49 protein-coding genes and 1 pseudogene (1 of these 50 only partly in view) are annotated in these 56,858 nt (G+C 73.2%); 29 read left to right on the forward strand and 21 right to left on the reverse strand.

Translation table 11 applies throughout. The annotated features are described in order from the left end of the window. The 5 genes in view from ACYVLT_RS16540 to ACYVLT_RS16560 are tightly spaced (each overlapping or abutting the next) and all read left to right on the forward strand, a layout consistent with a single transcriptional unit that may run on beyond the window. Positions 1-814, forward strand: the 3' portion of a protein-coding gene (locus ACYVLT_RS16540) for a YveK family protein (protein ID WP_461121069.1). Its footprint begins 212 nt before the window's first position; the window shows 814 of its 1,026 coding nt (coding positions 213-1,026); its start codon lies off the left edge, out of view; it ends in the stop codon at positions 812-814. Next, a complete protein-coding gene (locus ACYVLT_RS16545; RefSeq protein ID WP_461121070.1) occupies positions 808-2,073 on the forward strand; it encodes a glycosyltransferase 87 family protein in 1,266 nt (421 codons plus the stop codon). Before ACYVLT_RS16540 ends, ACYVLT_RS16545 begins: the two co-directional genes overlap by 7 nt. Continuing rightward, a complete protein-coding gene (locus ACYVLT_RS16550; RefSeq protein WP_461121071.1) occupies positions 2,070-3,476 on the forward strand; it encodes an oligosaccharide flippase family protein in 1,407 nt (468 codons plus the stop codon). The genes ACYVLT_RS16545 and ACYVLT_RS16550 overlap by 4 nt, the downstream gene beginning before the upstream one ends. Beyond that, positions 3,473-4,561, forward strand: a complete 1,089-nt coding sequence (locus ACYVLT_RS16555) for a glycosyltransferase (protein ID WP_461121072.1) — start codon at positions 3,473-3,475, stop codon at positions 4,559-4,561. Before ACYVLT_RS16550 ends, ACYVLT_RS16555 begins: the two co-directional genes overlap by 4 nt. Beyond that, positions 4,558-5,676, forward strand: coding sequence for a glycosyltransferase family 4 protein (locus ACYVLT_RS16560; protein WP_461121073.1), 1,119 nt, complete (start codon positions 4,558-4,560; stop codon positions 5,674-5,676). Before ACYVLT_RS16555 ends, ACYVLT_RS16560 begins: the two co-directional genes overlap by 4 nt. Here ACYVLT_RS16560 and ACYVLT_RS16565 read toward each other — a convergent pair. Together ACYVLT_RS16565 and ACYVLT_RS16570 are read right to left on the reverse strand one after the other, a co-directional pair. Next, the gene (locus ACYVLT_RS16565) at positions 5,648-7,102 is read right to left on the reverse strand and encodes a putative glycoside hydrolase family 15 protein (RefSeq protein WP_461121074.1); all 1,455 of its coding nucleotides are present in this window, start codon (positions 7,100-7,102) and stop codon (positions 5,648-5,650) included. The two genes, ACYVLT_RS16560 and ACYVLT_RS16565, sit on opposite strands and share 29 nt — an antisense overlap. Further along, positions 7,084-8,490, reverse strand: a complete 1,407-nt coding sequence (locus ACYVLT_RS16570) for a sugar transferase (protein WP_461121075.1) — start codon at positions 8,488-8,490, stop codon at positions 7,084-7,086. The genes ACYVLT_RS16565 and ACYVLT_RS16570 overlap by 19 nt, the downstream gene beginning before the upstream one ends. A gap of 342 nt (positions 8,491-8,832) precedes the next feature. On the opposite strand from ACYVLT_RS16570, the gene ACYVLT_RS16575 reads away from it, so the two are divergent. Both ACYVLT_RS16575 and ACYVLT_RS16580 read left to right on the forward strand, forming a co-directional pair. Further along, complete coding sequence (locus tag ACYVLT_RS16575; protein WP_461121076.1) at positions 8,833-9,660, forward strand: glycosyltransferase; 828 nt, start codon at positions 8,833-8,835, stop codon at positions 9,658-9,660. Then, complete coding sequence (locus tag ACYVLT_RS16580; protein ID WP_461121077.1) at positions 9,660-10,976, forward strand: FAD-dependent oxidoreductase; 1,317 nt, start codon at positions 9,660-9,662, stop codon at positions 10,974-10,976. Before ACYVLT_RS16575 ends, ACYVLT_RS16580 begins: the two co-directional genes overlap by 1 nt. On the opposite strand, the gene wecB is transcribed toward ACYVLT_RS16580, so the two are convergent. Beyond that, entirely contained in the window at positions 10,894-12,072 is a 1,179-nt protein-coding gene (wecB, locus tag ACYVLT_RS16585) for a non-hydrolyzing UDP-N-acetylglucosamine 2-epimerase (protein WP_461121140.1), read from the reverse strand. The two genes, ACYVLT_RS16580 and wecB, sit on opposite strands and share 83 nt — an antisense overlap. Before the next feature lie 222 nt (positions 12,073-12,294). On the opposite strand from wecB, the gene ACYVLT_RS16590 reads away from it, so the two are divergent. Beyond that, positions 12,295-13,242, forward strand: coding sequence for a lysyl oxidase family protein (locus ACYVLT_RS16590; RefSeq protein WP_461121078.1), 948 nt, complete (start codon positions 12,295-12,297; stop codon positions 13,240-13,242). Between the two features lie 321 nt (positions 13,243-13,563). After that, entirely contained in the window at positions 13,564-14,421 is an 858-nt protein-coding gene (locus ACYVLT_RS16595; RefSeq protein WP_461121079.1) for a serine/threonine-protein kinase, read from the forward strand. Here ACYVLT_RS16595 and ACYVLT_RS16600 read toward each other — a convergent pair. Then, positions 14,418-15,200: an alpha/beta fold hydrolase gene (locus ACYVLT_RS16600; RefSeq protein ID WP_461121080.1), complete on the reverse strand. Its 783-nt coding sequence runs from the start codon at positions 15,198-15,200 to the stop codon at positions 14,418-14,420. The genes ACYVLT_RS16595 and ACYVLT_RS16600 overlap by 4 nt on opposite strands. Before the next feature lie 98 nt (positions 15,201-15,298). Between ACYVLT_RS16600 and ACYVLT_RS16605 the strand changes: the two genes are divergently transcribed. The 7 genes from ACYVLT_RS16605 to ACYVLT_RS16635 all read left to right on the forward strand — a co-directional run bounded on the left by ACYVLT_RS16605 (position 15,299) and on the right by ACYVLT_RS16635 (position 21,941). After that, the gene (locus ACYVLT_RS16605; protein WP_461121081.1) at positions 15,299-16,609 is read left to right on the forward strand and encodes an aminotransferase-like domain-containing protein; all 1,311 of its coding nucleotides are present in this window, start codon (positions 15,299-15,301) and stop codon (positions 16,607-16,609) included. Between the two features lie 77 nt (positions 16,610-16,686). Then, a complete protein-coding gene (locus tag ACYVLT_RS16610; protein WP_461121082.1) occupies positions 16,687-17,790 on the forward strand; it encodes an ABC transporter ATP-binding protein in 1,104 nt (367 codons plus the stop codon). Then, the gene (locus tag ACYVLT_RS16615; RefSeq protein WP_461121083.1) at positions 17,787-18,431 is read left to right on the forward strand and encodes an ABC transporter permease; all 645 of its coding nucleotides are present in this window, start codon (positions 17,787-17,789) and stop codon (positions 18,429-18,431) included. The genes ACYVLT_RS16610 and ACYVLT_RS16615 overlap by 4 nt, the downstream gene beginning before the upstream one ends. Further along, positions 18,424-19,110 (forward strand): ABC transporter permease, encoded by a 687-nt coding sequence (locus tag ACYVLT_RS16620; RefSeq protein WP_461121084.1) that lies wholly within the window; start codon positions 18,424-18,426, stop codon positions 19,108-19,110. Before ACYVLT_RS16615 ends, ACYVLT_RS16620 begins: the two co-directional genes overlap by 8 nt. Then, positions 19,107-20,030 carry an ABC transporter substrate-binding protein gene (locus ACYVLT_RS16625; protein WP_461121085.1) on the forward strand — a complete coding sequence of 308 codons (924 nt, stop codon included), beginning with the start codon at positions 19,107-19,109 and terminating at the stop codon, positions 20,028-20,030. Before ACYVLT_RS16620 ends, ACYVLT_RS16625 begins: the two co-directional genes overlap by 4 nt. A gap of 19 nt (positions 20,031-20,049) precedes the next feature. Beyond that, complete coding sequence (locus ACYVLT_RS16630) at positions 20,050-20,889, forward strand: MurR/RpiR family transcriptional regulator (RefSeq protein WP_461121086.1); 840 nt, start codon at positions 20,050-20,052, stop codon at positions 20,887-20,889. Positions 20,890-20,963: 74 nt separating this feature from the next. Next, positions 20,964-21,941: a prenyltransferase/squalene oxidase repeat-containing protein gene (locus ACYVLT_RS16635; protein WP_461121087.1), complete on the forward strand. Its 978-nt coding sequence runs from the start codon at positions 20,964-20,966 to the stop codon at positions 21,939-21,941. On the opposite strand, the gene ACYVLT_RS16640 is transcribed toward ACYVLT_RS16635, so the two are convergent. Then, a complete protein-coding gene (locus tag ACYVLT_RS16640) occupies positions 21,938-24,469 on the reverse strand; it encodes an ABC transporter substrate-binding protein (protein ID WP_461121088.1) in 2,532 nt (843 codons plus the stop codon). The genes ACYVLT_RS16635 and ACYVLT_RS16640 overlap by 4 nt on opposite strands. 137 nt (positions 24,470-24,606) lie before the next feature. Continuing rightward, the gene (locus ACYVLT_RS16645; RefSeq protein ID WP_461121089.1) at positions 24,607-24,837 is read right to left on the reverse strand and encodes a hypothetical protein; all 231 of its coding nucleotides are present in this window, start codon (positions 24,835-24,837) and stop codon (positions 24,607-24,609) included. 152 nt (positions 24,838-24,989) lie between these two features. Between ACYVLT_RS16645 and ACYVLT_RS16650 the strand changes: the two genes are divergently transcribed. Beyond that, entirely contained in the window at positions 24,990-25,637 is a 648-nt protein-coding gene (locus ACYVLT_RS16650) for a dienelactone hydrolase family protein (protein ID WP_461121090.1), read from the forward strand. Positions 25,638-25,662: 25 nt separating this feature from the next. On the opposite strand, the gene ACYVLT_RS16655 is transcribed toward ACYVLT_RS16650, so the two are convergent. Both ACYVLT_RS16655 and ACYVLT_RS16660 read right to left on the reverse strand, forming a co-directional pair. Then, a complete protein-coding gene (locus ACYVLT_RS16655) occupies positions 25,663-28,086 on the reverse strand; it encodes a S9 family peptidase (RefSeq protein ID WP_461121091.1) in 2,424 nt (807 codons plus the stop codon). Positions 28,087-28,113: 27 nt separating this feature from the next. Further along, entirely contained in the window at positions 28,114-29,706 is a 1,593-nt protein-coding gene (locus tag ACYVLT_RS16660) for a beta-1,3-glucanase family protein (protein WP_461121092.1), read from the reverse strand. 202 nt (positions 29,707-29,908) lie between these two features. Here ACYVLT_RS16660 and ACYVLT_RS16665 point away from each other — a divergent pair, with 202 nt between their 5' ends. Then, positions 29,909-31,108 (forward strand): cysteine desulfurase-like protein, encoded by a 1,200-nt coding sequence (locus tag ACYVLT_RS16665; RefSeq protein ID WP_461121093.1) that lies wholly within the window; start codon positions 29,909-29,911, stop codon positions 31,106-31,108. A gap of 135 nt (positions 31,109-31,243) precedes the next feature. Next, entirely contained in the window at positions 31,244-32,002 is a 759-nt protein-coding gene (locus ACYVLT_RS16670) for a hypothetical protein (RefSeq protein WP_461121094.1), read from the forward strand. 60 nt (positions 32,003-32,062) lie between these two features. Here the strand turns inward: ACYVLT_RS16670 and ACYVLT_RS16675 are convergent, their stop codons facing one another. Beyond that, positions 32,063-32,665, reverse strand: coding sequence for an acetoacetate decarboxylase family protein (locus ACYVLT_RS16675; RefSeq protein ID WP_461121095.1), 603 nt, complete (start codon positions 32,663-32,665; stop codon positions 32,063-32,065). A 172-nt stretch (positions 32,666-32,837) separates the two neighbouring features. Between ACYVLT_RS16675 and ACYVLT_RS16680 the strand changes: the two genes are divergently transcribed. Next, a complete protein-coding gene (locus ACYVLT_RS16680) occupies positions 32,838-34,904 on the forward strand; it encodes an acyltransferase family protein (RefSeq protein ID WP_461121096.1) in 2,067 nt (688 codons plus the stop codon). 16 nt (positions 34,905-34,920) lie between these two features. Here ACYVLT_RS16680 and ACYVLT_RS16685 read toward each other — a convergent pair whose 3' ends face one another. Both ACYVLT_RS16685 and ACYVLT_RS16690 read right to left on the reverse strand, forming a co-directional pair. Then, positions 34,921-38,535, reverse strand: a complete 3,615-nt coding sequence (locus tag ACYVLT_RS16685) for a DEAD/DEAH box helicase (protein ID WP_461121097.1) — start codon at positions 38,533-38,535, stop codon at positions 34,921-34,923. 67 nt (positions 38,536-38,602) lie between these two features. Next, entirely contained in the window at positions 38,603-39,739 is a 1,137-nt protein-coding gene (locus ACYVLT_RS16690; protein WP_461121098.1) for an alkaline phosphatase family protein, read from the reverse strand. A gap of 37 nt (positions 39,740-39,776) precedes the next feature. On the opposite strand from ACYVLT_RS16690, the gene ACYVLT_RS16695 reads away from it, so the two are divergent. Continuing rightward, positions 39,777-40,283: a DinB family protein gene (locus tag ACYVLT_RS16695; protein WP_461121099.1), complete on the forward strand. Its 507-nt coding sequence runs from the start codon at positions 39,777-39,779 to the stop codon at positions 40,281-40,283. Between the two features lie 25 nt (positions 40,284-40,308). On the opposite strand, the gene ACYVLT_RS16700 is transcribed toward ACYVLT_RS16695, so the two are convergent. Then, positions 40,309-42,675 (reverse strand): HAD-IC family P-type ATPase, encoded by a 2,367-nt coding sequence (locus tag ACYVLT_RS16700; RefSeq protein ID WP_461121100.1) that lies wholly within the window; start codon positions 42,673-42,675, stop codon positions 40,309-40,311. A 159-nt stretch (positions 42,676-42,834) separates the two neighbouring features. Here ACYVLT_RS16700 and ACYVLT_RS16705 point away from each other — a divergent pair. Together ACYVLT_RS16705 and ACYVLT_RS16710 are read left to right on the forward strand one after the other, a co-directional pair. After that, a pseudogene (locus ACYVLT_RS16705) lies at positions 42,835-44,221 on the forward strand (phosphoketolase family protein); the annotation flags it as partial. A 1-nt stretch (position 44,222) separates the two neighbouring features. After that, on the forward strand, positions 44,223-45,293 hold the full coding sequence (locus ACYVLT_RS16710; RefSeq protein WP_461121101.1) for an acetate/propionate family kinase: 1,071 nt from the start codon (positions 44,223-44,225) through the stop codon (positions 45,291-45,293). A 32-nt stretch (positions 45,294-45,325) separates the two neighbouring features. On the opposite strand, the gene ACYVLT_RS16715 is transcribed toward ACYVLT_RS16710, so the two are convergent. The 4 genes from ACYVLT_RS16715 to ACYVLT_RS16730 all read right to left on the reverse strand — a co-directional run bounded on the left by ACYVLT_RS16715 (position 45,326) and on the right by ACYVLT_RS16730 (position 50,251). Then, on the reverse strand, positions 45,326-47,608 hold the full coding sequence (locus tag ACYVLT_RS16715; RefSeq protein ID WP_461121102.1) for an ATP-binding protein: 2,283 nt from the start codon (positions 47,606-47,608) through the stop codon (positions 45,326-45,328). Between the two features lie 286 nt (positions 47,609-47,894). Further along, the gene (locus ACYVLT_RS16720) at positions 47,895-48,515 is read right to left on the reverse strand and encodes a TetR/AcrR family transcriptional regulator (protein WP_461121103.1); all 621 of its coding nucleotides are present in this window, start codon (positions 48,513-48,515) and stop codon (positions 47,895-47,897) included. Further along, on the reverse strand, positions 48,484-49,440 hold the full coding sequence (locus tag ACYVLT_RS16725; protein ID WP_461121104.1) for a saccharopine dehydrogenase family protein: 957 nt from the start codon (positions 49,438-49,440) through the stop codon (positions 48,484-48,486). Before ACYVLT_RS16725 ends, ACYVLT_RS16720 begins: the two co-directional genes overlap by 32 nt. Before the next feature lies 1 nt (position 49,441). Next, positions 49,442-50,251: a class I SAM-dependent methyltransferase gene (locus ACYVLT_RS16730; RefSeq protein ID WP_461121105.1), complete on the reverse strand. Its 810-nt coding sequence runs from the start codon at positions 50,249-50,251 to the stop codon at positions 49,442-49,444. A 95-nt stretch (positions 50,252-50,346) separates the two neighbouring features. Between ACYVLT_RS16730 and ACYVLT_RS16735 the strand changes: the two genes are divergently transcribed. Together ACYVLT_RS16735 and ACYVLT_RS16740 are read left to right on the forward strand one after the other, a co-directional pair. Further along, positions 50,347-50,679 (forward strand): YnfA family protein, encoded by a 333-nt coding sequence (locus tag ACYVLT_RS16735; protein WP_461121106.1) that lies wholly within the window; start codon positions 50,347-50,349, stop codon positions 50,677-50,679. Further along, positions 50,676-51,581: an aminoglycoside phosphotransferase family protein gene (locus ACYVLT_RS16740; protein ID WP_461121107.1), complete on the forward strand. Its 906-nt coding sequence runs from the start codon at positions 50,676-50,678 to the stop codon at positions 51,579-51,581. The genes ACYVLT_RS16735 and ACYVLT_RS16740 overlap by 4 nt, the downstream gene beginning before the upstream one ends. Here the strand turns inward: ACYVLT_RS16740 and ACYVLT_RS16745 are convergent. The 3 genes from ACYVLT_RS16745 to ACYVLT_RS16755 form a co-directional block, all read right to left on the reverse strand. Next, entirely contained in the window at positions 51,572-51,910 is a 339-nt protein-coding gene (locus ACYVLT_RS16745) for a hypothetical protein (RefSeq protein ID WP_461121108.1), read from the reverse strand. The two genes, ACYVLT_RS16740 and ACYVLT_RS16745, sit on opposite strands and share 10 nt — an antisense overlap. Before the next feature lie 68 nt (positions 51,911-51,978). Continuing rightward, positions 51,979-52,950 (reverse strand): pirin family protein, encoded by a 972-nt coding sequence (locus ACYVLT_RS16750; protein ID WP_461121109.1) that lies wholly within the window; start codon positions 52,948-52,950, stop codon positions 51,979-51,981. Between the two features lie 34 nt (positions 52,951-52,984). Beyond that, entirely contained in the window at positions 52,985-53,818 is an 834-nt protein-coding gene (locus tag ACYVLT_RS16755; RefSeq protein WP_461121110.1) for a peptidoglycan-binding domain-containing protein, read from the reverse strand. Between the two features lie 371 nt (positions 53,819-54,189). On the opposite strand from ACYVLT_RS16755, the gene ACYVLT_RS16760 reads away from it, so the two are divergent. After that, on the forward strand, positions 54,190-54,387 hold the full coding sequence (locus ACYVLT_RS16760; RefSeq protein WP_461121111.1) for a hypothetical protein: 198 nt from the start codon (positions 54,190-54,192) through the stop codon (positions 54,385-54,387). Positions 54,388-54,487: 100 nt separating this feature from the next. Next, a complete protein-coding gene (locus ACYVLT_RS16765; RefSeq protein WP_360450385.1) occupies positions 54,488-54,688 on the forward strand; it encodes an antitoxin in 201 nt (66 codons plus the stop codon). Positions 54,689-54,742: 54 nt separating this feature from the next. On the opposite strand, the gene ACYVLT_RS16770 is transcribed toward ACYVLT_RS16765, so the two are convergent. Together ACYVLT_RS16770 and ACYVLT_RS16775 are read right to left on the reverse strand one after the other, a co-directional pair. Continuing rightward, positions 54,743-54,976: a hypothetical protein gene (locus ACYVLT_RS16770; RefSeq protein ID WP_461121112.1), complete on the reverse strand. Its 234-nt coding sequence runs from the start codon at positions 54,974-54,976 to the stop codon at positions 54,743-54,745. 85 nt (positions 54,977-55,061) lie between these two features. Continuing rightward, positions 55,062-55,448, reverse strand: coding sequence for an ATP-binding protein (locus ACYVLT_RS16775; RefSeq protein ID WP_461121113.1), 387 nt, complete (start codon positions 55,446-55,448; stop codon positions 55,062-55,064). A 178-nt stretch (positions 55,449-55,626) separates the two neighbouring features. Here ACYVLT_RS16775 and ACYVLT_RS16780 point away from each other — a divergent pair, with 178 nt between their 5' ends. Together ACYVLT_RS16780 and ACYVLT_RS16785 are read left to right on the forward strand one after the other, a co-directional pair. Continuing rightward, complete coding sequence (locus tag ACYVLT_RS16780; protein WP_461121114.1) at positions 55,627-55,956, forward strand: STAS domain-containing protein; 330 nt, start codon at positions 55,627-55,629, stop codon at positions 55,954-55,956. Beyond that, positions 55,953-56,813, forward strand: a complete 861-nt coding sequence (locus ACYVLT_RS16785) for an aminoglycoside phosphotransferase family protein (RefSeq protein WP_461121115.1) — start codon at positions 55,953-55,955, stop codon at positions 56,811-56,813. Before ACYVLT_RS16780 ends, ACYVLT_RS16785 begins: the two co-directional genes overlap by 4 nt. The last annotated feature ends 45 nt before the right edge of the window (positions 56,814-56,858 follow it).

The following is a 56,858-nucleotide window of genomic DNA, read 5'->3' on the forward strand; positions in this document are numbered from 1 at the left end:
GACCGCGGTGCTCGCCGTCGAGCTGGGCGGCGCGGAGTACGAGAGCCGCGTGGGCCTGCTCGCGGTGGCGACCGAGCCCGGCGAGTCCGCCCAGGCCGGTTTCGGCGAGGTCGTCGCCCTGTCGCTGCCCGCGCTGGTCGAGGTGGCGCGCACGCCGACGGTGCTGCGCGCGACGGCCGACGAGCTGGGCACCACGACCGACGACCTGGCCCGCCGCGTGTCCGTGGAGCTGGTGCCCGCCTCCGGCCTGGCCCGCCTGTCGGTGCGCGCCCCGACCGCCGACCAGGCCGCGCAGGCCGCGACGCGGATCGCGCAGACCGTGGTGGACGCCGACCTGCTCTCGCCCGTCGCCCGGCTCCGCCTGCTCGACCGGCCCGAGACCACCCGGGTCGCGCCCGACAGGCCGCTCGGGTTCGGCCTGGCCCTGGTGGCCGGGATCGTGGCGGGTCTGGCCGCGTTCGCCGTCGGCCACCTGCGGCGGACCCGGTCCCGCGACGACGTGCGCGCCGCGCTCACCGTCGGCGGCGTGCGGCGCCCGGTGGCCGTGCTGCCGGACGACGACCCCGACCTGGCGCGGCGGTTGGCGGTGCTGTGCGAGGCCTCGGCACGACCCGCGCGCGTGGTGGCGGTGGTCCCGGAGCTGACCGACCGCGCCGAGGAGCTGGCCGCCGAGCTGCCGGACAAGACCGGGGAGCCGGCCGACGGCGACGCGGTGATCGTCCTCGCCCCGGCCGCCGGGCGGCACGACGAGCTGGCGACGGTGGTCGGCGCGCTGCCGACCACGGCGACCGTGGTGGCGGTGGTGACGTGCTGAAGACCGTTGCGCTGAAGGACAAGACCCGCCTCCTCACCGCCCTGGTGGCGGTGGTGGGCGCCGTGGCGGCGTGGCGCGCGCTGCGGCCGTCGTGGGAGGTGCCGCTCCCGACGGCGGCAACCCTGTCCGAGGAACGGTTGCAGGACTTCCGGGACGCGCTGTACTTCCCGATCCGGGAGTTCCTGGCCGGGGGCAACCCCTACCTGCCGGCCACCATGTTCGACCACTGGCCGGTGCGGCAGGGCTTCAACCTCTACCAGCCCTACCACCTGCTGCTGCACGCGCCGTTCGCGCTGCCGGGCTATCGGGTGGGCGCGGTGGCGTTCACGGTGGCCTCGTTGCTGCTGCTGGTCGCGCTGGCGCTGCTGGCGGCGGGCCGGCTGCGCCCGCACGTGCCGCTCGTCCTGGGCACGGCGGTGATCGCGACGCTGCTCGTGCTCAGCCAGGTGGGCAAGGCCCAGCTGTACGTCGGCCAGGTGAACCCGCTGATCGCGGTCGGCGCGGCGGGCGCGTTGCTGGCCCGGCACGACGCGCCGAGGTGGGCGTCGGCCGCCTTGGCGCTGGCCTGGCTCAAGCCGCAGTTCGGCCTGCCGCTGGCGGTGCTGCTGTTCGTGCGGGGGTCGCGACGGGTGGCGTTGACCGGGACGGCGGTCGCGGCGGCGGCCAGCCTGGTCGTCGTGGTGCCGCTGGTCGTGCGCGACGGCGGGGTGGGGCCGTTCCTGGACGTGATCGCCGCGAACCTGGCCCACGCCGGCCAGACCGCCTACGGCGCGGTGGACTCCCTGACCGCGCAGCGGATCGACCTCGCCGCCGTCTGCTACCGCGTCGTGGGATGGCTGCCGCTCGGCGCGGAAGCGTTGGCGCTGGTCGGTGTGCTCGCGGCGAGCGCGGTGCTGGCGCGGCGGCTGGACCGGATGGGCGAGCCGGCCGCGGCGGACCTGCTGACGTGCCTGGCGGTGGTGGTCGCGGTGGTGCACCAGCCCGGTGACGTGCTGATCGCCGTGCCGTCGGTGGTGGCGGTCGGTGTCGTGTGGTGGCGTCGTCGGCGGGACCGGGGCTGGTGGCGCGTCGGGCTGGCGGTGCTGCTGCTCCTGGTGCCGTTCGCGCACCTGCACTTCGTCAGCCAGGCCATCCGGGCGGTGTCGGGCGCACGGGTCGACGTGACGGTTGACGGCGTGGCCGTCGTGGCGGCGTGGCTGGTGGTGGTGGGGTTCGCGGCCACCCGTCGATGCGCGAACGTCGGCACGGTCCGGGCGTGACACCCGTCGGTCAGCGGGCCGTGCGGGGCTCGCTGTGGCTGTTCGCGGTCAACCTGGTCAGCAAGGGCAGCCAGATGGCCGTCACGCTGGTGCTGGCCGCCTTCCTCACCGAGGAGGGCCTCGGCCTGGTGGCGCTGGCCGTGGCGCTGGTGAACATCGGCCAGGTCGTCCAGTCGATGGGTGTGTACGACGTGGTCAGCCGCACCGACCGCGACCCCCGTCGCGTCGCGGGCACGCTCCTGGTGCTCAGCGTGGGCGCGGGCTTGGCGCTGGCCGTGGCGCTGGTCCTCGCCGCGGACGGGATCGCCCGCGCGTTGGACGCGCCACCGGTCGCGCCGTTGGTGCGGCTCGCGGCCGTGAGCCTGCCGTTCTCGGCCGCGGCCGGCGTGCAGATGGGGCTGCTGCACCGCGACCTGGACTTCCGCCGCCGACTGCTGCCCGACGCGGGTGGCGCGGTGCTCGGCGCGGCCGTGACGATCGCGCTCGCGGTGGCGGGCGCCGGACCGTACTCGCTGGTCATCGGCCTGCTGTGCACGGCGGTGGCGCAACCCGCGCTCGCCGTGGTGGTCGGGGTGCGGGTGCGGCCGGTGTGGGACGCGGACGCGGCGGCCGAGGCGGGGCGGTGGATCGCGGTGGTCGGGCCCGGCGCGCTGGTGGCCGTGCTGCTGATCAACGTGGACTACCTGGCGATCGCCCGGGTGCACGGGCCGGAGGTCGTCGGCGTGTACTCGTTGGCCTACCGGATCGCCTGGGTGCCGTACATCCTGGTCGCGGTGGTGCTCGGCGGCGTGGTGCTCCCGTTGTGCGCCAAGCTGGTCCGCGACGGGCAGGGACTGTCCGAAGTGGTCGGGCGGTTCACCTCGGCCGTGCTGGTGGTGACCGGCGGCCTGTACGCGGTGACGGCGGCGTTGGCCGACCGGGTCGTGGTGTTCGGCGCGCGGTGGGCGGAGGCGGCGACGCCGCTGGCCCTGCTGTGCCTCTACGGCCTGGGCATCAGCCTGCTGCACCTGTGGTACCAGGTGCTCAAGGCCGCCGGGCACGCGCGCCGCTACCTGGCGCTGGAGGCGACGCACCTGGTGCTGCTGGTCGGCGGGCTGCTGCTGTTCACCCGGCACGGCGTGGTGGCGGTCGCGCTCGTCCAGGTCACCGCGGCGTGGCTGGTGGTGCCGTGCACGTGGTGGGCGTTGGCGCGGCGGGGTGTCGGGCCGCCGCTGCGGGCGCTGGCCCGCGGCGTGGCCGGCGTGGTCGCGGCGGCGGGGTGCTGCGCCGCGGTGGCGTTCCTGATCGGTGACGTGTTCGGGCCACCCGGATCCGTGGTGGCCGCGCTCGGTGAAGGGGGCGTGTTGGCGGTGTTGTGCGGCGTGGTCGTGCTGGCGGCGAACCGGGAGGTGGTGCGCCGGTGAGGGTCGTGCACGTGAGCCAGCCCGTCACGGCGGGCGTGGCGGCGGTGGTGCTGGAACTGGCCCGTGCGCAACGGGAACTCGGCTGGACGGTGGCCGTCGTGTGCCCGCCGGGTCCGCTGGCCGAACGGGCGCGTGACGTCGGCGTCGAGGTGCGTGCCTGGCCCGCACGTCGGCAACCCGGCATCGGGACGGCGGCGGAGGTGGTCCGGCTCCGGCGCGCGCTGCGCGATCTCGCGCCGGACGTCGTGCACCTGCACAGCTCCAAGGCGGGGCTCGCCGGGCGGCTGGTCGTGCGCGGGCGGCGGCCGACGCTGTTCCAGCCGCACATGTGGTCGTTCCAGTCCGCCGCGGGGCCGGTGGGGCGCGCGGCCCGCGCGTGGGAACGGTTGGGCGCGCGGTGGACGCACCAGCTCGTGTGCGTGAGCGACGACGAACTGGCCGCCGGGCGTGCCGTCGGGGTGGCGGGGCCCGCGGAGGTGGTGTGCAACGGCGTGGACGTCGACCGGTTCCGGCCCGCCGACCGGGTCGCGGCACGGTGGCGGCTGGGACTGCCGGACGTGCCCACGGCGGTGTGCGTCGGCCGGCTCGCGCCGCTCAAGGGCCAGGACCAGCTGCTCGCGGCGTGGCCGGAGGTGCGGGCGAAGGTGCCGGACGCGCGGCTGGTGCTGGTCGGCGACGGCCCGATGGCGCAGCGGTGGCGGGAGGTCTGCGACGACGAGTCCGTGCGCTGGTGGGGTCACGACGACGCGGTCGCCGACTTCTACGCCGCCGCGGACGTGGTCGTGCTGCCGTCGCGGGCCGAGGGGATGGCGCTGGTGCCGTTGGAGGCGATGGCCTGCGGGCGGTCGGTGGTCGCGTTCGACGTCAGCGGCGTGCGGCAGAGCGTCGGCGAGGCAGGGGCCGTGCTGCCCGCCGGTGACGTCGCGGCGCTGGCCGACGCGGTCGCCGTGCGGCTCGCCGACCCCTCGGCGGCGGACCTGGAGGGCGCGCACGGCAGGCGGCGGGCGGAGTTGCTGTTCGACCGGCGCCAGGTGGCCGACCAGATCGCGACCCTGGTCGACAAGCTGCTGGTGGGTGCGCGGTGAGCCGGGTGCTGCGGGTGGCGTACCTGCTGACCCAGGACAGCGGTGGACCGGTGGACGTCACGGTGCGCCTGGCGCGGGCCCTGATCGCCTCCGGTGAGGCGGACGTGCGGTTGTTCGGCCCGGTGCCACGTCGGGGCGCGGAGGGGTTGAGCGGCCACCACGAGCACGTGGAGGTCGGCGACAAGGCCGACGTGCTGGCCGGGCGCCGGGCGCGGGCGGTGGTGCGGGCGTGGCGGCCGGACGTGGTGCACGCGCAGGACCGGCGGGCCGGGCTGGTCGGTGCCGGGCTGCGGTGGCGGCACCAGGTGGTCCAGACCTACCACGGGGTGCCGGACGACGTGGGGGAGGAGTGGTTCCGGGGCGTGCCGCGGGCGGTGGGGCCGTCGGCCTACACGCGGACCGTGCTGGCGGCCGACGCGCTGGTGGCGCGGGCCGTGCACCGCACGGTGGTGCCCGCACCGGCCATGGGCCGGTTCCTGTCGACCAGGTTGAGGGTGCCCGGGGACCGGGTGGCGCACATCGACAACTGCGTGGCGGCGGCGCACGTGCAGCCGCCGGTCGGGCCGGTGCGGCGGCTGGTGTTCGTCGGCCTGCTGGTGGAGCGCAAGGGGTTGGCGACGCTGCTGGCGGCGTTGGCGTTGCCGGGGGTGATGCCCGCGGACGCCACGTTGACCGTGGTGGGCGACGGACCGGAACGGGAGAGGGCCGAACGGCTGGCCCGCGCGTTGGGCGGGCGGGTGGAGTTCCTGGGGTTCCGCGCCGACGTGCCGGACCTGCTGCGGCACCACGACGCGCTCGTGCTGCCGTCCACCATGGAGCAGCAGCCGCTGGTGGTGGCCGAGGCGATGGCGGCGGGCAAGCCCGTGGTGGCCACGGACACCGGCGGCGTGGCCGACATGCTGGGTGGTGCGGCGGCGGGTGGGGCGCTGGCCGCGCCGGGTGACGTCGACCAGCTGGCCGACCGGCTGCGCGCGTTGTTCGCCGAACCCGACCCGGGCCGCATCGGCTTGGTGCTCGCCGAACGGGCGCGGGAGCGGTTCGCGCCGCACGTGTGCGCGCGGCGGCACCTCGACCTCTACCGCGCCCTCATGGGCTGGGACTCGTCAACGGCGTAGCGGTCGTCGTCGTTGTGGTCGTGGTGGTTGTGGTCGTCGGCGGCTCGGAGGTGGCCGGTGAGGTGGTCGTCGTGGTCGTGGTGGTCGTCGGGACCGTGGTCGTGGTGGTCGGCGCGGCGGTGGTGGTCGTGCTGGTCGGTGTCGGCGCGGTCGTCGTGGTGCCGGTGGGCCTGACCAGGATCACGGCATCACCACCGGCCAGCTCGATCGTGGCCGGCGCGGCCGCGCCGCCGTCGATGTCGACCAACCCCGGCGGCGGCGTCACCCGCGCGGCGGTGCCGGTCGGGTTCACCGCCACGTACCCGCCGGTGAACCGCCGGTCCCACACGCCGGAGGGCAGCCGGTTCGCCGTCTCGACCGCCTCGCCGAGACCCGCGTCCTGGTACTTCGACCAGTCCGGGTCGCGGTAGTCCTTCGTGGTCGCACCGGACCAGCACGTGTGAGGGCTGGCCAGCAGCGCGGCGGTGGCGTACCCGACGCGTTCCTCCCGCGCGCCCTTGGTGTGGGTGATCAGCAGGAGCCAACTCTCGCCGAGCGCGGCCTGGGACCGCAGCTCCTTCCACTCGTTGCCCTTGAACGTGAGCAGCTCGCCCGTGCCGTTGTCGCGCAGGCCGAAGTTCTCCTCCATCGCGCCGTGGTAGCGCGAGTGCGCCGTCCACCGTCCTGCGGTCAGGTGAGATTCGGACACGTTCGGGATCAACATCTTCCCGGCCTTGTGCAGCGCGTCACCGGCCGCGGTGAGGAACTTGTCCATGCCCTCGCGGATCAGCCGATCGGACTCGGCCGCGTCCGCCGTGCCCTTGAGCACGGCCGACGAGTAGTACTTCAGGCTGCTGAAGTCGTTGTCCGCCAGCACGCCGTCCCAGCCCTCGCGCACCACCTCGGCGGTGACCGCCTCGCTCCAGGCCTTCTGGTACGCCGGGTCCCACACGGTCATCTGCCAGTGCTTCGGGTACGAGTTCCACTCGATGCGGTTGTTCTTGGTGTCCACCGCGAACCAGTGCGGGTTCTCCCGCTGGGCCTTGAAGTAGCCGATGCCGGTGGGCAGCAGCGGCGCGTCCGCGTCGCCCTCCACCGCGCCGGGGTAGTTGCGCGCGCTGGCCAGGTCCTTGTAGACGAGCACCTTGATCTTCGGGTTGAGGTGCTTGAGCCGGCGCAGGGCCGAGGTCTCGGTGGCGTTGAGCACCACCAGGCCGTAGCGCTGCGCGGCGAAGGTGATGTCACGGTTGCTGGGCGGCTCGCCGATGCCGTACCACCAGCCGCACGGCGCCAGCGGCTTCGGCACGGGCCCGAGCGGGTCGGGTGGCACCGGTCGGCCGGGAGCCGCGCCCGCCGTGCACGCCGCGGCCGACACCAGGAGCGCACCGGCGCACAGCAGGGCGAGGGCACGGCGGTGTCGTCGCCGGTTCAGCGGTTCCTTCGGCACAACAGCTCACCCACCGTCTGCAACAGGATTTTCACGTCCAGCCACAACGACCAGTTGGCTATGTAGTAGTTGTCGTATCGGGACCTGTCGACAATCGAGGTGTCACCTCGCAGGCCGTGCACCTGCGCGAGCCCGGTAAGCCCCGTGGGGACTCGGTGCCGGGCCCAGTATAGCTCGTGGATAGCCGAGAACTCGCGCACGAAACCCGGTCGCTCCGGTCGCGGTCCGACGATCGACATGTCGCCCCGGATGATGTTCCACAACTGCGGCAGTTCGTCCAACGAAGTGCTGCGGAGGAATCGACCGACTGGTCCGACCCGGCGATCTCCGACCACCGACCAGGTGACTTGGGAATCGTCTTCGCCGTTCATTCTCACGCTGCGCAGTTTGTAGAGCACGAAAGGCTGATCATCCATCCCGACCCGGATCTGCCGGAAGACGACCGGTCGGCCGCTCTCCAGCAGCACGGCCAGCGCGCACAGGCCGATCACCGGCGAGAGCACGACCAGCGCGACGGCGGCCAGCAGCACGTCCATGGCGCGCTTGACCCACCAGCTCGGCCTGCTGGTCGGTGCGGTGCCCAGGCGCATCAGCGGGTAGCTGCGCAGCCGTTCGATGTCCGGCCCGTCCTGGTAGAGCTCGAACATCCGGGGCACGACCAGCGTGGTGCACCCGAGCCGGTGCGCGGTGATGGCCGAGTCGACCACCGACGACTCGCGGGCGTGGGAGAACGCCAGCACGACCGTGCCGACGCCCAACCGGGTGATCGCGGCGGCCAGGTCCTCGTCCATCAGCTCGACCGGCAGGGCGGCCGGGTCCAGCGCGGGCTCCGGGTCGACGAACCCGACCGGGCGCAGGCCGAACTCCGGGTGCGCCAGCATCGCGCCGACCAGGTCCACCCCGACCTTCCCCGCGCCGACCACGATCGTGCGGTCGCAGCGGTGGAACTTGCGGCGGCACCAACGGCCGAAGGCGAACACGGCCAGCCGCGCCGGTTCGCTCAGCGCGGCGAACGCCAGCACCGACCACTGGGCGGCGACGGTGGCGCCCGGTGGCCCGCCTTCGACCAGCCCGACCAGCGTGACCAGGGCGAACGCCACGGCTGTCGCGCCCGCGGAGCGCGGCAGGTCGTGGAACCACGACAGCCACAGCCGCCGCCGGTACAGCCGGCACGCCGCCCGCACGCCCAGTAGCGCCACCGCCACCACCGCGGTCCACCGCGCGCCCGGCGAGTACCGGACGGCCACCGCCGCGATCGCCGTCACGTCCACCGCGACCAGCAGCACGGCCACCGCGTTCACCCGCCGCAGCAGGTCCGACCCCGAGGCCTCACCCGGCTTGGGCTGCCGCCGCCGCGACACCAGGAACGACGCGGTCACCGAGCCCACGCCGTTCACCTCGGACCGCCTTTGCCAGGGACCGAGCGCGTCCCGTCCACGCCACACCACATTCGGACGACGTCCTTCCCACCACGAACCCGATATTGGTCACCCGTTCGAGTCCATACGAACGGGAATCTCTGCTCACTCCGTGTGCATCAAGCGCGATTCATTGGTGTTGATTCACTCTTTCGGTGAACACTATTCCCCTTTCTGGTGGTGCTAAGGTCCGTTTGCTCCGTCAATTCTCCCTGTCGCGCGACAAGATGTCGGCGGGGTGGTCGAATCTAGTCGCGGCCCGGAGGCGAATAATTCTGGACCGTCATCCGCCATCAAGTGAAATGGGGCCCTTTGACCGTCGACGAAGGCGACGTGCGCACCGCGTCGGAACAGGGCGGACCGGCCCTTTCCGACGGCGCGCGCGTCCACCCGCGTGCCCATGTCGTGCTGCCCGCCTACAACGAGGCCGCCTCGCTGCCGCCGCTGCTGACCAGGCTGGCCGATCTCGCGCTCGCCCAGGAGCTCATCACCTGGGTGGTGGACGACGGCTCGTCCGACGGCACCGCCGACGTCGTCGCCGACGGCTGGCCGGGCCTGGACGTCCGGCTGGTCAGGCACCCGGTCAACCTCGGCCTCGGCCAGGCCGTCCAATCAGGACTGCGCGCGGTGCTGGCCGAGGCGGACGACCAGGACGTCGTCGTGGTGATGGACGCCGACGACACCCACGACCCGGCCCTGATCCGCGACCTGGAGCGCGAGATTGCGGCGGGCGCGGACGTGGTGATCTGCTCCCGGTTCGTGGCCGGCGGCGACGACGCGACCGCGCCCGCGCTGCGCCGGCTGCTGTCGCGCGGCGCGGCCGTGCTGTTCCGCCGCGTGCTGCGGGTCGACGGCGTCCGCGACTTCACCAGCGGCTTCCGCGCCTACCGGGTCAGCCTGCTGGCCCGGGCCGCCGGCCACTGGGGCGAGCGGCTGATCGAGGAACGCGGGTTCGCGTGCATGGTCGAGCTGCTGCTCAAGCTGCGGCACTGCCGCCCGGTGGTCGCCGAGGTGCCGCTGGCCCTGCGCTACGACCGCAAGCAGGGCCCGAGCAAGATCCGGATCGCCCGCACGGTCTGGCAGTACGTGAAGCTGCTGGTCCGCGACCGGCTCTCGCCCGCGCCGTACCGGGCGCTGTGATGGGACGGGCGGACCACGGGCACGTGGTGGTGGTCGGCGGCGGGATCTGCGGCCTGGCCACCGCGCACCGGCTCGTGCGCGCCGGCACCAGGGTGACCCTGCTGGAGGGCAGCGACCAGCTCGGCGGGCTCGGCACGTTCTTCGCCTGGCGCGACCGCTGGGTCGAGCGCTTCTACCACTGCGTGATGCCCACCGACGACCACCTGCTCGACCTGCTGGGCGAACTGGGGCTGCGCGACTCGATCGCCTGGCGCCCCACCCGGATGGGCATGGTCGTCGAGGGCCGCGACTACCCGTTCAACACGGCCCTGGACCTGCTCAGGTTCACCCCGTTGGGTGTGCTCGACCGGCTGAGGTTCGGCGCGGTCTCGGTGCTGCTGCGCCGGCTCGGGCGCGGCAAGGACCTCGACCGCACCCGCACCGAGGACTGGCTGCGCGGGCTGTACGGCGACCGGGTGTGGGAGCTGCTGCTCGCGCCGCTGTTCGGGGCGAAGTTCGGCGCGCGGTTCGGCGACGTGCCCGCGCTGTACCTGTGGCAGCGCCTGGGCCGCGAAGGCGCCGTGTCGGTGCGCGGGTACCCCGAGGGCGGCTACCGGGCCGTCATCGACGCGCTGAGGGCGTCGATCGAGGCCGCCGGCGGTGTGGTGCGGCTCGACGCGCCGGTGCGGCGGATCGGGCTGACCGGCGGCGGCGCCCGGGTGCGGCTCGGACTGGACGGCGACGAGGCCGTGTCGGCGGACCGGGTGGTGTCCACGCTGCCCCTGCCGCTGCTGCGGCAGCTCGCCGACGACGACCTGACCGCGCGGCTGCCCGACGTGCGGCTGCCGTACCAGGGCGTGGTGAACGCGCTGTTCTTCCTGCGCCGCCCGCTGTCCGGGCACTACTGGACGCCCGTGGTGCGCTCGGGCACGGAGTTCGACGGCCTGATCCAGATGACCCCGCTGGCCGGCGTGGACCCCTACGACGGGCGGCACCTGGTCTACGCGATGCGGTACACCGACCGGGAGTCCGCGCTGTTCCAGGAGGACGACGCGGCGATCGCGGCGCGGTGGACCGCGCAGCTGCTGGCGCTGCACCCCTCGTTGACCCGTGAGGACGTGGAGGACGTGCGGGTGTTCAAGGCGCCGTTCGTGGAGCCGGTGTACCCGCTCGGGTACCTGGCGCAACGCCCGCCCGTGGTGGTCGCCGGCACCCCGCTGCTGCTGGCGACCACCGCGCACGTCTACCCGGACGTCACGAGCTGGAATTCGAGTGCGGCACTCGCGCGGCGGGTCGTCGCGACGCTGGCGGGGGCACCACAACCCGTTCCGGGCTGAGCTCGACCGGCCGGCCGTGCACCGGCTCGCCGCGGACCAGCTGTCGCAGCGCGACGGCGATCCGGGTCGACGGCGAGCCGGTGCCGTAGGGCGAGGGGATGTGCTCCAGGCGTTCCCGGTGGCCGGCCACGTCGTCCAGCCAGCGCAACACCTCCGCGCACACCCGCGGCCCCGGCGGCACGAGGGTGCCGAACGTGCCCTCTATCTCGGGCCGCTCGGTGCTGCGGCGCACCACCACGACGGGCCGCTTGAGCACGCTGACCTCCTCCTGGATGCCGCCGGAGTCGGACACGACCACGGCCGCGCAGCGGGCCAGCGCCAGGAACGCCGGGTACGCCTGGGGTTCGGCCACCCTGAGCCGCGTCAGCAGGGCGGACAGGCCGAAGCCCTCCACCCGCTTGGCCGTGCGCGGGTGCAGCGGCAGCACCACCGGCAGCGGCAGCCGGTTCAGCTCGCGCAGGATCGCCTCCAGGTTGACCGGGTCGTCCACGTTCTCCGGCCGGTGCAGCGTGGCCAGCACGTAGCCGTCGCGCCTCAGCTCGTGCGCGGCGAGGACCACGGCCTCCTCGTCGGGGCCGGGCAGGGCGGTCACCAGGGCCTCGACCACCGTGTTGCCGGTGATCGCGATGCGCTCCTCCGGCACGCTCTCGGCCAGCAGGTTGGTGCGGTTGAGCGGCGTCGGCGCGCAGCACAGGTCGGCGAGGTGGTCGATGGCCACCCGGTTGTGCTCCTCGGGCATCGCCCGGTCGAAGCTGCGCAGGCCCGCCTCCACGTGCACCAGCGGCACGTCGTTGGCGTTGGCGGCCAACGCGCCGGCGAGCGCGGACGTCGTGTCGCCCTGCACGATCACCGCGTTCGTCGGGTGCCGGGCGAGCACGTCGTCCACCGCCGCGACGGCCGCGCCGAGCTGGCTGCCGCGCCGGCCGCCGCCGACGGTCAGCTCGTGGAACCGGCCGGGCAGGCCGATGTCCTGCCGGATCCGGTGGTACATCGCGGTGTCGTAGTGCTGTCCGGTGTAGACGACGGTGGCTTCGGCCCCCATCACGCGGATCAGCGGGGCGAGCTTGATCAGCTCGGGCCTGGTGCCGCACACCATCGTGACGGTGCCGGGAACTCCCTGGTCTATCGGACCCACCTCCAGTCGCGGATGACGCGCGCCCGGGGCGCGATCGCGGTGAAGGTTAGAGTCCATCGGGGAGATTTCCCTTGTCCCTCAGTCGATCGAGTGAACTTGGCCGGTGCGGGCCTCGGGTTGTCGGGGTGGCTCAGTAGGTTGGTGAGTGGATCATTCTGAAGTGGACTCCCGGGGGAAGACGTGGTGCGAAGACACACGGGTTTGTTCGTCACGGCGGTGCTGGTCGCGGCGCTGGTGGGGCCGTCGCACGCGCAGGCGGTCGGCAAGGTGCTGCTGCCCGACCTCCGGCAGGCGCCGGTGGGGTGCGCCGGCGGTTTCGCCGGCAACCCGGCCTCGTGCGTCGACTGGGACGTGTGCCCGGTGGTCGACCCGACCGCGCCGAACGGCGAGTGCGTGCGTGCGGGCCCCATCGGGGCGGTCCGGTTGCGGTTCACCACGTCGGCGGACAACGTCGGCGACGGGCCGCTGCTGATCCACGGCAGCCGGGCGAGCGCCGACCAGCGCGAGATGACCGCCCGCCAGGCGTTCCAGTCCGCTGTGGACGGTTCGATCCCGATGACCTACGGGCAGGCGCAGCACGCGATCCCGGCCACGTTGTACTACGAGCCGGCCGTCACGCACGAGCACTGGCACCTGCTCGGCTTCGAGCACTTCCAGCTGCGCACGCCGTCGGGTCGGACGGTGGTGACCGACCGGAAGACCGGCTTCTGCCTCGGCGACCGCTACCCGACGGACGACCGCCTGCCGAACCGGCCGGGCGCCGACGGAAGTCCGCAGGCGGGGTTGGCGGCTTTGCTGCGGGAGAACCGGTGCGGCCACCACGCGCCGGGGGCGTTGAGCGTGGTGCAGGGGATCTCGGTGGGGTACGGGGACGACTACCGGTACACGGTGGACTTCCAGTGGCTGGACATCACCGCCGTCCCGTCGGGCGTGTACGACGTGGTGAACGTGGTCAACAGCGACCGGTCGCTGGTGGAGAAGTCGTACGAGAACAACGCCTCGTCCATCGCGATCTCGCTCACCTGGCCGGGCAACGCGACCACACCACCCGCCACGATCACCCACCCACCGCAGGTGAAACTGCTGCGGAGCTGCCCGGGCACGGCCCGCTGCGCCACCCCACCTCGCTGACCCGCCTCACGGCTCGCCCGGGGTGGATGTGCGTGTGTCGGTCCTGGTCGCTGTGGCTGACTCTCGGCGCGGCGTGCCGGCGATGGCTGTGCGTGTGTCGGATCTGGTCGCTGTGGCTGATCCCCCGCACGGCTCGGCCGCAGTGGCCGTGCGTCTGTCGGACTCGGCCGCGGCGCGGGCAGCGGCTCGCGCGGTCCGGTGGTGCGGGCGTCGTCCGGCGCGCTTCGACCGGGTCTCATCCGATGGGTGACCTCGGCGTTTGGGGGAGTCGTCCCTCGGGAATTCGGGGACGTCCGGATAGGCGACCCGAAGGGTGGGGCCATGTCGTTGGCCACCGAGCACCGCGTCCTCGCAGGTCGCTACGAGCTCACCGGCAAGCTCGGCGCGGGCGGCGCGGCGGAGGTGCACCGGGGGTGGGACGCGGTGCTCCGGCGATTCGTCGCGGTCAAGGTGTTCGAGGGCAAGGACGACCTCGACGGCCGCCGGTTCGACAACGAGGTGCGCACGCTCGCCGGGCTGTCCCACCCCGGGCTGCTGTCGGTCTACGACGTCGGCACGTGCGGCGGGACGTCGTTCGTGGTGATGCAGCTGATCGAGGGCACGACGCTGCGCGACCGGCTGCCGGCGGGCACGTTCACGCCCGCGCAGGTCCGCGCGCTCGGCCACCAGCTCGCCGACACCCTCGCCCACGTGCACGACAACCGCCTCGTGCACCGCGACGTCAAACCGTCGAACATCCTCCTCGACGGTTCCGACGGTTCCGACACCGCCTACCTCGCCGACTTCGGCCTCGCCCGCGAGCTCGGCGCCACCAGGACCAGCGTCGGCAAGGTCGTCGGCACCGCCTCCTACCTGGCCCCGGAGCAGGTGCGCGGCGAGGAGGTCGGCCCGGCGGCGGACGTCTACGCGCTCGGCCTGGTGCTGCTGGAATGCCTCACCGGCTACCGCGAGTACCAGGGCAACCGGGTGGACGCGGCCGTCGCCCGCCTGCACCGCCCGCCGGTGATCCCGCACGACGTGCCCGCCGGCCTGGCCCGCCTGCTCGCGGCGATGACCTCGCTGTCCGCCCACCGCCGCCCCACGGCCGCCCAGGTCGCCGACCGGCTCCGCCCCGCACCGGCGGCCCTGCCGCGCGACCGGCTCCTGTGCGGTGTCCGGTCGTCCGCGCGACCTGCCTAGATCGTCGCCAGGAACCGCTCGACGACCTCGGTGAACTCCTCCGGCCGTTCGAGGTTGGGCAGGTGGGCGGCGCCGGGGATCACCGCCAGCGTCGAGCCGGGGATGATCGCGTGCATCCGCCGCGCCACGGCGACCGGCGTGTACTCGTCCTCCTCACCGACCACCACGAGTGTCGGCACGGTGACCCGGGCCAGGGACTCCAGGTAGTCGGGCCGTTCCCCCCGCCCGCGCAGCGCCGCCGCGGCACCCTCCGGCGACGTGCCGCGCATCATCCGCAGCAGGTGCTCGGCGACCGCCGGCAGGGCGACGACGTTGTGCGGGGCGATCATCTTGTCCAGCACTTCCTCGGCGTAAGGGCCCATACCTTCACGGAGCGCGCGCTCCGCCGCCTCATAACGCACCGCTCGACCCGCCGCCGTCTCCGCCTCGGGGAACGTGTCGGCGAGGACGAGCCCGCGCACTCGTGACGGGTGGGTGCGGTGCAATTCCATAACGATCTGACCGCCCATGGACAACCCGCACAGCACCACCCGGTCGAGGTCGAGGCGGTCGAGGAGCCCGATCAGGTCGTCGGCGAACGCGCTCAACGGCGTGGTGCCGGGCACCACCGTCGTCTCACCGTATCCGCGCAGGTCGGGAGCGATGACGCGATACCGGGCGCTGAGCCGCTCGACCTGCGGCGACCACATCGAGCGGTCGAACGGGTGACCGTGCACGAACACGACCGGGAGCCCGTCGCCCTTGTCGTCGTAGGCGATGTCGATGTCGTTCACGCGCATGCGTCCCCCTGGGTCCGTTGACGTCACCAGCGTAGGAACGCCACCGCACTCGGTGCAATGAAAACAATGCTCTCGGTGCATTGTGGGATGCTGGCACGGTGGACTACCACCTGATCGCCGACCGGCTCGCCGCCGACATCGCGGCCGGTCTGCTCAAGCCCGGTGACCGCCTGCCGCCGCAACGGGGGTTCGCCCGCAAGCACGGCATCGCCGGGTCGACGGCGGCCCGCGTCTACGGCGAGCTGATCCGGCGCGGTCTCGCGGTCGGCGAGGTCGGGCGGGGCACGTTCGTGCGCGCGACCCGGCCGTCGGCGGAACCGGCGTTCGCCGAGCCGAGCGGGGCGCGGGTCGACCTGGAGCTGAACTTCTGCGTGCTGCCCGACCAGGCGGACCTGCTGGCACCGAGCCTGGACCGGCTCGTCCGGCACGGCCTCGGCGAAGCGCTCACGCCGGTCGGTGTCCGCGGCACTCCTGAGGCGCGTGCCGCCGCCGCGCGGGCGTTGACGCGTGGCGGGTGGACGCCGGACGAGCGGCAAATCCTGTTCACCGGCAACGGCAGGCAGGCCATCGCGGCCGCGGTGTCGGCGTTGACCCCGGTCGGCGGGCGGCTCGGCGTCGAGGCCGTGACCTACCCGGCGGTGAAGGCGATCGCGGCCAGGCTCGGCGTCACGCTCGTGCCGCTGTCGGCGGACGAGGCGGGCGTGCTGCCGCGGGCGATCCGGGCGGCCGACGTGCGCGCGGTCTACCTCCAACCGATCCTGCACAACCCGCTCGGCACCACCATGCCCGAACGACGCCGCGCCGAACTCGCCGACACGGTCCGCGAGCTGGACGTGCAGGTGATCGAGGACGCCATCTACGCCTTCCTCGGCCCCGACCTGCCGCCCCTCGCGCCCGAGCGCACCACCGTGGTGGACAGCCTGTCCAAGCGCCTCGCGCCCGGCCTGACGGTCGGGTTCGCCGTGCCGCCCGCCCACCTGGTCGACCGGGTCGCCGCCGCGGCCCGGTCCGGCGGCTGGGCGGCGGGCCACTTCGCGATCGCGGCCGCCACCGGCTGGCTCGCCGACGGCACCGTGCGGTCCATAGTGGACCGGAAACGCGCGCTGGCGCTGGCGCGGCAACGACTCGCGCGCGAACGGCTGGCCGGGTTCGACATCCGCGCCGACCCCGGCTCCTACCACTGCTGGTGGCGACTGCCGGACCGGTGGCGCGCCGAGACCTTCGTGGCCGCCGCCGGCCGACGTGGCATCGCCATCACCCCCGCCGCCGCGTTCGCGGTCATCCCCGGCCACGCGCCGAACGCCGTCCGCCTGGCGCTGGCCTCCACGTCGGCCCCCACGCTGACCACCGCACTGGACGTCCTGGCCGCGCTCGCCGCGGGCAGCCCCGAGGACGAGCAGGTCGACTGACGAGCGCACCTTGACACCGCCCGGCTCGGACCGAAGCATGCATGAACGTATTCACACAGGACAAGAGGTGAATCGTCTTGATCAGTTTCGAGGCCGTGAGCAAGAAGTTCGCGGACGGCACCACGGCAGTGCGCGAACTCGACCTGGAGATCCCCGAGGGGCAGCTGACGGTCCTCGTGGGTTCCTCGGGCTGCGGCAAGACCACGACCCTCCGCATGATCAACCGGATGGTCGACGCGACCAGCGGCAACGTCCGGGTGGGCGGTCGCGACGTGCGCGACGTCAACGCCTCCGCGCTGCGCCGGGGCATCGGCTACGTCATCCAGCAGTCGGGCCTGTTCCCGCACCGCACGGTCGCCGACAACATCGCGACCGTGCCGCGCCTGCTGGGTTGGGACCGCGGGAGGACGCGTGATCGCGTCACCGAACTGCTCGACACCGTCGGGCTCGACCGCGGTCTGGCCGGCAAGTACCCCCACCAGCTCTCCGGCGGTCAGCAGCAACGGGTGGGCGTGGCCAGGGCGTTGGCCGCGGATCCGCCGATCCTGCTGATGGACGAGCCCTTCGGCGCGGTGGACCCGGTGGTGCGCACCCTCCTCCAGGACGAACTCCTGCGGTTGCAGGACGAGTTGCACAAGACGATCGTGTTCGTCACGCACGACATCGACGAGGCGGTCAAGCTCGGGGACCGGATCGCGATCTTCAAGACGGGCGGCCGGCTCGTGCAGTTCGCCACGCCCGCCGAACTCCTCGCCCATCCGGCGGACGACTTCGTGGCCGACTTCCTCGGCTCCGAACGCGGCCTGAAGCTGCTCACCCTCACGTCGTTGGCCGACGTGCCGGTGGAACCGGTCACCAGCGTCACCGAGTCCACGCCGGTCGCGGAAGCGAGGCGGACCGCCGACCGCTGGGTCCTCCTCGTGACCGACGACGGCAAGCCGCGGGGGTGGCTCGACCTCGACCACGTGCCAGCGGGCGGCGTGCTGGCCGACGCCGAGCCGATCGTGGCCACCGGCCTCACCGCGCGGGCATCGCTGCTCGCGGCGCTGGACGCCACCGTCTCCTCGCCGGTCGGCCTGGCTGTCCGGGTCGACGGTGACGGGCGCGTGGTCGGCGTGTCGAGCCCGCGGCGGATCAACGAGCGCGCCGCGCGGTTCCGGGCCGAGGTGCTGGTGCCGTGAAGTGGTCCTGGATCCCCGACCACGCCGGGGAACTCGCGATGACGACGCTGGAGCACAGCGCGATCGCGGGGGCCGCCGTCCTCCTCGGACTGGTGCTGGCGCTGCCGCTGGGTGTGCTGGCCGTGCGGTTCCCGGTGCTCAAGGGTGTGGTGCTCGGTGCCGCGGGGGTGCTGTTCACGATCCCCTCGCTGGCGCTGTTCATCCTCCTGCTGCCGCTCACCGGTCTGAGCTACGAGACGGCGGTCATCGGCCTGACCGTCTACACGCTGGTCGTGCTCGTCCGCAACACGGTGGAGGGCTTGGCGACCGTGCCGCCGCACGTCCGCGAGGCCGCCCGGGCGATGGGCTACGGCGGCGCCCGCACCCTGCTCGCGGTCGAGCTGCCGCTGGCCCTGCCGGTGATCGTGGCGGGTGTGCGGGTCGCGACCGTGATGACGATCAGCCTGGTGAGCGTCGCCGGGTTCATCGGGCACGGTGCGCTCGGCCGGCTGTTCATCGACGGGTTCCAGCGGGACTTCGCGGTGCCGGTCATCGCCGGTGTGGTGCTCACCCTGCTGCTGGCGCTGGTGGCCGACCTGCTCCTGGTCGTCGTCCAGCGGGCGCTCACGCCGTGGACCAGGAGGGGCGGTCGGCATGGGTGAACTCCTCGCCGAAGTGCTGCGCTGGTTCGCCGACGGCACGCGGTGGACCGGCTCCGACGGCGTCCTCCAACGCCTGTTCGAGCACCTCCAGTACTCGCTGCTGTCCACGGTGGTCGCCGTGCTCATCGGGCTGCCGATCGGCCTGGTGATCGGCCACACCGGCAAGGGCGCCTTCCTCGCGATCAACCTGAGCGGCTTCGGGCGCGCCCTGCCGACCGTCGGCGTGGTGATCCTGGTGTTCCTGGTCAGCGGGCTGAACCTGTGGCCGGTCTACGTGGCGCTCGTGGTGCTGGCCATCCCGGTGATCGTCACGAACACCTACGCGGGCATGGCAGCGGTCGACCACGACGTCCGGGACGCCGCACGCGGCACCGGCCTGAACGGGTGGCAGGTGCTGCTGCGGATCGAGGTTCCCCTGGCCGTGCCACTGATCATGAACGGCGTGCGGTTGGCCGTGGTCCAGGTGGTGGCGACCGCGACCATCGCGGCCTACATCAGCTTCGGCGGCTTCGGCCGCTACGTGTTCGACGGTTTCGCGCAGAACGACCTGGCCCAGGTCTTCGGCGGAGCCGTGCTGATCGCGGTCCTCGCGATCGCGCTCGACCTGGCCCTGAGCGGGCTGCAACGGGCACTCACCCCACGCGGACTCGTCGCGCAACGCCGAAGGAGCACCACATGAAGCCCAAACCCGTCACCACGAGCCTGCTGGCGAGCCTCGTCCTCGTGCTCACGGCGTGCTCCGGCGGTGTCACCACGTTGGATCCGCAGAGCAGCCGGTCCGGCTCCGCCGACGCGGGCGCCATCACCGTGGGCACCGCCAACTTCAGCGAGAACGTCATCCTCGGCCACCTCTACGCGGGCGTGCTGAAGGCCAAGGGGATCGACGCCACGGTCAAGGCCAACCTCGGGTCGCGCGAGATCATCGTGCCCGCGTTGCAGCAGGGTGACATCGACGTGCTGCCCGAGTACCAGGGCAGCTTGTTGCAGTATCTGGACAAGAACGCCAAGCAGAGCACGGCGGAGGAGGTCCAGCAGGCGTTGGGCCCGGTGCTGCCCAAAGGGCTGAAGGTGCTGCCCTACGCGCCCGCGGAGAACAAGGACGTCTACGTCGTCACCAAGGAGACGGCGGACAGGTACGGCCTCAAGACGTTGGACGACCTGAAGCCGCACGCCGCCCAGCTGGTCTTCGGCGGTCCACCGGAGGACAAGACCCGCTTCGTCGGACTCGTGGGCCTCAAGGAGGTCTACGGGGCCGAGTTCAAGGAGTTCAAGGCCCTCGACGCGGGTGGCCCGCTGACCAGGGGCGCGTTGGAGGGCGGCGACATCCAGGTCGCCAACCTGTTCAGCACCGACGTCACCATCGGCAACAAGGGCTGGGTCGTGCTGGAAGACCCCAAGACCCTCGTCCCCGCGCAGCACGTGGTGCCGCTGATCAACGAGTCCAAGGCGAGCGACACCGTGACGGCCGCGCTCGCCGCGCTCAACGAGAAGCTGACCACCGAGGAGCTGACCGAGCTGGACGCGAAGGTGGACAACGACAAGGAGGACCCGGACGACGTGGCCGAAGCGTGGCTGAAGGAGCAAGGGCTCACCTCCTGACCGGACGATGAGAGCGGCGATGGACTCGGCAGCTCTGCGGCGGCTGCTGGGCGGACGACGGTTGTCGCCCGCCCAGCGGCGCATCGCGCGATACCTCCTGGAACACCCGCACGAGGCCGCCTACCTGGGCACCGTGGACCTCGCCGAACGCGTGGGGGTGAGCCAGGCGTCGGTGACCCGGTTCGCCTTCGCCCTCGGGTTCGGGACGTTCCCGCAGTTCCGGGCGGCGGTGCGGGCGCTCGTGCTCGACCCGCCCGCCGCGACCGGGTCGGCCGAGGAGCTCAACGAGATCCAACTCCTGGTGGAGACCGAGATCGGGAACCTGCGCTCGCTGCGCGACGGGCTCGCCGACCCGGGACCGCTGCGGCAGGCGGCCGCGGCGCTCGCCTCGTCCCGGCCGCTGCCGGTGCTGGGCCTGCGGGTGTCCGCACCCCTGGCCCACCTGTTCGGCTACCTCGCGGCGAAGGCGCACCCGGACGTCAGGGTGGTCGACTTCGCCGGCTCGCTCCTGGAGGACGAGCTCATCAGGGCGAAGGACGCCGGCGCCGGCTGGGTGCTGGCGTTCGCGTTGCCGCGGTACCCGCGAGAGATGCTGGACGCGCTGACGTTCGCGAGAGGGGTGGGCCTGCGGACCGTGCTGGTCACCGATCAGCCGATCAACCCGCTGACCGGGCACGCCGACCTCGTGCTGACCGCGCCGGTCAGCTCCCACTTCGCGTTCGACTCGCACGCCGCCTCGACGGCGTTGTGCGCGGCCCTGCTGCACGCGATGCTCACGGCACTCCCGACCGGGCAGCGGGCCGGTCTGGAGGCTTTCGAGAACACGGCGACGCGGCGGCAGGTGTACCTGGCGGACTAGAGTCCCGAGTCGTCCATTCGTCGTCGGTGGACGATCCACCGACGAATCCCGGGCGCAGGACTAGGATCGTCGCCATGACGACCACGATCCCGTGGCTTCTGGAGTCCGATCCGGCGCTGCGCTGGCAGGTCGAGCGCGACCTCGTCGGCGCGCCGCCCGAGGTCTGGCGGGCGACCCGGGCGAAGATCGCGACCGAGGGCTTCGGCGCACGCCTGCTCGCCCTCCAGGACCCGGACGGCCAGTGGGCGGGCGGCGCGTACTTCCCGGCGGGCCACGACTTCCACGGCCCCGAGGCGGCCGAAGGCGCCGGGCAGCCCTGGACGGCGACGACGTGGTCGCTCAACGCGTTGCGCGAGTGGGGTCTGGACCCCGCCGTGCTGCGCGAACGCCGCACCGCCGAGCTCATCGCCGAGAACAGCCGCTGGGAGTACGACGACCTGCCGTACTGGGGCGGCGAGGTCGACTGCTGCATCAACGCGTGGACGGTCGCGAACGGGCTGTGGCTCGGCGCCGACATCGACGACATCACCGGCGTGGTCGACTGGTTCGTCGAACACCGGCTGCCCGACGGCGGCTGGAACTGCGAGTGGGTCGACGGCTCGACCCGGTCGTCGTTCCACTCGACGCTCAACTCCCTCACCGGACTCCTCGCCTACGACGCCGCCACCGGCGGCACGGACGCGACCCGCGCCGCCCGCCGCGCCGGCGAGGAGTACCTGCTGCGCCGCGGGCTGTTCCGCCGGCTTTCGACGGGCGAACCCGTGGCGCCGTGGGTGGACCGCTTCTCCTACCCCTTCCGCTGGTTCTACAACGTGCTGCACGCGGCCGAGTACTTCCGCCAGGCCGCGCTCGTCGACGGCACGACGCCCGACCCGCGGCTGGCCGACGCGATCGAACTCGTCCGCGCCCGGAGGCAACCCGACGGCACCTGGCTCCAGGCCCGCCGCCACCCCGGACGGGTGTGGTTCGAGGTCGACGTGCCCGCGGGCGAGCCGTCGAAGTGGCTCACCCTGTACGGCACGCGGGTGCTCGACTGGTGGGACTCCCGCTAGGCGAACGCCACCAGGTACGTGACCAGCACCGTGAGCAGGCACGCCGGGTAGCCGATGCGCGCGGCCCGCGCCAGCCGCCGCTCCGCCTCGTCGCGCTGCACCGACACCAACCGCTTGCGCAGCATGGCGATCAGCACGCACCCGGCGGCCAGCAGGATGAACGCGTAGTACCCCCACTCCAGCGCCACCGTGTAGCTGACCGACGGCAGCTGCGACGTCACGTTGTTCAGCAGCACGGCCGTGCTGAGGATCGCGGTGACACCCATGGACACCGGCGCCGTGCCGTCGGAGGCCTTGAAGAACAACGACAGGTAGGTGACGCAGATCAGCAGCAACAGCGGCAGCAGGTTCTTCAGCAGGAACGGCAGCGTGTCGCGGACGATCTCCACCTCACCGGTGTACTGGCTGTAGTAGATGCCCGCGGCGGTGCCCACCGCGGACTCGTCGCCCAGCGCGTCGCTGCTGCCGACCGTCCGCTGGAAGAACCTCGCCGACGTGGCGAGCCAGTTGGGGATGTCGTTGATCGACGCCTCCGCGTCCGCGCCGCTGCGCAAGTGGTGCTCGGCCGGCTGGTCGAGGATCTCCCGGTCGGTCACGTACACCACCTCGTCGGCCGTCCGCGTCCGGTTCTGCAGCACGACCTTGAGGTGCTGGTGGTCGAACGGGAAGCTGCGGAACTCGAAGGCGTTCTTGAACCGGTCCGCCACCCGGTACAGCCGGTAGGTGCCGTCCGCGCCGGTGACGTCGCGCAGCGGCTCACCCAGCTTCAGGTCCGGCTTCACCGCGTTGACGAACTGCACGTCGGCCGCCGAGTGCGGGCCGGTGTACTTCAGCCACAGGAAGAAGTCCATGAAGTAGGTGCCGTCGCGGGTGTCCAGGTCGCGCACCTCGTTGAGGTTGATGCCGGTCGCCACGACCTGCCGCCGGGTCAGGTACCGGTCCCCGATCGCGATCACCGTGCCCGCGGCCAGCCCGGCCGCCAACGCCTGGGGCGTCGGCGGCTCGTAGATCGTCAGCTGCACGGGCGCGGACACCAGGCGCGAGCCGTCGCTGGTCACGAACGACACCGGCATCTGCGCCGAGCCGTTGGCGGTGAAGTACAGCGGCCCCAGCAGCGCCGGGAACGCGTTCTTCTTGTCCTTCAACGCCGCCAGGCCGTCACGCAGCCGCCGGCGGTCGTCGGCGATCGTCGCCGGGTCGAGGCCGACGCCGTGCGCGGTGACGACGTGCAGGCCGACGTTGAGCGCCTGCCGCGCGGTCGCGGCGTGCCAGCGCGGGCGTTCGCCGTACCGCTGCTGGAAGCCCTCGGCCCACGCCAGCGCGGGACCGGACAGCGAGTCGTGCGCCATCGGCGTCGCCAGGTGCAGATCACGCGTCACGCCACCCAGGGCGTCGTGGAACGACTTGGTGCCCAGGGTGGCCGTGCCCATGATCGGCGCGTCGACACCCGCGCCGCGCAGGCCGCGCACCAGGGCGACGCCGTTGCGCTCCTCGGTGGCGAGCAGCACCGGCGTGCCGGGGGAGAGCGCCTTGACCTGGTCCACGGCGGCCTGCGGGTCGTCGGTGACGGGCAGGGCGGCGACGACCGCGCCGAACCGGCGGTAGGACTCGGCGAACGCGGCCTGCGCGGAGCGACCGGACTCGGTGTCGTCGTAGACCACCGCCACCTCGTCGGCGCCGAGCACCTCGGCGGCGTAGGTGGCGAGGAAGTCGCCCTGCGTGCGGTCGCCGAACATGCTGCGGAAGTACCAGTCGCTGCCGTCGGTGACGCCCGAACCGCTGGCCGAAGGGGTGATGGCGGGGATGCCCGCCGCGCGGTAGACCGGGGCGGCGGCCAGGGACGTGGCCGTGACGCCGTGCCCGATGACGTACAGCGCCCTGTTCTCGCGGACGATCTCCTCGGCGATCCGCGCGGCCCGGTCGGGTTGGTCGGCGTCGTCGTAGACCAGCAGTTCCACCGGGTGGCCCTGGACGCCGCCGTCGGCGTTGACGTCGTCCAGGCGCATCCGCACGCCGCGTTCGAGGTGGGCCGCGGCGGCCGGGTCGCGTCCGGTCAGGCCCGCGACCAGGGCGACGTGCACGGGAGTGCCACCCGCCTGGCCGGTCGCGGTCCACACGCCGACCGACGTCAACGTCACCAGGGCCACCACGCCCGCCGCGACCAGCGACCTGCGCCGGAGGCGTCGTTTCGGGGCGGGGGTGACGGGGTCCGGTCGCGGCGGCTCGACCACGTCGCGCGCCTCGTGCGGCGCCACCGGCCGGACGCCGCGCAGCGCACGCCGGGCGCGGTCGGTGGCCGGGTCGGCTTTGATCGCGTGGGCGCGGTCCAGGCAGAACAGGCGCTCGGCGTCGTCGGTGACCAGTTCGGCGAGCCAGCGCCAGGCCGGCTCGTACCCGGCGTCCTTGGCCAGCGCCACGCCCAGCAACGCGCGGGCCGCGTCCGGGTCCGCACCGCGCACGGCGATCGCCCGGTGCGTGAGCGTGACGGCGGTGTCGGGCCTCTCGGGCTGTTCGGGCTTCTCAGGCACGGCCGGAGGTTAGGCAGACCACCCGGTGCCCGATGGAGCATCCCCCGACCGGGGAAATGTCACCTGATCCGGTCTGGGACGTCCGTCATCACATCGCCCGTCTGTCGTGATCTCTGGTCACTCGTCCTGTCGTTCGGTCATTCGGTGGGTCGGCCTTCCTCGTCCTCGATGTGCATGGCCGCGTCCTCGGGTCCGAGGAGGTAGGTCGACCCCGCTTCGCCGGCGATGGCCGTCGGCTCGTCGTCGGTGAAGTCGCCGTCGTCGTCCGCTCCGACGTACTGCGGGCCCGGCGTCCCGGTCGCGCCTCCTCGATTGCGCTCGTCCACCGTGTCCCACTGCGGCTCGAACGCCTCCTGCTGCTCGGACATCGGTCCTCCTCGGTCGGCTTGCGCTCGTTCGTCGGCCATCGTGACTCCTTCCGTGCCGGCCGGGCACACTGATGGGTTACCCGCCGGGCGTCGGGTATCCGCGTCGGGCGCGGTTCGTTTGCCCACGCGTGCGCCGGTGAACCCCGGGAGACATGACGCGGAGCGGCACGATGCCGGTGTCGGTCGACGCCTGGGGCGTCGACCTGGCCGCTGACCTCGGGGTACCGGACGATCCGGTCGGGGTGGTGGTCTTCGCGCACGGTTCGGGCAGTTCGCGGCACAGCGCGCGCAACCGGGTGGTGGCCGAATCGCTGCGGAGGGACGGGTTCGCCACCCTGTTGCTGGACTTGTTGACGGAGCGTGAGGAGCGGGAGGACCGCGTCACGGGGCAGCTGCGGTTCGACATCGGGCTGCTGGCGGAGCGGGTGGCGGCGTCGGTGGAGTGGACGTCGCGGGCGAGGCCGACGCGGGGGCTGCCGATCGGGTTGTTCGGCGCGAGCACCGGTGCGGCGGCGGCCCTGGTGGCGGCGGCCGGGACCTACCTGGTGCGGGCGGTGGTGTCGCGCGGCGGGCGGCCGGATCTCGCGGGTGGTGCGCTGGCGCGGGTGCGTGCGCCGACGTTGTTGGTGGTGGGTGGTCGGGACGAGCAGGTGCTGGAGCTGAACCGCGCGGCGGCCGGGCAGTTGGTGGCGACGTGGCGGGTCGAGGTGGTCGAGGGGGCGACGCACCTGTTCGAGGAGCCGGGCGCGTTGGACGACGTCTCCTACCTGGCGGGCCGGTGGTTCCACCAGTACCTGTGACCCGCGTTGTCTGTCTACAATGGACTTAGCGGGTGTTTTGGCGCCCGTCATCCGGCGCGAGCCACCGGTCGAACCAGGCCCGGCTGCGGCGCAGGACGTCGAGCTGGTGCGCGCGTTCCCGGATCGAGTGGTTCTCGCGGGGGTAGACGACGTACTCGTGCTCGACCTCGAACCGGCGCAGCGCGCGGTGCAGGGCTTCGGCTTGCGAGACCGGCACGTTGGTGTCGTTCGCGCCGTGCAGGATCAGCACCGGCGTGCGGATGTGCGCGGCGTGCGAGATCGGGCTGAGCCGGTCGTGCGGGTGGGGTCCGACGCCCTCCCACCCGCCGCTGCCCGCCAGTGCCGCCTCGAACGCCCCGTACTCGCCGGTCGCCGCGAGCATCCCCCAATCGCTGATCCCGGCCCCGACCAGCGCGGCCCGGAAACGGCGGGTCCGTGCGACAGCCCAGGCGGCCAGGAACCCGCCGTGGCTCCAGCCACCGATCCCCAGCCGATCGGGATCGGCCACGCCGTCCGCGACCAGCAGGTCGATCCCGGTCACGACGTCGTCCCACTCCGCCAACCCGACCGCCCCCGCGACCGCCGAGGCAAACCCGTGCCCCCGCCCCATGCTGCCGCGCGGGTTGGGCAGGAACACCGCGTGGCCGGCGGTCGCGAGCCACTGGCCGGACGGGTACCAGGCGAGCTCCAACCGGTCGGAGTACCGGTCGTACGGGCCGCCGTGGATGAGCGTGACGAGCGGGAACGGCCCGTCGGTGCGCGTGCGGCCCGGTGGCAGGAGCAGCAGGCCGTCCAGCGCGAGCCCGTCGTGCGCGCGATAGGCGAGCCGTTCGCGCGACGCCCAGCGAACCGCGTCCAACTCGGGCCTGGTCCGGCTGAGGCGACGCAACCATGCGGCGGACGAGCCGATGGACACCCCAGCCGGTGGCGTCGCGTGCGCGGTCGCGGACAGGGCCGCCGGCGGGCCGATCGGTGGCCCCGTGAACGGCCCGGTGGATCGCCCGGCGGCCGGCCCCGTGAGTGGCCCGGTGGATCGCCCGGTGGACGGTCCGGTGGGTGGCGTCGTGGGTGTGCCGGCGGGCGAGCCGATCGGTGGCGCGGTGAGTGGCGCGGCGGCTGGGCCGGCCAGCGAGCCGGCGTGGACGTCTGCGGCGCTGTAGGCGGTGCTGACGACGGCGGCGATGGTGTGCTGGATCCCGGCGGACGGCGCGGCGCTCGCGGTGGGCCCGCTGGGCGCGGCGCCAGCGGTGGCTGCGGCGCTCGGGGTGGGCGCGGTGCCAGTGGTGGCCGCGGCGCTCGCGGTCAGGTGTTCGGCATGACCGGTCAGGTGGGTCAGTTCCTGGAAGCCGGTCGGGGTCAGGGTGTGGACGGTGGTGTCGAGGCCGTTCGCGAACAGTGCGATCACTGCTCGGCCGGCCTGGGTCAGTTCGGTCGGGCAGGTCGGGGTTCCGGCCGTCAGGTTCCGGTGGGTCAGGTCGGGGTGGGGCGGGGTTGTGTGGGGCGGGGTTGGTTGGGGTTGGGGGACGGGGGTTGGTTGCCGGCCTCGTTGTTTCAACCGACGTTCGAGGTTGCGAATAACAGCGCTTTCTTTGATGGAACTTTGAGGATCACCCGATTGAGTTAGGTGGCCTGGCACGGGGAGGTCGAAGACCGCGCGACCTCCGACCAGGCCCGGAGGGGTCGTGGCCAGGTAGGCCAGTCGCCATCCCTGATCATCATGCCACCACACCGGCGAAGTCGCTTCGACGTGCGCGGGACCCAGGTCGTGAGCCTGACCGTCGACCACCAGGTGCAGCGCGGGGTGGAGTGAACCAGGGTCTATCTCCGGCGTGGCCCACGTCAGCACGGCCAGCGGACCGCCGCCGGGACGTTCGGCCAGTTCGACCACGTGCCGATCGCCCAGGCCAGCCGGGGTGTGCGGCACGAGGGTGGTCAGGTCGATGACGTGGAGCCTGGCCGGGTCGGGTTGTTCGCCCCACACCCACGCGTCGTCACGTGCCGCGGCACGCCGGTCGTCCTCCTCGGTCGGCTCGTCGTACGCGATCACGGCCACCGCCGCACCACCGGCGAGCGGCAGGTGGTCGAGCACGCCCCGGCGCCGGCTGGTCAGCTCCGCCACCACACCGTCTTCCACCCCGACGCGGCGCAACTGCGGGCACCCGCGTCGCGCCGCGTCCGACAGGTAGTAGACCGCCGTCGAGTCCGGTGACCACCGCGGACGTGACTCGTCGACCTCCGACGACCCGGTGAGGAGTCGAGGCGGACCACCGCCGTCCGCCGGTACCAACCACAGCTCGCTCACCGGGTGCTCCCCGGCCCGACCGACCGGCACGACCGCGTAGGCGACCCACCGACCGTCCGGTGACAACGCCGGCGAACGCGGCACCCGCCCGTCCACGACCAGCTCTGCGGTCAGCTCGTCGGTCAGCTCCGCGGTCGACTCGATCACGACCGCCAGGCTAGCCGCGTCGCCACGCTAGCCGCGTCGCCACTTCTGGTTCGCCGTCCCGCCGCAGTCCCACAGTTGCAGCACCGCGTCGTTGGCCGGGTTCCAGTCGGCGATGTCGACGCACTTGTTCGCCTGCGGGTTGACCAGGTCACCGGCCGCGGTCAGCACGAACTGCTGCGCCGCGTTGCCGCTGCACCTCGCGATCTGCACCGGCGCGCCGTTCGCGGTCGAGCCCCACGCCACGTCCATGCACATCCCGTTCTGCGTGCGCAGCGTCCCCCCGGTCGCCTCCCACCGCTGGTTCGTGCCACCGGTGCAGTCCCACACGATCAGGCGCTGGCCGTCGGCGAAGTTCCAGTTCGGCACGTCGACGCACTTGCCGTGCCACGCGCTGACGATGCTCCCGGCGGGCCCGGCCGGGGGAGGGCCGCCCGCGCCGAACGGGGTCAGGACGATCCCCGCCGCACGCGGATCACCGTCGTGCACCAACGACTCCTGCGCCTGCACGTCGTCGAACGCGAACCCGTAGGCCTTGCCGTCCACCATGTTCTGGTGCACCAGCCGCGAGTAGTGGTTGGTCAGCGAACCGCGGTAGAAGTCGGCGGGACCGCCGCCGGGCTGGGTGTCGATCGTGCCGAGGGTGGCCCGGTGCAGCGCCGCGCAGAGGGTCCGCGCGATGGGCCCCACGACCTGGTCGTTGGGCGCCGCCAACGCGCCGTCGCAACCCCACACGTTCGACGTGGACGGCTTGGCGAACGACGCCACCTGCCTGCCCGACGAGTCGGTGAAGGTCATGGTGGTGCCGGAGGTCCGGCCGAGGTAGCGGACGTCCGGTCGGTCGCCGAACGGCACCACGGTCAACGTCTTGGTGCTGTAGGCGTTCCACGCCTGCGTGATGTACGGGTCGAGGTACGCGCGGTCGAACAGGCCCGCGTCGGCCGCCTTGCCCGGCGCGAGCACGCGCACGACCGTGCCGTCGGCCCGGGTGCGGATCGTGTTCGCCCAGCCGGGCTGGTTGCGCACACCGTTGATCACGTTCTCGCGGCCGTTGGAGACCAGCTCACCGGTCTTCTTGGTCACGCCGCTCGCGCCGGTCACGGTCACCGCGTGCGGCACGGCGAACTGGTCCACCTGCGAGCTGTTGAGCCACAGGCCGGCGTCGTTGTAGGTGAACTCGCTCCAGTCGAACAGGATGTCGCGGTTCGGGTCGCCTTCCGCCCACGGCGCAGGCTGCACCAGGCCGTCGGGGGTCAGGAAGAACTTCAACTTCTCGCCGAACGACATGTAGACGCGACCGGAGATGAACCGGGGCACGCGCAGGGTGACGCTGCCGCCGTTGGCCGGGCCCGCGATCGACACGTCCGGCGCGGGCACGGGCGGGTTGGCGCCGGGCGACCACGGGGTGAACGTGCCCGCCTGGTTGACGTACCCGAGCCGCCCGCCGGGGCGGATGTCGGTGCCGAGCACGTACAGGTGGACGGCCTCGGACCGGCCGCTGTCGTTGGTGACGGTGATCGGCAGCAGGTCGGGTCCGACGGCGGCGGCCGGTGTGGCGGCGGCCAGGGACGCCGACGTGGCCAGCGCGGCGAAGGCGCTCAACCACTTCGTCAGGGTGCGCATGGGTGCGACTCCTCGGTGCAGGGGCTGATCCGACCTCCCGGCCGGTTCAGGGCGACCGAGAGGGCGCGCGCGACGGCGAGACCCGTCGGCCTCATCCGTGAGAGCGCTTCCACAAGCGTTGACAATGGTTGGACCAATGTCAAGGGGTGGACGTGACGCGGACCACTGGAGTCCCAAGTGGATCGGCGGTCACAGTGGTGCCATGACCTACGACGTCGAGTCCGTCCGCGCCCGCTTCCCGTCCCTCGCCACCGGCACCGCCCACTTCGACGGGCCGGGTGGCTCGCAGGTGCCCGCCGCCGTCGCCGACGCGGTGCGCGGCGCGATGACCTCGTCCCTGGCTAACCGTGGTGTGGTGACCGCCGCCGAACGCGCGGCCGACGCGATCGTGCTGGACGCCCGCCGGGCGATGGCCGACCTGCTCGGCGCACCGCCGGAGGGCGTCGTGTTCGGGCGCAGCATGACCCAGCTGACCTACGACTTCGCCCGCACGGTGGCGCGCACCTGGCGTCCCGGCGACGAGGTGGTGGTGACCAGGCTGGACCACGACGCGAACGTGCGGCCGTGGGTGCAGGCGGCCGAGGCGGTGGGCGCGGTGGTGCGGTGGGTCGGGTTCGACCCGGCGACCGGTGAGCTGGACGACGTGGCCGAGGTGCTGTCGGAGCGGACCCGGCTGGTGGCCGTCACGGCGGCGTCGAACCTGATCGGCACGCGTCCGGCGTTGGCGGGGATCGCCGCCGCCGTGCACGCGCGGGGTGCGCTGTTCTACGTGGACGGCGTGCACCTGACCGCGCACCACCCGGTGGACGTGGCGGCGATCGGGGCGGACTTCTTCGCGTGCTCGCCGTACAAGTTCTTCGGGCCGCACTGCGGTGTGCTGGCCGGGCGGCCGGAGGTGCTGGCGGAGCTGCGGCCGGACAAGCTGCTGCCGTCGTCGGACGCCGTGCCCGAGCGGTTCGAGCTGGGCACCCTGCCGTACGAGGTGCTGGCCGGCTGCACGGCCGCGGTGGACTTCATCGCCGACCTGGTTTCCGGCACGGGCACGCGGCGTGAGCGGATCGCGGCGTCGCTGACGACGGTGGGTGAGCACGAGGACGGGTTGCGGGAGGAGGTCGAGGCGGGGCTGGCCGCGCTGCCGGGGGTGGTCGTGCGGTCGCGGGCCGCGTCGCGCACGCCGACGGTGCTGGTGACGTTCGCGGACCACGCGGCCGCGGACGCGTACCGGTACCTGGCGGGTCTGGGCGTGAACGCGCCGGCGGGGTCGTTCTACGCGATCGAGACGTCCCGGTGGCTCGGGCTCGGCGACACCGGCGGGTTGCGGATCGGGCTCGCCCCCTACTCGACCGGGGCCGAGGTGGACCGGCTGCTCGACGGGCTGGCCGCGTTCCTGCGTTCGGCCTAGCGACAACCCCTGACGTGTCGGGCCGATCGGCGCAATGTCGGCGGGACGCCTGAACAGCCACCGACGGGTGCCCGTACCCCCGGACGAGAACGGGCCGCCCCGCCGCGCAGGTGGCCCCACACAGGAAGGTGGTCCATGAGGCACACACGTCCTCAGCTCGGCAGGAAACGCGCGGTCGTGATCGGTGCGGTCGGCGTGGCGGCGATGGTCGTGACGGCGGTGGCCGCGCTCGCCACGGCGGGTGGCGACGATCCTCCCGGGCAGGCGATCGTCTGCCCGTCGCCGGTCGGCGCGCTGGCCGCGGTGCCCGAAGCGGCGCGGACCGAGGTCGCCCGTGAGCTGGCCAACCTGGACAAGCAGCTCAAGGAGGCCAACGAGCGGTTGGTGAGCACCAAGGGTCAGGGTGGGCCGAACTTCGTCGACAACGCCATCCTGGGTCCGTTGGCGAGCAAGCGGACCGCCGCGTTGGACCGGATCGCGATCGCCGTCGACCGGGTCGCGGACAAGCCGGTGGGGCTTGAGCAGTTCGCCGAGTGCTCGCTGGGCGAGGCCGGCGACGTCGTCAAGGTCACTCTGCCCCCGGCGGCTGATCCCGCGACCGGTGAGCAGGTGATCGCGTGCCCGTCGCCGGTCGGTGCGTTGTCCGCGGTGCCTGCTGCGGCTCAGGCGGAGGTCACGCGTGAGTTGGCGAACCTGGACAAGCAGTTGGACGAGGCCAACAAGCGGTTGGTGGACACCAAGGGTCAGGGTGGGCCGAACTTCGTCGACAACGCGATTCTGGGTCCGTTGGCGAGCAAGCGGACGGCGGCGTTGAACCGGATCGAGACGGCGATCGGTCGGGTCGCGGACAAGCCGGAAGGGCTTGAGCGGTTCGCCGAGTGCGAGCTGGGGTGACCGGGTACGGGCCGGTCCGGGCGCGCACCCGGACCGGCCCGCCGCGTTCGAGCGCCGGGATCAACGGCGGCGCGGTCCGAACGTCATCCGCATCCCGCGCACGGCGAGTCCGAGCAGTGGTCGGTGGGGGAGCAGCCAGGCCAGCGGACCCGCCGGTGCGACGTCCCAGACCACTCCGACCGGGGCCACGTGACCGCTGGCGCGCAGCGGGGTGCGGGCCAGACCCCGGCCGAACGCCTGCCACGTCGACGTCGCCGCCGGCAGCCGCACGCCGAACCGCGGTGACCCGGCCCGGACCGACGCGATCGGGCCGTGCGCGTCACCGGCGGACGCCGCGAGGTCGCCGTCCCACTCGAACTCGGCCGATTCCTTGGGGATGCCCCACAGCTCACGCCCGCCCGCGCGGGACGCCGGGCTGTCCACCCAGATGCGCGTGATCGACACACCGAACCGCGGACCCTCGCGCACCAGCACGGCCGCCAGCAGCTCGTGGTAGGCCATGCCCGGCGGCCGGTAGTCCACGAACGCCGTGCCGACCACCGCCCGCCCGAACAACGTCACCGGACGCACGGGCAGCGGCGGCAGCGCGGTCGCCCGCACCAACCACACCGACACCCACGCCCGGCCGTGCAGCTGCCACGGTTCCGGCGGATAGCTCACCATCGGGGGTCCTCACTCCGGCGGCACGGTCAGGCGCGGGGCGCGGTGTGCGCGGCCACCATTGTCAGGCCACGACGACCTCGGCCGCTGCTGGAGGAGCGAGTCGGCGCGGTGATGTACCGTGCTGCGCCGACGGTCTGTAGTCGGGGCACACCTGTGGGGGACGAGCTAAAGCGTGAGTACGGTCATCGAGGAACGCGCGCCCGTCGAAGCCAAGAGACCCTCGGCGTTCCGCACCGACATCCAGTCCCTGCGCGCCGTCGCGGTGCTGGCGGTGGTGGTCAACCACCTCTGGCCGGGCGGGCTCACCGGCGGGTACGTCGGCGTCGACGTGTTCTTCGTCATCTCCGGCTACCTGATCAGCTCCCACCTCGACCGCGAGATCACCGCCACCGGCCGCGTCCGGCTCGGCCGCTTCTACGCCCGCCGCATCCGCCGGCTGCTGCCCGCGGCGTTGCTGGTGCTCGTCGTCAGCGTCGTGGCCGCGTACTTCCTGCTGCCCTACCCGCGCTGGGAGGCGACCGCGGCAGAATCGTTCGCCAGCGCCCTGTACTGGGAGAACTGGCTGCTCGCGGCCAAGTCGGTCGACTACTCGGCGGCCAACGCGGCGGCCAGCCTGGTGCAGCACTACTGGTCGCTGTCGGTGGAGGAGCAGTTCTACCTGGTCTGGCCGCTGCTGCTGGTGCTGCTGTTCAAGATCCGGCAGCGCCGGGCGCAGATCGTCGGCATCGCCTCGGTCGGCGCGGCGTCGTTGGCGTTCAGCGTCTACTACACGCAGGTCGAGCCGAGCCAGGCCTACTTCATCACGCCGGTCCGGGTGTGGGAGTTCGCGCTCGGCGCGTTGGTCGCGCTGACCGGGGTGGAGCTGTCGAAGCGGCTGTCCGGCGCCGCGTCGGCCGTCGGGTTCGCCATGATCCTCGGGTCGGCGTTCGCCTACGGTCACGGCACGCCGTTCCCCGGTTACCTGGCGTTGGTGCCGACCGTCGGCACGGCGCTCGTCATCGCGGCCGGGACGCGCCCCGGCCGGCAGTGGCACGCACCGGTCACGGCGTCGTCGCCGGTGCAGTTCCTCGGTGGCATCAGCTACTCGCTGTACCTGTGGCACTGGCCGCTGATCATGATCGCGCCGTTCGTGTTCGGTGACGCCCTGCAGGCCGGCCGGATGACCACGCCCTACCTGCTCGTCGTGCTCGCGGCGTCGCTCGTGCTGGCCTACCTGTCCAAGGTGCTGGTCGAGGACCGGGGCATCGCGATCCGCCTCGGCTCCGGTCGTACGTTCGCCGCGATGGTCGTCGGCCTGGTCGTCGTCTCCGCGGCCGCGGGCGGGCTGAACTGGACTTACGGCCGGCACGTCGCGCAGGCCGAGCGTGACGTCGCCGAGCACGGCACCGGGCCGTGCGCGGGCGCCCAGGCGATGATCCCGGCCAACGGCTGCCCGAACCCGCTGGGACCGGCGAAGGTCGTCCACATGGGGCCGGCGAACGAGTACTTCAAGCAGCCGCCCGGCTGCGCCGCCGCCGAGGACGAGGCCGACGTCATGGTCTGCGACTTCAGCGGGGGCTCGGGGTCCGCGCGGACGGTGTGGCTCGTCGGCGACTCCCACGCCCAGCAGTGGCAGCCGCCGGTGGCCGACCTGGCTCGCGAGCACGGCTGGGTGCTCAAGCTCGCCTACCTCGGCGGGTGCCCGTTCGCGGAGGTGGACTTCGTCGGCTACCGCGGCACGGCGACCGACGAGGCCAAGCGCAAGTGCGCCGACTGGACCGCGCGGATGACCGACGTGATCGCGGACGACTCGCCGTCGGTGGTGCTGACCTCGTTCTACGCGCGCAAGGAGCTCGTGGACGACGGCAGCGGCCGGTCGCAGGTCGAGCAGTACCGCGACGGGCTCGAACCGCGCTGGCGGCGCTGGACCGACGCCGGCGCGCGCGTGGTGGTGCTGGGCGACCCGCCGCTCAACGGCGAGGTCCGCGACCACCAGTGCGTGGCGCTGAACCCGGGCGACCCGGCTCCGTGCGCGGTGGACCGCGGCACCGCCCAACCGCCGGACCCGCTGTCGGAGGTCGCCAGGACCAGCGACAACCCGGCCGTGTCGTTGGCCGACTTCAGCGACTACTTCTGCGACGAGCACAAGTGCCACGGGGTGGTCGGCAACATCGCCGTGTACTACGACCCGGACCACCTCAACGCCGCCTTCAGCCGCACCCTGGCGCCGATGGTGGCGGAGGCCGTGAACCGCCGTTGAGCGGTTCGAAGCCGGGTCACCGAGGTGCGCCGCCCAGACCACGGCGGGTGCGCGCGGGTGGCGGCGAAGGCTCGGGTTCGGCCGTGCGCAGGCTCGTGTAGGCCTCCAGCCAGCCGGTGGCGCGGTGGTCGCCGCGCCTGGTGAACACCGCCACACCCGTCCCGGTCTGCTCGTCGTCCTCCGGCGGGTACGCCAGGGTCGAGGCCGACGTCGTGGGCGCGGTCCAGGCCCGGCCGCGCCAGGCGATCGCGGTCGCGCCGGTGCCCCCGGTGACCGTGGCGGTGTCGGCGTGCGCGTTCAGCACGTAGCTGGTCGCGCGTTCGCGCAACAACGCGGTGTAACCGGCGTGGTCCAGGACGCAGCCCGCAGGTGACCGCCCCGGTGGCCAGTCCGGGGATCGGACGCCCCGGGCGATCGCCGAACGCCACAGGTCCGGCACCACCTCCTTGAGGTGCGCGCGGGTCGCCATCTCCTCGCACATCCACAGCAACCGGCCCGCGCCGCGGCCCGGCGCGAGACCCCGCCAGCGCACGCGGTGGTCCAGGTCGGCGGCCACCACGGCGATCCACGGGTGCACGGTGCCCAGCACGCCCTGCGCGGCCAGCCACGCCAGGAACCTCGGCGCCTGCTCGTACACCGGGTGCAGGGTGGCCACGGGGATGCCGCCGGCCACCCGTCGTCCGGCCCGTCGGCCGGCGGAGTCGAACAGGTGCGGCGAGCGCGCCGCGAGCAGCAGCGCCGCCCACGCCAGGTCACCGGGCGCGGTGGTCGTCTGCGAACCCAGGCCCTTCACCGACGTCGTGTTGGTGATCTGCGACGTGCGGCCGCCCGCCTTGATCACCGTGGCCACCGCGGGCCGCACCGGTTCGGGCACCGGGATGCCCGCCAGGTCGCGCACCGCGACCGACAGCACCAGGCTCAGCGCGTTCTCCGCCTCGTCCGGGTCCTGTGGCACGGGCAGCAGGCCGAGCGTGCGGCGCAACCGGTGCCCGGTGTGGGTCGACACCATCATCCGCGCGGTCAGCCGGCCCAGCTCGGTGATCGCCAACCGGCCGCCGTCGGACGACGTCAGGTGACCCTCGTCCACGAGGAACGCCACGGCCTCCTGCACCGGCTCCAGGTCGTCGTCCCCCTGCGCGTGCGCCAACGTCTCCACCCACCACGCCTGCGCGTCGTCCACCGTGCCGATCCGGCCCTGGAGCACCTCGGCCAGCACGTGGTCGGGCAGGGAGTCGCGGATCCGCGAGTACACCGAGTACCCGGCGACCAGCCTGGTCTGCCAGTCGGCGCGCTGCGTCTCGTCGACGACCAGGTACGACCAGCCCTCGGTCTCACCAGCACCGATGCGCCCCGCCCGGCCGAACATCTGCAGCACGGTGGAGGTGTCGATCGGTTCGCCGCCGATGGAGACGTCCCGGACGATCACGGCCCGGGCGGGCAGGTTCACACCGGCCGCGACGGTGGAGGTGGCCACCAGGACGTCCGCCTCACGTGCCCGGAACGCCCGTTCGGCGGCGTGCTTGTGCTCGTAGTCGGCGTAGTGCAGGCGGACGCCGACCTCCGCGCACGCCTTGGTCAGGCCGTCGACGTCGTCGGCGGCGACGGTGTGCAGGGGCGCGCCCCGGTCGGCGGCGATCGCCATCGCGGTGGAGCGGACGTTGCGCTTGGAGCCGCAGAACACCAGCACGCTGCCGCCCTCGGCGGTGTGCCGGTGGGTGAGGTCGAGCACGACCTGCTCACGCAGGCGGTTGTTCGCGGTGAAGCCGGAGGCGGCGGGGATCGTGGGCAGCTGCCAGGTGACCGTGGACGGCCGCCAGGTCGTGGCCACGAGGTCCGCCTCCAGCCACTCGGCGACCTCGGCGGCGTTGGACACCGTCGCCGAGAGCCCGACGATCCGGACCGGTGAGTCGGTGCCGCGCACCCGGGCGAGCAGCGCCTCCAGCAGCGCGCCCCGGCCCGGGCTGCCGAGCAGGTGGATCTCGTCCACGACCAGGCAACCGACCTCGCCCAGCGCGGCCTGCAGCGAGCCGGCGCGGCAGATCGCCTCGAACTTCTCCGTGGTGGCGACCCACAGGTCGGCCGCCTTGACCGCTTCGACGTCCACGGCGTACTCGCCGGACAGGCGTTCGACGCGCAGGCCCTCGGTGCGCCAGGTCTCCAGTTCGCGGTCGAGTTCGTCGGTGAGCGAGCGTTGCGGCACGAGCCAGGCGGCCTTGCGGCCCTCGTGCAGGATCGCCTTGAGCACGGCGAGCATGCCCATCGCCGTCTTGCCCGCGCCGGTCGGTGCCGTGATCAACAGGTGGGAGTCGCCGTCCACCAGGTGGGGCGCGGCCTGGGCCTGCGCGGGGTTGAGCACGGGGAACGGCAGGAACCGCGCCCAGTCGGCCGGCACGTACCGCCCGACCGGCACCGGGTCGGGCACGGTGCCGGGGTCGACCGGTTCGTGCAGGTCCCACAGCACCTCGAAGGCCAGGCGAGCCGCCCGCGCCCCCTCGCCGACCACCGGTTCGCACCGCTGCGGCACCACGCCGCCGACGTCCGACAACCAGGCGGCGGCCGAGGTCGCGGACACGTCCTCCTGCTCCAACCAGTGCCGGACGGCCCGGAACGGCACCCCGGCCTCGCCCAGGCGCGCCCGCAACCCGTCGAACTCGGGCCGGTCGGGCAGCACGACCCGCGCGTCCACCCCGGCCGGCAGGGCGGTCACGTCCAACGCCGGGTCGACCGTCTTGCACCACCACACGGGCCGCGCGTCCAGTGCCGCCAACGCGGGCGGCAACGCCGGCACCCCGGCCGCGCGAGTCGTCGGCGCACCCTCCGAGCCGCTGAGGATCGACCGGATCCGGGCCGCCATCGCGACCGTGGAGACCCGCCGCGCCGGCCGCGCCACCGTCGGTTCCGCCTCCGCGGCCTCCGGCTCCACCTCGCCCGGAGGGGCCTCCGGCTCACTCCGGGAACCGGCCCCGCGCCCGGGCTCCTGACCCGCAGCGCTCCCCGGCCCGCGCCGCCGCGGTTCCTGCTGTTCCCGTGCCGGCCGCCGCGACCGCACCGGCTCCGCCTGCGGTGAACCCGGCTCCGGCGGCACGTCCCGGTAGGTGCGGCGGTCATCGGTCAGGGACTCGTCGGTCAGGGGTTCCTGGGTCAGGGACTCGCCGGCCAGGGGTTCGTTGGTCAGGGGTTCGTTGGTCAGGGGTTCGTCGGGCCCGGCGTCCCGGCGGGCCGGGGGAGCGGTCCGGCCCTGGCGGTTCGCCGGCGGTCGGCGGACGGTGTGGGTGGCGTTGGCCAGCGCTTCGAGCTGGGCGTCCTCCGCGAGGCGGCGCGAGACGGCGTCCGGGCGCAGGTCGCCCAACACCGAGCGCTGCGCGAGCTTCAACTCCCGCAGCGTGAACGACGCCGGGCACGTGGGGCACGCCACGGCGGCTTGGAGCTGCTGCCGGCCGCGGTCCGGGTGGGCGCGGTACAGGCCGTGGATCTCACCCGCGCACTTCGGGCACCGGCGGTCGATGGGCACGGGGGACAGCTGCCAGCCCGGCTCCGCGTACCGCGCGATCGCGGGCTCCGGCCGGACACCCCACCTGGCCTGCACCACCCCGGCGACCGACGTGTCCACCACGGGCGACCCGTCCTCCACCCATCGCCTCCGTCCCCGCCGCCGGCCGTCGACCCGGCCGTCGACCCCCGGCGGCCGACACGTGATGCTATGCCGAACCGGTCGTGCGCAGGACCGGGACGTGCTGCTCCTCCTCCGTCAGCGAGCCGTGGTGCCCCACCAGCTCGGTCAGACCGGTCTCGACCTCCGATCGGACCACCGCCAGCGAACCCCTCGCCGCCACGACCAGGTCACCGATCCGCGGCAGCACGTGCTCGTCCACGCGCGGCCCGAACCACCCCGCCGCGACGGCCTCCGCGCGTGACGCGATCCACGCCCGGTCACCCAGCCGCTCGACCCACCTGGCCCGCACGGCCTCCGCGTCGGACGTGTAGACGTGCCGGACCCGCGTCTCACCGCCGAGCACCCGCACCCCCTCGCGCAGGACCGCGTCGGTGTCGAAGTCCACCCGGTCCGCCACCGGCACCATCCCGTGGTCGGCCGTCACGACCAGCGCGCCACCCGCCGGCAGGCCGTCCGCCACCGCCGCCGCCAACCGGTCGACGAACCGCAGCTGCCACCGCCACGGCTTGCTGCCCGGCCCGTACACGTGCCCGAGCGCGTCCAGGTCGGCGTGGTAGGCGTAGCAGAGCACCCGGTCCGCCGACCGCAACGCCTCCGCCACCCGTGTCACCAGGTCACCGAACCCGAGCACGCCCTGGAACCGCCCGCCTCGCAGCACGGCCCGCGACAGCCCGCTGCCCTGCTGGTCACGCGGCAGCACGAGCCGCACCGCCACCCCCGCGTCGGCGGCCACCTCGAACGCCGTGCGCCGCGGCTGCACGTCCTCCGGCACGAGCACGGTCCGCAGGTCCACGTGTCGCGCCGACCCGTACCGGCGCCACCTCAACGCGTCCAACACCTCGTCGTCGACGGCGAACGTGTACCCGACCAACCCGTGCTCACCGGTCGGCAGGCCGGTCCCGAGCGCGGCCACGCTGGTCGCCGTGGTCGCCGGGAACCCGGCCGTGATCGGCGACCCGGCCAACGACGCCAGGAACGGCGCGTCGGCCTCGTGCTCGCGCAGCAACCGCCACCCGAGACCGTCGACGAGCAGCACGCACACCCGCGACGGTCCGGAGATGCCGAGCACGTCGACCATCCCGGGCACCTCCAGCCCGGCCAGCAACGACGGCACGACGTCGGCGAGCGATCCGGCCCCGTACCGGGGCACCAGCGGGTCCATGGCACCCGACCCTAGCCCGCCGGGGACGATCTACCCCATGACCACCGAACGCCAAGGCCCACCCCTGCGGGGCGACGAGCGCGAGACGTTGCGCGCGTTCCTCGACTACCACCGCGCCACGCTCGCCATGAAGTGCGACGGTCTGTCCACAGAGGACTTGCGCCGCCGCTCCATGCCGCCGTCCACGCTCACCCTGCTCGGGCTGGTCCGGCACATGGCCGAGGTGGAGCGGACCTGGTTCCGCCGGGTGATCAACCACGAGGACGTCCCGCTGGTGTGGTCGGCCGACGGTGACTTCCAGGTCGCCTACGACGCCTCCACCGCCACCAGGTCCGAAGCCTTCGAGGCCTGGCAGGCGGAGGTCGAGCACGCGCGCCGCATCGAGCGCGAGGCCGAGTCCTTGGACGTCACGGGTCACCACGCACGCTGGGGCGGGGAGGTGTCGTTGCGCTTGGTCATGCTCCACGTCATCCACGAGTACGCGCGGCACAACGGGCACGCCGACCTCCTGCGCGAGGGCATCGACGGCACCGTCGGTGCGTGACGCGGCCCCGCTGCGGCCAGGCTGGTCAGGCTGGTCCGCCTTCGCGCCCGGGCCGCGGCACGAGCCGGCCGACGAGTTCCACCAGCGCCGCCGCCACCGCGCCGACCACCGCGCCCACCAGCAGCCGCTGCGGCGTCACGTCGAGCAGGAACACGTCCGCCGCCGGCACGGGCACGGCCAGGATCACCGCCGCGGCCCCGGCCAGCCCGGCCACGAGCGCCACCTTCCAGCCGGTCAACGGCCGCGACACCAGCGACAACGTCCACAGCGAGGCGACGAGCACCACGACCGTCGCCACCGTCCGCCCGGCCGCCGGACCGCCGGCCGGGTCCAGCTGGCGGATCACCAGGTCGCCGGCGAACGCGGCCAGCCCGATCACCGCACCGGTCGGCACGGCCAGCCGCAGCACCCGCCGCAGGAAACCCGGCACGTACCGGCGCCGGTTCGGGCCGAGCGCCAGCACGAAACCGGGGATGCCGATCGTCAGCGCGGAGATCATGGTGAGCTGGATCGGCGCCAACGGGTAGGCCAGCCCGCTCACCAGCACGACCAGCGCCAGCACCAGCGAGTACCCGTTCTTCACCAGGAACAGGTTCGCCGCCCGCTCGATGTTGGCGATCACCCGCCGCCCCTCCGCGACCACGTCGGGCAGGTGCGCGAACCGACTGTCCAGCAGCACGAGCTGGGCCACCGCCCTGGTCGCGGCGGCGCCGTTGCCCATCGCCACGCCGATGTCGGCGTCCTTCAACGCCATCGCGTCGTTGACACCGTCACCGGTCATCGCCACCACGTGCCCGCGCCGCTGCAACGCGCCCACCATGGCCCGCTTCTGCTGCGGCGTGACCCTGCCGTACACGGCGGAGGTCTCCAGGACGTCGGCCAGCTCGTCCGGGTCGTCGGGCAACGTCCGCGCGTCCACCGCCTCGTCCGCCGCGGAGATGCCGGGCACCCCGACGGCCACCGCGACCGCTCCGACCGTGCGCGGGTTGTCGCCGGAGATCACCCGCAGCGCCACACCCTCCTCGGCGAAGTACCGCAGTGTTTCGGCGGCGTCCTCGCGGATCCGCTCGGCCAGCACGACCAGCGCGCGCCCGGCCAGGCCGGCGGGCAACGACGTGCCGTCGGCGGGGGCGCGGGCCGAGGCCAGGACCAGCACCCGCTTGCCCTGCGCGGCGATGTCGCCGGCACGCTCCGACCACGCCCCACCGGCCGGGAACACCATCTCCGGCGCGCCCAGCACCCACGTGCCGTGCCCGTCGGCGTCCACCGAGGACCACTTGCGGGCCGAGGAGAACGGCACGCCGCCGGTCCGCCGCCAGGTGGTCGAGGTGAACGACGCGGCCAGCGCGGCGGAGGTCGCGTTCGCGTCCGGCGCCGACGCCAGCAACGCCAACGCCTCCCGGACCTCGTCCCCCGGCCCGTCCACCACCAGCGAGTCGAACACGATGTCGCCGTGCGTGAGCGTGCCCGTCTTGTCCAGGCACACGACGTCGACCCGGGCCAGCACCTCCACGGCGGGCAGCTCCTGCACCAACGTCCGCTGCCGCGCCAGGGTCACCGCGGCCACCATGAACGCCAGGCTGGTGAGCAGCACCAGGCCCTCGGGGACCATGCCGACCAACGCCGCCACGGCGCCGGTCATCGCGTCCTGCCAGCCGTCGGTGTCGGCGCTGCGCAGCTGGCCCAGGAGCAGCAGCGGGCCGACCACCAGCATCATCAGCGAGATCCACCGCAGCAGCTTGTTCGTGCCCGCGACCAGTTCGGACCGCACCACGGTGAACCGGCGCGCCTCGGCGGTGAGCCGGCTCGCGTAGGCGTCCGCGCCGACCGCCGTGGCCCGGAACCGGCCCGACCCCGCCACCACGATCGACCCCGACCGCACCTCGTCGCCCACCGCCTTGTGCACCGGGTCGGACTCGCCGGTCAGCAGCGACTCGTCCACTTCCAACCCGTCGGTGGCGTCGACCACGCCGTCGGCCACGACCTGGTCGCCGGTGCGCAGCCCGATCAGGTCGTCGGCCACCACCTCGTCGACCGCGATCTCGGACGTCACACCGTCGCGCGTCACCCGGGCGTGTGGCGCGTTGAGCACGGCGAGCCGGTCGAGGGTGCGCTTGGCCCGCAGCTCCCCGATCACGCCGATCGCCGTGTTGGCCACGACGACCAGCCCGAACAGGCCGTTCTGCCAGCGCCCGGTGGCGAGGACGACCAGGAACAACGCGGTCAGCAGCCCGTTGAACGGCGTGATGACGTTCGCCCGGACGATCTGCCCGGCGCCGCGGCTGGTGCGGGAGCCGACCGCGTTGGTCCGCCCGTCGGCGACCCGCTCCGCGACCTGCGCCGAGGTCAACCCCTCCGCCTGCGCCACCCCCACACCGGCGACCTCGGACATCCGCACCTCCCCGCGCCCGACCGGGCCCCATCGTCACCCGCCCCACCCGTTCCCGCCCGCCACGCCTCGGCGGACGCGGTCGAGTTTCGGCACCCGGTGATCACGGCTAGCGTCGGTTCCATGCCGTCGACCGGGCAGCAAGCGGACGACCTCGACCAGCTGGACAACCCGCTGCTGCGCGAGCCGCTGCGACCCGAGCACGTCAAGCCGCGCCTGCTCGGCCACCGGGGCACCACCCCGGGCCTCAACCTGGTCCACGCCCACGTGAACCGGGCGATCCGGCAACGCGACCTGAACGCCCTCTTCGTCACCGGTCCCGGCCACGGCGGACCCGGGCTCGTCGCGAACGCCTACCTGGAGGGCACCTACAGCGAGGTCTACCCGGCCATCGGCGAGGACCTGGACGGCCTGCGCGCGCTGTTCCGCCAGTTCTCCTTCCCCGGCGGCATCCCGAGCCACGTCGCGCCGGAGACCGGGCCGCCGGCCGCGAGCCGGCACTCGAACAAGTTCCTCGACCCGGCCCGCGACGGCGTGGTGCTGCCGGTCCTGCACCTCAACGGCTACAAGATCGCCAACCCCACCGTGCCGGCGCGCAACCCGGAGGACGAGTCGGCGTCGCTGCTGCGCGGGTACGGCCACACACCGCACTTCGTCGTCGGCGATGAGCCCAAGGCCGTGCACGAGCAGCTGGCGTCCACAGTGGACACCGTGCTGGACGACATCGCCGAGATGAAGACGGCCACGCGGCGCCCACCGTGGCCGGTGATCGTGCTGCGCACACCGAAGGGCTGGACCGGACCGCGCGAAGTGGACGGCCGGCCGGTCGAGGGCACCTTCCGCGCGCACCAGGTCCCGCTCGCCGGCACCCGCACCGATGCCGGTCACCGCGCCCAGCTGGAAGAGCGGATGCGCGGCTACCGGCCGGAGGAGCTGTTCGACGACGACGGCGCGCTCGTGCCGAATGGACCACTGCCTGCGCAGCAGGCACTACGTGAACGTGGTCGTGGCGGGCAAGCAGCCCGCGCTGACCTACCTGGACATGACCGCCGCGATCGCCCACTGCGCGCGCGGCGTGGGCGCCTGGGACTGGGCGGGCACCGCCGAGGGCGAGCCGGACGTGGTGCCGGCGTGCGCGGGCGACATCCCGACGTTGGAGACCCTGGCGGCGGCGAAGCTGCTGCGCGAACACCTGCCCGGCCTGAAGGTGCGGGTGGTGAACGAGACCACGGACAAGCCGGTGATCTTCGCCTTCCACGGCTACCCGTGGCTCGTCCACCGCCTCACCTACCGCCGCACGAACCACGTCGACCTGCACGTGCGCGGCTGCAAGGAGGAGGGCACCACGACCACGCCGTTCGACATGGTGATGCTCAACGACCTCGACCGGTTCCACCTGGTCATGGACGTGATCGACCGCGTGCCGTCGTTGGGCGGCGCGGCGGCGTCGGTGCGCCGGCGCATGGTCGACGCCCGGTCCGCCGCCCGCCGGTACACCCGTGAGCACGGCGAGGACGACCCGGCGATCGCCGGGTGGACGTGGGGCTGACGTGCGGGTCCTGGTGGTCAACGCGGGCTCGTCCAGCCTGAAGCTGCGGCTGCTGGCGGCCGACGACGAGGTGGAGCGCACCGCCGACGTCGAGCCGGACCCGGCGCGGCTGGGCGAGGTGCTGGAGGGCTGGCCGACGCCGGACGCCGTCGGGCACCGGGTGGTGCACGGCGGGACCAGGTTCACCGAACCGGTCGTCGTCGACGACCTGGTGCGGCAGGCCCTGGTCGACCTGACCGCGCTCGCGCCGCTGCACCAGCCGAAGTCGTTGGCGGCCCTGGACGCGGTGCACCGGCTGCTGCCGCGCGTGCCGGCGGTCGCGTGCTTCGACACCGCGTTCCACACCACGATCTCCGCCGCGGCGGCCACCTACGCCGTGCCCCGGGAGTGGCGGGAGCGGTACGCGATCCGCCGTTACGGCTTCCACGGCCTGTCCCACGCCCACTGCGCGCGCCGGGTGGCCGAACTGGTGTCGCCCGGCCTGCGGCTGGTCAGCTGCCACCTGGGCGCGGGCGCGTCCCTGGCCGCTATCGCCGACGGCCGCAGCATCGACACCACCATGGGCTTCACCCCGCTGGAAGGCCTGGTGATGGCCACCAGGTCGGGCACCGTCGACCCCGGTCTGGTGCTGTGGTTGGAGGAGCACGAGGACCTGTCGCCGCACGAGGTCGCGACCGCGTTGGAGCAGGAGTCCGGCCTCACCGCGCTGGCCGGCACCGGCGACCTGCGCGAGATCGACGCGGCGGCGGCCGGCGGCGACCCGGACGCCGTGCTGGCGCTGGACGTCTACACGCACCGGCTCGTCGGGGGCGTCGCCGCGATGGCCGCCGCGCTCGGTGGTCTGGACGTGCTGGCGTTCACCGGCGGCGTCGGCGAGAAGTCCGCCACGGTGCGCCGCCGGGCCGCGGAGAGGTTGGGGTTCCTCGGCATCGCGATCGACCCGGACCGCAACGGGCACGTCGACGGCGACACCGACATCACCGGACCCGTCGCGCAAGCCCGGACCCTCGTCGTCACGGCGCGCGAAGACCTGGAGATCGCACGCGGCACCCGAAGCGCGCTCAGTCGCTGATCGGCTTGCCGCCGCCGACGACCCCCCGACGATCAGGCGACGGTGTCTGCGGCGGCCAGCCGGGACCGGATCGCCAGCACCTCGGCGGTGCGGTGCTGGGAGCGGTACAGCTCCAGCGCCTGCGACCAGGCCTCGCGCGCCTCGTCGTGCTGGCCCAACGCCGAGTGCGCCTGCGCCAGCAGGTCCAGCGTGTCGGCCTCCTCACCGCGGTCGTTCAGGCTGCGCAGCACCGCGATCGCGTCGCGGAAGTGCTCGACGGCCCGCGCGTGGTCGCCGGTGCGGTGGGCGATGTGCCCGACGCTGCTCAACGTGTAGGCCTCGCCGTCGGCGTAGCCGAGCCGCCGGTTCAGCTCCAGCGCGGCCGTGCAGTACTCCGCCGCGCGCGTGAGGTCGCCGAGCCTCATGTGGTACCAGCCGACCGAGTTGAGCATGTTCGCCTCACGGGTCGGGTCGCCCAGCCCCCGGTAGAGCTCCAACGCCTGGTACGCGTGCTTCAGCGCGCGCTCGCTGTCGCCCTGCTGGTGCCACGCGGCAGCGAACGCCTCGTGCGTGCGCGCCTGCCCCGCGACGTCGTCGGCCCGGTGGAACAGGTCCAACGCCCGGTGCAGGTGCGCCAGGCCCTCGCGGTGCTCGCCGACGTCCAGCAGCGCCACCCCGAGCCGCCGGTGCGCGCGGGCCTGGTCGCCCGGGTCGTCCAAGTGCTCGACGGCGGCGACGGCGGTCCGCCACGTGGCGAGGTTGTCCCGCCGGTGCCCCTGCCGGTAGTGGAACGTGTGCAGCACCCAGCCGAGCCGCCACGCCGGGGTGTGCCACCCGTGCCGGGCGGCCAGGAGCTGCGCCTCCATCAGGTTGGCGTGCTCGACCTCGAACCACGCCACCGCGCGCGCCAGGTCGGGCAGCGGGTGGGGCGTCACGCCGGGCACCGGGCGGCCGATCGCGATCGACGGCCGGTGCGGGTCGAGCACGCGTTCACCGGAGTACGCGGTGTGCAGGTAGAAGTCGAGCAGCCGGGTCAACGCCTCGTGGCGCACCGGTTCGGCGATGTCGCGCGTCGCCTGCTCGGCCGCGTACAGCCGCACCAGGTCGTGCATCCGGTAGCGGCCCGGCTCGTGCTCCTGCACCAGGCTCTCCGCCTCCAGGCCGCGCAGCCGCACCCGTGCCTCGGCGGTGGGCACGCCGATCAGCGCCGCGGCGGCCGGCAACCCGATGTCCCGGCCCGGTGCGAGGCCGAGCAGCCCGAACGCGGTGGCCGTCGGCTCGGCCAGCGCCTGGTAGGACCAGGAGAACACGGCCCGCAGGTTGGCCTCGGCGTCGTCGATGTTGAGCGCGTCCAACCGGCCGGCGTGGTCGCGCAGCTCGTCGGCCAGGGCGCACAGCGAGAACTCGGGGTGGCTGGTCGCGCGGGCCGCCACGATCCCCAGGGCCAGCGGCAGGCCGGCGCAGAACGCGACCAGCTCGTCCACCGCGCCGGGTGCCGACGCCAGCCGGTCCGGGCCGAGGTGGCGGTCGAGCAGGTTGCGGGCCTCGTCGTCGGGCAGCACGTCCAGGTCGACCTGGCGGGCGCCGTGCGCGGTGACCAGGCGGGTCAGCCGGCGGCGGCTGGTGATCAGCACCGTGCACGTGGGGCTGCCGGGCAGCAGTGGCACGACCTGGGCCGTGTCACGGGCGTTGTCCAGCACGATCAGCATCCGGCGGCCGGCGATCACGCTGCGGTACAGGCCGGCCTGGGCCTGCGGGTCGGTGGGCATGGTGGCCGGGTCGACGCCCATCGCCTCCAGGAACCCGCGCAGGGCCGCCGCCGGCGGCACGGGTGAGCACGTGGGGTCGAAGCCGCGCAGGTCGACGTGCAGCTGACCGTCCGGGAACAGGTGCAGGTTGCGGTGCGCCCAGTGCAGCGCCAACCAGGTCTTGCCGATGCCTCCCGCGCCGCTGAGCGCCGAGATGACCACGGTCGCGGGCTGGGCCGTGAGAGCGGCCGTGACGTGCGCCAACTCCCGTTCCCGCCCGGTGAACCCGGCCGGCGCGGCGGGCAGCTGCCGGGCCACCGGCTCGTCCTGGGGCGCGGTGGTCTCCGACGTCGCCATCGCCCACCGCCGGTGCAGCTCGACCAGTTCGGCCTTGGTCGCGCCGCAGGCCCGCGCGATCCGCGCCACCACCTCGAAGTGCTCGGGCACGGCACGGCCCTGGCAGTAGCGGTGCAGCGCGGACCTGCTCAACCCGGTCCGCTCGCCCAGCACCCGGTAGCTGCGGCCGCTGCCCCGCTTCAGTTCGCCGAGCGCTCGCGCGAACGCGTCGACGTGCGCCGATGACGACATGCACCGCCCCCTCGATGATCCAGCGTCCCACAGGCTGTCCCACCGGTCCACGTCGTTGCAGCTCAAGGCATCCGCGCTGTCCCAGCGTCCCGTGCCCCTGGCGCCGCCGTGCCCCGATCCGCCATGGTCGAACCCGACGGACCGGTGGGCTCGGCGCTTGAGGGGGATGTCGCGCCCGCCGTTCGGTCGACGGCCACCCCACGCGCGGGGTGCCGGTAACCGGGGGCGTCCGGCCGCGTCGACGAACCACGACGCGGCCGGACGGGGGTTCGGTCCCGCACCGGCCCTAGCGCGGTGTGATGCCGTTCAGCACGGTGGACACCAGCGCGTCCACGTAGCCCGGCGGCACTTCGACCGGCTCCGCCAGACCCCGGTAGACGCGGGGGAGGACCAGTTCGTGGCACGCGCCGACGATGAGCGTGGCCACCGCTTCGAGGTCGGTGGTCGCGGCGATCCGGCCCCGGTCCCGTTCGACGCGCAGGTAGTCGGCGAGGGCCGCGTGCAGGCCGCGCCCGCCGGCCATCGGGTTGGGCAGCGCGTCGAAGCGGGCGAACACCTCGGGTTGGCCCACCAGGCCGGCGAACGCGGGCAGGAACGCGGCGTGCACGGCCAGGGCGTGGGTGACGAAGGCGTGCAGGTTCTCTTCGAGCGTGCCGTCCGCGGCGGGACTGCCGACGCGCCGCTCGACCTCGCGCACGTGCTCGTGCAGGGCCAGCGCGAGCAGCTCCTCCTTGTCCGCGAAGTGGTTGTAGAGCACGCCTACCGCGACGTCGGCGGCGCGGGCGATGTCGCGGACCGTGAGCCCGGCGGTGCCCCGTTCGGCGATGAGGCGGGTGGCCGCGGCGATCAGGTGGTCGCGCAGGCTCACCTCGCCGTCACGCAGTGCTGCTGCTCGTCGTGGTGCCATCGCGCTGCATCGTAGGCGGTAGGTGCAGGACGAAGCCGTGCCCGGCCGCCTCGGTCAGGAACCCGAGCGGCTCGACCACCTGGTCGACGTGCCACACGCCATGCGGCAGCGCGGGCAGCCGGGCCACCAGCAGCGCCGCGACCACGCCCGTGGCACGGCTCTGCCTCCTCCCGCTGAACGCGCACGTCACCCCGCCCGCCGACACCGCCACCGCGAACCCGTCACCGCCCACGTGCACCCCGGTCAACGGCCCGAGCCGGTGCGCGAACCGCGCGGCGGCGGGCAGCAGCGCGGTGACCAGCCGCGAGTCCAGGCACAACCCGGTGCGCACGCGGTCCACGTCGAGCGTGCGGAGCAGCGTGTGCTGGTCGGAGAACGGGAACCCGTGCACGGTCCGCGTGCCGTGGGGCGCGGGGAAGGTCGTGCGCCAGGACGGACCCAGCCGCGCGAGCCCGTCGAGCGTCCACGCGACCGCCGCCGCACCGTGCCGTTCGCCGCCGCCCACCAGCACGCCGATCTCGACGTCACGGGCGCCGGTCAGCTCGACGCAGTGCCGGGCCAGCAGGTTCGTGACACCGGGCGCGAGGCCGACGCTGAGCAGCGCGGTCGCGTCACCCTCCAGTGCCTCGACGGCGGTGACGGTCTCGTGCGACGCGGTCACGTCCACGTAGTGCACGCCGCGTTCCAGGCAGGCGCGGGCGATCCGGGCGTTGTCCACCTCGGCGCACATCAACACGGCGTAGGCGCCGTCCAGCGCGCGCTGCACGTCTCCGTCGTCCCGCAGGTCCACCCGCAATGTCGTGGTGCCCGGGACCGTCGCCGCCGCGTTGCGCCCGGCCACCACCACCTCGTGCGCGGGGGACAGCACGGCCGCCGCCTCGCGGCCGACCGCGCCGTACCCGCCGAAGATCACGATCCGCGCCACGTCAGGCCCTCGCGGTGACGAGCCGGGCGTTGCCGCGCAGCCGCACCGCGGCACCGTCGAAGTACGGCGTCAACGCCCTCGCCACGGCGTCCCGGGTGCCGGCCACCAGGGCCGGCGAGGCGTCTCGCAGCGCGTGCCGCACCGGGCCCCAACCCATGAGGAACTCCGTCGCGTCGGCGACGTCGCCGCCCCACACCTGGTCGGCCTCCACCGCCTCGGCCGTGACGTCGGTGAAGCCCGCGCCGGTGAGCACCCGGTCGACGACGGCCGGGTCGGCCAGCGACAGCGGCCCGGTCTCGGCGGACGTCCACACCGGCGCGCCGCCGAACGCCTCGAACACCCCGGCCATGTCGCCGAGATCGCGCATCGACAGGAACGCCAACCGGCCGCCGGGCCGCAGCGCGCCGCGGATGTTGGCGAACGCCGCGACCGGGTCGGCGAAGAACATCACCCCGAACCGGCTGACGGCCACGTCGAAGGCGTGCGGCGGGAACGGGAAGACCTGCGCGTCGCCCTGCTCGTAGGCCAGGTTGGGCACACCCGTCGCGGCGGCCCGGGCACGGGCCAGCATCGGGCCGGACAGGTCGACGCCCAGCACGTGCGCCGCACGTCGTGCCGCCAGCCGGCTGACCAGGCCGTTGCCGCAGCCGATGTCGAGCACCCGGTGTTCGGGCGCGATGGCGGCGGCGGTGAGCAGCATGTCGTTGAAACCGCTGTTCACGGCGTCGTAGCGCTCGTGGTTGTCGGCCCAGTGGTGGCCCTCGTACCCGTTCCACGCCTCGGCCTGGTGGGTGTTGACGATCTCCGGCACGGGTGCCCCCTTCGTTATGAACGTCTGTTCATGAACAACTGTTCACAACGGGGTCCGGTGTTGTCAAGGGCGGCACGCCGGCTATCGTCGGGCTCATGACCGTGGTCCGCTCGCTGCTGTTGTTCGCGCTGGCGGCCGTCGCCGAGATCGGTGGCGCGTGGCTGGTCTGGCAGGGCGTGCGCGAGCACCGGGGCCTGCTGTGGATCGGCGCGGGCGTGGCGGCGCTCGGCCTGTACGGGTTCGTGGCGACCCTCCAGCCCGACGCGCACTTCGGCCGCATCCTGGCCGCGTACGGCGGGGTGTTCGTGGCCGGGTCGCTGGCCTGGGGCGTGGTGGTGGACGGGTTCCGGCCCGACCGGTGGGACTACGTCGGCGCGGCGATCTGCCTCGCCGGCGTGGCCGTGATCATGTACGCCCCGCGCCCGTGAAGATCCCGGAGGCGCTGGCGGCGTCGTACCACCGCACCGAGTGGGGCCGGGCGTGGCTCGCCGCGCTGCCCGGCCAGACCGCCGACTTCCTCGACCGGTGGGAGCTGCGGCCGGACGGGCCGGTCGACAGCGGCATGGCGTCGCTCGTGCTGCCGGTCGTGCGCGCGGACGGCACACCCGCCGTGCTCAAGCTCCAGCCCGTCACCGAGGACAACGCCGCCGCGCCGATCGGGCTGCGCACGTGGGACGGTGACGGCGTGGTCCGGCTGCTCGCCGACGAGCCGGGCGCCATGCTGCTGGAACGGCTGGACGCGCGCCGTCCGCTGGCCGCGGTGGCCGACGACGCGGTCGCCCTGCGGATCCTCGCCGACCTGCTGGCCCGCCTCGTCGCGGTGCCCGCGCCGCCGGGCGTGCGGCGGCTGACCGACATCGCCCGCGCCATGCTCGACCAGGTGCCGCGCGCCGTGCCCGTGCTGCGCTCGTCGGCCGACCGGGACCTGCTGCGCACCTGCGCGTCCGCCGTGGCCGAGGTGGCGGACGACGCGGGCGACCGGCTGTTGCACTGGGACCTGCACTACGACAACGTGCTGGCGGGCGACCGGGAGCCGTGGCTGGCGATCGACCCCGAACCGCTGGCCGGCGATCCCGGCTTCGACCTGCTGCCCGCCCTGGACAACCGCTGGGACGCCGTGATCGCCACCGGTGACGTGCCGCGAGCCGTCCTGCGCCGCTTCGACCTGCTGACCGACGTCCTCGCCCTCGACCGCGACCGCGCCACGGCGTGGACCCTGGGCCGGGTGCTGCAGAACTCGCTGTGGGACGTCCAGGACGGCGAGACCGCCCTGAACCCGGTCCAGGTCGCCATCGCCACCGCCCTGCTCGACCGGTCCCGTCAGAGCTGATCAGCGCGGGACGCTCCGTCACGCACCTGTGCAGGTCCCTCTGTCGGGACAGCCGCACGGTTCAGCTCTTCGGCGAACGCGGCCCGCACCTCACGGGTCGCGAGGCGGACGAACCCGGAATCCGGTCCGAACCACTGCTCCCAGACCTGCCGCACGATCTCGGGCGTGATGGTGACGCCCTGGTCGAGCAGCGCCGCGAACGACCTGGCTTCGGGCTCGTACTCGTCCTCGGGGGCCTCCATGGCGAGCAGGCTTTCCGGGTCCCACCGGTTCACCACGTCGAGGATGCGAGCGCGCAGCAGCGCACGGGTGTGGGCAGCACGAGGCACCCTTTCAGTCTCGGCGTGCGAGGCGGCCCGGCCAACCGGATAACACCGGCAGTCACGTCGGGGTTCCGTCAGGCCGGTGGTGGGTTGCCGCGTGGTCGGAGGCGGCCCATCGGCAGCGGTGGGGCGGGGAGGCGGGTGCCCGGGTAGCCCTCGACCTGGCCGAAGCGTTCCGACTCGGCCTGCCACTGGTCGCGGAATTGGGCGATCTCGTCGTGGCTGCGGCCCACGAAGTTCCACCACATCACCAGGTCCTCGCCCAGTGGCTCGCCGCCCAGCAGCACCACGCGGGCCGCGTCGTCGCCGGTGTTGGCCAGGTGCAGTGCGGTCGCGCCGACGCCGACGTAGCCGAGCGTGCCGCGGGCGAGGGCCGTGCCGCCGAGTGCCACCGCGCCCAAGTCGACCAGCACGCCGTGCTCGAACGCCGGGTCCACGTCGAGCGCCAGGCTCGCGCCGGGTTCCAGCACGAGTTCCGCGCCCAGCAACGGGGTGAACGTGCGCACCGGCGACGTTTCGCCCGCGACCGTTCCGAGGAACACCCTGGCGGTCGCGCCGACCAACGCCGCCGCGCCGGGCGCGTAGTGCTGGAAGTCGCGCGGCGCGTCGCGGTCGGCGTCGGGCAGCGCGATCCACAGCTGCACGCCGTGCAGCACGGTCGTGTCCGGGGTCGACACCTCCGAGTGGCAGATGCCGTGCCCGGCCGTCATCAGGTTCAGCTCGCCCGGCCGGACCACCGCGTGCACGCCTAGGCTGTCGCGGTGCTCGATCTCGCCGCTGAACAGCCAGCTCGCGGTCTGCAAGCCGGTGTGCGGGTGCGGCGCGACGTCCATGCCCCCGCTGACCGACACGTCGTCCGGACCGTAGTGGTCGGCGAAGCACCACGCGCCGATCATCGAGCGGGACCGCTGCGGCAGCGTGCGCCGCACCGTCATCGCCCGCGGGCCGCCCAACGGGACGTCGCGCGGGTCGAGCATCTCGACCGCCGCGGCACCGGACGTGCTCTCGCAGACCAGCTCGGACGGGTCGGTCTCCACGTTGCTCATCGTGCTGCCCATCGTAGAGGCCATCCGTCGCGGCTCAGAGCGCTCGCTGGTACTCCTCCCACGTGCGCTTCGGCGTGACCACCGGCCCGTCGTCCGGGCCGCGGTTGGCCAGGCCGTTCAGGCCGAGGTAGTAGTCGCCCGACTGGTGCTGGGCGCCGGAGGACTGGTCCGGGTCGCCCAACGCGATCGCGTGGATGTGGTAGTCGAAGCCCTGCGCCGGGGTGCGGACCCAGGCCGCGTAACCGACCTGCCGCAACGCCTTGGTCACGGCGGTCCGGGTGGTCGCCGTCATGCCCGACACCGAGATGTCCAGCGCGCCGCCGCCGTCGTGGGTGCCGGCCGAGCCGGGCACGCCACCGGGGTTGTAAGAGCCCTGGGTGATGGTCAACGACCGGCCGAGCAGCCGTTCCGCCTCGACCAGCATGGCCTTGGTGCGGGTGTTCATCAACGCGCCGCGGTAGGTGACCCGGCTGCCCGCCGACACCACGCGGGTGACGGTGTAGGTCGTCTCGCCCAGCAGGCGCAGCGAGGTCGGTCCGGGCAGGCCCGAGGCGTCGATCCCGGTGTAGCCGAGCGAGCGCTGGTAGGCCGCGTAGGCGTCGATCGTCCTGGTGCCGAAATGCCCGTCGGCGTAGGTCGAGGCCAGCAGGCCCTTCGCGACCAGTGCCCGTTCGACGAGCCGCACGCTGTCGCCGCTGCCCGGCGTGATCGCCGAGTCGGCCCGGCGCGGGTCGATCTGCGCCGCCTTGAGCACGGCCTCCATGTCCACCACCGGCAGGGCGGTGACCTGCGGCGCGGCACTCGCGGGCGCCGCCAGGCCGACCAACCCGATCAGCACACCGGCCACTGCGGCGACTCTGACGCTCACCACGACCACCTCCGGTCGACACCCGACGAATCGGGGCCAGTCAAGCGCGAACCGGCGGTTCCTGGCAATAGTTGACTGCGGTCGCTCGCAGTTGGTTGGATATTGACGGCACGACAGTGGCAGGTCGTGGAGTAGACTTCGGTGGGTTGGGGCACGAGCTGTCGGCAGTCGGCCGGCGCGGTACCCGACCCAGTCCGGCCGCACTCCGAGGCCGGGGACGGGAGCACCGGCTTGTCGCCGGATCATCCGTTCACATCATCTACCCCCACGGCCAGCGGGCACGTAGGTCCGAACCACCACGCCTCCGGCCTGCGGGATCTCGCCCGCTGCCGGTGTGGTGCGGCCCTGCCGGCAGGGGAGGCGGGTTCTTCATGACGCAGAGCACCAGACCTGGTCGATCACAGGGCGCGGCGGTGGGTTTCGCCGACGCGCGGGCCGCGGCCGACAGGGCCGAAGTCATCCAGCGCAACCTGGCCGCCCGCACCGTCGCGGACAACTCGGTCGACGCGAACGACTGCCGCGAGCTGCTGCTCATGCTCGGCCTGCCCGACCCGCCCGTGCCCGACTAACTCGACCGGGTGAGTTGTCGGTGTGGGCGCATCAACCGCACCGGCGCCGGGGTATCCGGGGAGTGTCCACGAGGGACACCCGGAGGAGGTTCGAGCGCAGATGGGTATCGGCGACAAGTTCGACGAGCTGAAGGACAAGGCCAAGGACGCCCTCGGTCAGCACGGCGACAAGGCCGACCAGGGCATCGACAAGGCCGGCCAGTTCGTCGACGAACGGACCGGCGGTCAGCACTCCGAGCACGTCCAGACGGGCACGGACAAGGCCAAGGAAGGCCTGGACCGGTTCCGCGACCAGCAGTGACCCCGCGAAGACGAGCAAGGGCCGCCCTCCGGTCGAGGGCGGCCCTTCCGCGTGTTACGACCGCGCGAGGCGCGCCGTGAGCAGCTGCTTGCCCTGCTCGGCGCCCTTGCGGCTCTCGCCCTGCGCGCGGCGGAAGAACTCCGCCAGCTCGCTGTCGCCCGCCCGCTCCGCGTCGGCGATGTAGGACTCCAGCCGCAGCGCGTTGCTCAGGCACGCCTCGACGAACCAGATGATGTTGTAGTCCTTGTCCTGGGTACCGGTCACCTGACCGGCTTCGGTCGTGGACACATGACCTCCTCGGTAGTCGGCGACCACGGGATACCCGTTCTGCCGCCTTCTACCACGGCACCCCGCCGCTTTCCGCGAGGCGCGCTCAGCCGTCCAGTTCCGCCCACACGACCTTGCCGCGGGCGGTCGGGTCCGAACCCCAGGACCGGCTCAACGCCGCCACGATGATCAACCCGCGCCCGCGTGCCGAGTCGACCTGCACCGGTCTCGGCTGCGGCAGCGCGGAGGACTGGTCGGCCACCTCGATCCGGATGCCGGCGGCCGTCCGCGTCACGGTCAGCCCCACCGGGCCGGTCGCGTGGTCCACCGCGTTGGACACCAGTTCGGTCACCACCAAGGCGGCGTCGTCGGCGGCGTCCGCCGACAACCCCCAGGCTGACGCCGCGTCGCCCACCACCTGTCGGGCACGCGCCGATGAGCCCGCTGAGGCGGGCAGCGTCACGGCCACCGGCGCCGCTGGCTCGTTGCGCACATCCGCTCCCGTTGATCGGCCGTTACCGCATCGTCGCACATCCTCCGGGCGCGCCACCGAGTGGTCGCGCCGACCGGTGTCCTGACGACGTTCGGCGGCGCGCGGGTGACCGGCGCGTGTGATGACGTTCGGGCACGGTATCGGCACGGGGCCCGTCCGGTGGCTAGGCTCGGGCACCATGGAATTGCAGGTGCGCAGTGAGGTCCGGGGCGGCTGGACGGTCGTCGCGGTGTCGGGCGAACTGGACGCGGAAACGGTCCCCGTGCTGTCCGACCGCCTCGAAGCGAGCACGGGCGCCCACGTGGTGGTCGACCTGGGCGGCGTGCCGTTCATGGACACCACGGGACTGTCCCTGATGCTCGACTGGCACCGCAGGTTGGACGGCTCCGGCGGCGAGTTCCGGATGGCGTGCCTGCAGCCGTCCGTGCACAAGCTGTTCCGGTTGACCGAGCTGACCGAGGTCATGCACATCCACGACTCCGTCGAATCGGCCACCTCGACCACGTGATCCCCGAGACCTTCCGGAACTCACCGATCCCCCGTGACCGCGACTGGCTGGCCGCCCTGCCCGCCGCGATCGAGCACCGCCTGGCGACCTGGGACCTGCGCCCCGACGGCCCGGCAACCCACGGCTCACACGCCCTGGTGATTCCCGTGACCCGCAACGGCACACCCCTTGTGCTGCGCATGAACGCCCCAAGCGAAGACGTCACCGCGCACATCGAGGCACTGCGCTTCTGGCGGGGCCGGGGCACCGTCCACCTGGTCGACGCCGACCCCGCCGGCGCCATGCTCCTGGAACGCCTGGACATGGACCACACCGCCCTGCACCTCCCGTCGGAGGAGGCCATGGCGGTGCTGGGCACGATGGCGCGCCGACTGGCCATCCCCGCCCCACCAACCGCCCGCTCCACCGCCGACCTCGCCCTGGCCCGCGCATCGAGCCTGGAAGCCGACTGGACCCGCCAGGGCAAACCGTTCGACCCGGCATTCCTGCGCGCGGGGGAGAAGGCCGTCGAGCAACTGGTCACCACGACTTCGGACCTGGCGGTCAACGGCGACCTGCACTCGGCACAAGTCCTGGCGGGCACCCGCGAACCCTGGCTGACCGTGGACCCGATCCTCCTACGAGGCGACCTCGCCTACGACCTGGCCCGCGTCCTCTGGACCAGACTGGACGAGATGCCCGACTCCACCGCGATCACCGAACACCTGACCATCGCCGTGGACTACGCCTCCATCCCCCACGACCAGGCCCGCAACTGGGTCATCTTCCGCGCCGTCGACTACTGGCTCTGGGGCCTGGACGCCGGCCTGACCGAAGACCCCCTCCGCTGCCACCGCCTCATATCCGCCCTCACCTAATCCCAACCACCGCCCCCACCCCCCCACCCACGCGCCCCACCAACC

It is taken from the genome of Saccharothrix stipae (assembly GCF_054781895.1).

Bases quoted from the DNA above. Each gene is read 5' to 3' on its own strand.
- ACYVLT_RS16580 (WP_461121077.1), top strand. From the start codon at position 9,660: ATGGGACGGGCGGACCACGGGCACGTGGTGGTGGTCGGCGGCGGGATC.
- wecB (WP_461121140.1), bottom strand. From the start codon at position 12,072: ATGGTGTGCGGCACCAGGCCCGAGCTGATCAAGCTCGCCCCGCTGATC.
- ACYVLT_RS16595 (WP_461121079.1), top strand. From the start codon at position 13,564: ATGTCGTTGGCCACCGAGCACCGCGTCCTCGCAGGTCGCTACGAGCTC.
- ACYVLT_RS16600 (WP_461121080.1), bottom strand. From the start codon at position 15,200: ATGCGCGTGAACGACATCGACATCGCCTACGACGACAAGGGCGACGGG.
- ACYVLT_RS16620 (WP_461121084.1), top strand. From the start codon at position 18,424: ATGGGTGAACTCCTCGCCGAAGTGCTGCGCTGGTTCGCCGACGGCACG.
- ACYVLT_RS16625 (WP_461121085.1), top strand. From the start codon at position 19,107: ATGAAGCCCAAACCCGTCACCACGAGCCTGCTGGCGAGCCTCGTCCTC.
- ACYVLT_RS16630 (WP_461121086.1), top strand. From the start codon at position 20,050: ATGGACTCGGCAGCTCTGCGGCGGCTGCTGGGCGGACGACGGTTGTCG.
- ACYVLT_RS16635 (WP_461121087.1), top strand. From the start codon at position 20,964: ATGACGACCACGATCCCGTGGCTTCTGGAGTCCGATCCGGCGCTGCGC.
- ACYVLT_RS16645 (WP_461121089.1), bottom strand. From the start codon at position 24,837: ATGTCCGAGCAGCAGGAGGCGTTCGAGCCGCAGTGGGACACGGTGGAC.
- ACYVLT_RS16650 (WP_461121090.1), top strand. From the start codon at position 24,990: ATGACGCGGAGCGGCACGATGCCGGTGTCGGTCGACGCCTGGGGCGTC.
- ACYVLT_RS16660 (WP_461121092.1), bottom strand. From the start codon at position 29,706: ATGCGCACCCTGACGAAGTGGTTGAGCGCCTTCGCCGCGCTGGCCACG.
- ACYVLT_RS16665 (WP_461121093.1), top strand. From the start codon at position 29,909: ATGACCTACGACGTCGAGTCCGTCCGCGCCCGCTTCCCGTCCCTCGCC.
- ACYVLT_RS16670 (WP_461121094.1), top strand. From the start codon at position 31,244: ATGAGGCACACACGTCCTCAGCTCGGCAGGAAACGCGCGGTCGTGATC.
- ACYVLT_RS16675 (WP_461121095.1), bottom strand. From the start codon at position 32,665: ATGGTGAGCTATCCGCCGGAACCGTGGCAGCTGCACGGCCGGGCGTGG.
- ACYVLT_RS16690 (WP_461121098.1), bottom strand. From the start codon at position 39,739: ATGGACCCGCTGGTGCCCCGGTACGGGGCCGGATCGCTCGCCGACGTC.
- ACYVLT_RS16695 (WP_461121099.1), top strand. From the start codon at position 39,777: ATGACCACCGAACGCCAAGGCCCACCCCTGCGGGGCGACGAGCGCGAG.
- ACYVLT_RS16700 (WP_461121100.1), bottom strand. From the start codon at position 42,675: ATGTCCGAGGTCGCCGGTGTGGGGGTGGCGCAGGCGGAGGGGTTGACC.
- ACYVLT_RS16715 (WP_461121102.1), bottom strand. From the start codon at position 47,608: ATGTCGTCATCGGCGCACGTCGACGCGTTCGCGCGAGCGCTCGGCGAA.
- ACYVLT_RS16720 (WP_461121103.1), bottom strand. From the start codon at position 48,515: ATGGCACCACGACGAGCAGCAGCACTGCGTGACGGCGAGGTGAGCCTG.
- ACYVLT_RS16735 (WP_461121106.1), top strand. From the start codon at position 50,347: ATGACCGTGGTCCGCTCGCTGCTGTTGTTCGCGCTGGCGGCCGTCGCC.
- ACYVLT_RS16750 (WP_461121109.1), bottom strand. From the start codon at position 52,950: ATGAGCAACGTGGAGACCGACCCGTCCGAGCTGGTCTGCGAGAGCACG.
- ACYVLT_RS16760 (WP_461121111.1), top strand. From the start codon at position 54,190: ATGACGCAGAGCACCAGACCTGGTCGATCACAGGGCGCGGCGGTGGGT.
- ACYVLT_RS16765 (WP_360450385.1), top strand. From the start codon at position 54,488: ATGGGTATCGGCGACAAGTTCGACGAGCTGAAGGACAAGGCCAAGGAC.
- ACYVLT_RS16780 (WP_461121114.1), top strand. From the start codon at position 55,627: ATGGAATTGCAGGTGCGCAGTGAGGTCCGGGGCGGCTGGACGGTCGTC.